The 54,215-nt window shown below is 64.7% G+C and carries 59 protein-coding genes and 1 tRNA gene (2 of these 60 running past the window's edge); 21 read left to right on the top strand and 39 right to left on the bottom strand.

Annotated elements, in window-relative coordinates; translation table 11 throughout:
* Positions 1-674 carry the 5' portion of an alpha/beta hydrolase gene (locus AAG591_RS07555; RefSeq protein WP_342530498.1) on the bottom strand. The gene continues 223 nt to the left of window position 1, outside the view, so 674 of the gene's 897 nt are visible here — the first part of the coding sequence; its start codon is at positions 672-674; its stop codon lies off the left edge, out of view.
* A 202-nt stretch (positions 675-876) separates the two neighbouring features.
* On the opposite strand from AAG591_RS07555, the gene AAG591_RS07550 reads away from it, so the two are divergent.
* Positions 877-2,223, top strand: a complete 1,347-nt coding sequence (locus AAG591_RS07550; protein WP_342530497.1) for a pectate lyase family protein — start codon at positions 877-879, stop codon at positions 2,221-2,223.
* 19 nt (positions 2,224-2,242) lie between these two features.
* Here AAG591_RS07550 and AAG591_RS07545 read toward each other — a convergent pair whose 3' ends face one another.
* The 4 genes from AAG591_RS07545 to AAG591_RS07530 form a co-directional block, all read right to left on the bottom strand.
* On the bottom strand, positions 2,243-3,265 hold the full coding sequence (locus tag AAG591_RS07545) for a sugar kinase (RefSeq protein WP_342530496.1): 1,023 nt from the start codon (positions 3,263-3,265) through the stop codon (positions 2,243-2,245).
* Positions 3,262-4,035, bottom strand: coding sequence for a 2-dehydro-3-deoxy-D-gluconate 5-dehydrogenase KduD (gene kduD / locus AAG591_RS07540; RefSeq protein ID WP_342530495.1), 774 nt, complete (start codon positions 4,033-4,035; stop codon positions 3,262-3,264). Before kduD ends, AAG591_RS07545 begins: the two co-directional genes overlap by 4 nt.
* Positions 4,036-4,059: 24 nt before the next feature.
* Positions 4,060-4,692: an RpiB/LacA/LacB family sugar-phosphate isomerase gene (locus tag AAG591_RS07535; protein WP_342530494.1), complete on the bottom strand. Its 633-nt coding sequence runs from the start codon at positions 4,690-4,692 to the stop codon at positions 4,060-4,062.
* 123 nt (positions 4,693-4,815) lie between these two features.
* A complete protein-coding gene (locus AAG591_RS07530; protein ID WP_342530493.1) occupies positions 4,816-5,835 on the bottom strand; it encodes a LacI family DNA-binding transcriptional regulator in 1,020 nt (339 codons plus the stop codon).
* A gap of 170 nt (positions 5,836-6,005) precedes the next feature.
* Between AAG591_RS07530 and AAG591_RS07525 the strand changes: the two genes are divergently transcribed.
* Entirely contained in the window at positions 6,006-6,785 is a 780-nt protein-coding gene (locus AAG591_RS07525; protein WP_342530492.1) for a 2-keto-4-pentenoate hydratase, read from the top strand.
* Between the two features lie 299 nt (positions 6,786-7,084).
* On the opposite strand, the gene AAG591_RS07520 is transcribed toward AAG591_RS07525, so the two are convergent.
* Positions 7,085-7,171 (bottom strand) — tRNA-Leu (locus tag AAG591_RS07520).
* Between the two features lie 203 nt (positions 7,172-7,374).
* On the opposite strand from AAG591_RS07520, the gene AAG591_RS07515 reads away from it, so the two are divergent.
* Positions 7,375-8,325, top strand: coding sequence for a complex I NDUFA9 subunit family protein (locus AAG591_RS07515; protein ID WP_342530491.1), 951 nt, complete (start codon positions 7,375-7,377; stop codon positions 8,323-8,325).
* Positions 8,326-8,341: 16 nt separating this feature from the next.
* Here the strand turns inward: AAG591_RS07515 and AAG591_RS07510 are convergent, their stop codons facing one another.
* From AAG591_RS07510 to AAG591_RS07485, 6 genes are all read right to left on the bottom strand, one after another.
* Complete coding sequence (locus AAG591_RS07510; protein ID WP_342530490.1) at positions 8,342-8,824, bottom strand: NfeD family protein; 483 nt, start codon at positions 8,822-8,824, stop codon at positions 8,342-8,344.
* On the bottom strand, positions 8,821-9,831 hold the full coding sequence (locus tag AAG591_RS07505; RefSeq protein ID WP_342531231.1) for an SPFH domain-containing protein: 1,011 nt from the start codon (positions 9,829-9,831) through the stop codon (positions 8,821-8,823). Before AAG591_RS07505 ends, AAG591_RS07510 begins: the two co-directional genes overlap by 4 nt.
* Before the next feature lie 94 nt (positions 9,832-9,925).
* Positions 9,926-10,810 carry a dienelactone hydrolase family protein gene (locus AAG591_RS07500; RefSeq protein WP_342530489.1) on the bottom strand — a complete coding sequence of 295 codons (885 nt, stop codon included), beginning with the start codon at positions 10,808-10,810 and terminating at the stop codon, positions 9,926-9,928.
* 135 nt (positions 10,811-10,945) lie between these two features.
* The gene (locus AAG591_RS07495) at positions 10,946-11,593 is read right to left on the bottom strand and encodes a YceI family protein (protein WP_342530488.1); all 648 of its coding nucleotides are present in this window, start codon (positions 11,591-11,593) and stop codon (positions 10,946-10,948) included.
* Positions 11,594-11,698: 105 nt separating this feature from the next.
* Entirely contained in the window at positions 11,699-12,715 is a 1,017-nt protein-coding gene (locus AAG591_RS07490) for an NAD(P)H-dependent flavin oxidoreductase (protein WP_342530486.1), read from the bottom strand.
* Positions 12,716-12,754: 39 nt separating this feature from the next.
* Positions 12,755-13,564: a LytTR family DNA-binding domain-containing protein gene (locus tag AAG591_RS07485; protein WP_342530485.1), complete on the bottom strand. Its 810-nt coding sequence runs from the start codon at positions 13,562-13,564 to the stop codon at positions 12,755-12,757.
* A 157-nt stretch (positions 13,565-13,721) separates the two neighbouring features.
* On the opposite strand from AAG591_RS07485, the gene AAG591_RS07480 reads away from it, so the two are divergent.
* Positions 13,722-14,246, top strand: coding sequence for a DUF2306 domain-containing protein (locus AAG591_RS07480; protein WP_342530484.1), 525 nt, complete (start codon positions 13,722-13,724; stop codon positions 14,244-14,246).
* Between the two features lie 16 nt (positions 14,247-14,262).
* Here AAG591_RS07480 and purT read toward each other — a convergent pair whose 3' ends face one another.
* Both purT and AAG591_RS07470 read right to left on the bottom strand, forming a co-directional pair.
* Positions 14,263-15,420: a formate-dependent phosphoribosylglycinamide formyltransferase gene (gene purT / locus AAG591_RS07475; RefSeq protein WP_342530483.1), complete on the bottom strand. Its 1,158-nt coding sequence runs from the start codon at positions 15,418-15,420 to the stop codon at positions 14,263-14,265.
* 10 nt (positions 15,421-15,430) lie between these two features.
* A complete protein-coding gene (locus tag AAG591_RS07470) occupies positions 15,431-16,723 on the bottom strand; it encodes an aspartate kinase (RefSeq protein WP_342530482.1) in 1,293 nt (430 codons plus the stop codon).
* A gap of 53 nt (positions 16,724-16,776) precedes the next feature.
* On the opposite strand from AAG591_RS07470, the gene ubiG reads away from it, so the two are divergent.
* Positions 16,777-17,505: a bifunctional 2-polyprenyl-6-hydroxyphenol methylase/3-demethylubiquinol 3-O-methyltransferase UbiG gene (gene ubiG / locus AAG591_RS07465; RefSeq protein WP_342530481.1), complete on the top strand. Its 729-nt coding sequence runs from the start codon at positions 16,777-16,779 to the stop codon at positions 17,503-17,505.
* Between the two features lie 122 nt (positions 17,506-17,627).
* Here the strand turns inward: ubiG and AAG591_RS07460 are convergent, their stop codons facing one another.
* The 8 genes from AAG591_RS07460 to AAG591_RS07425 form a co-directional block, all read right to left on the bottom strand.
* On the bottom strand, positions 17,628-18,650 hold the full coding sequence (locus tag AAG591_RS07460; protein WP_425341651.1) for a glycerophosphodiester phosphodiesterase: 1,023 nt from the start codon (positions 18,648-18,650) through the stop codon (positions 17,628-17,630).
* Positions 18,651-18,673: 23 nt separating this feature from the next.
* Positions 18,674-19,021 carry an arsenate reductase gene (locus AAG591_RS07455; protein WP_342530480.1) on the bottom strand — a complete coding sequence of 116 codons (348 nt, stop codon included), beginning with the start codon at positions 19,019-19,021 and terminating at the stop codon, positions 18,674-18,676.
* Positions 19,018-19,332, bottom strand: a complete 315-nt coding sequence (locus tag AAG591_RS07450) for an antibiotic biosynthesis monooxygenase family protein (protein WP_342530479.1) — start codon at positions 19,330-19,332, stop codon at positions 19,018-19,020. The genes AAG591_RS07455 and AAG591_RS07450 overlap by 4 nt, the downstream gene beginning before the upstream one ends.
* A 217-nt stretch (positions 19,333-19,549) precedes the next feature.
* A complete protein-coding gene (locus AAG591_RS07445; protein WP_342530478.1) occupies positions 19,550-19,729 on the bottom strand; it encodes a hypothetical protein in 180 nt (59 codons plus the stop codon).
* A gap of 36 nt (positions 19,730-19,765) precedes the next feature.
* Positions 19,766-19,918, bottom strand: a complete 153-nt coding sequence (locus AAG591_RS07440) for a hypothetical protein (protein ID WP_342530477.1) — start codon at positions 19,916-19,918, stop codon at positions 19,766-19,768.
* Positions 19,919-20,016: 98 nt separating this feature from the next.
* Positions 20,017-20,484, bottom strand: coding sequence for a crossover junction endodeoxyribonuclease RuvC (ruvC, locus tag AAG591_RS07435; protein ID WP_342530476.1), 468 nt, complete (start codon positions 20,482-20,484; stop codon positions 20,017-20,019).
* A gap of 137 nt (positions 20,485-20,621) precedes the next feature.
* Positions 20,622-21,365 carry a YebC/PmpR family DNA-binding transcriptional regulator gene (locus tag AAG591_RS07430; RefSeq protein ID WP_342530474.1) on the bottom strand — a complete coding sequence of 248 codons (744 nt, stop codon included), beginning with the start codon at positions 21,363-21,365 and terminating at the stop codon, positions 20,622-20,624.
* 93 nt (positions 21,366-21,458) lie between these two features.
* Positions 21,459-21,611, bottom strand: coding sequence for a hypothetical protein (locus AAG591_RS07425; RefSeq protein WP_342530472.1), 153 nt, complete (start codon positions 21,609-21,611; stop codon positions 21,459-21,461).
* Here AAG591_RS07425 and AAG591_RS15190 point away from each other — a divergent pair.
* The gene (locus AAG591_RS15190) at positions 21,603-21,800 is read left to right on the top strand and encodes an HNH endonuclease (protein ID WP_425341650.1); all 198 of its coding nucleotides are present in this window, start codon (positions 21,603-21,605) and stop codon (positions 21,798-21,800) included. The genes AAG591_RS07425 and AAG591_RS15190 overlap by 9 nt on opposite strands.
* Here the strand turns inward: AAG591_RS15190 and AAG591_RS07420 are convergent.
* From AAG591_RS07420 to AAG591_RS07405, 4 genes are all read right to left on the bottom strand, one after another.
* Positions 21,731-22,081, bottom strand: a complete 351-nt coding sequence (locus AAG591_RS07420; protein WP_342530471.1) for a YbjQ family protein — start codon at positions 22,079-22,081, stop codon at positions 21,731-21,733. The genes AAG591_RS15190 and AAG591_RS07420 overlap by 70 nt on opposite strands.
* Positions 22,074-22,949 (bottom strand): SDR family oxidoreductase, encoded by an 876-nt coding sequence (locus AAG591_RS07415; RefSeq protein WP_342530470.1) that lies wholly within the window; start codon positions 22,947-22,949, stop codon positions 22,074-22,076. The genes AAG591_RS07420 and AAG591_RS07415 overlap by 8 nt, the downstream gene beginning before the upstream one ends.
* A 93-nt stretch (positions 22,950-23,042) precedes the next feature.
* A complete protein-coding gene (locus tag AAG591_RS07410) occupies positions 23,043-23,279 on the bottom strand; it encodes a DUF2312 domain-containing protein (RefSeq protein WP_160778189.1) in 237 nt (78 codons plus the stop codon).
* Positions 23,280-23,357: 78 nt separating this feature from the next.
* Positions 23,358-23,708, bottom strand: a complete 351-nt coding sequence (locus AAG591_RS07405; protein ID WP_342530469.1) for a DUF1244 domain-containing protein — start codon at positions 23,706-23,708, stop codon at positions 23,358-23,360.
* A 48-nt stretch (positions 23,709-23,756) separates the two neighbouring features.
* Between AAG591_RS07405 and pyk the strand changes: the two genes are divergently transcribed.
* The gene (gene pyk / locus AAG591_RS07400) at positions 23,757-25,217 is read left to right on the top strand and encodes a pyruvate kinase (RefSeq protein WP_342530468.1); all 1,461 of its coding nucleotides are present in this window, start codon (positions 23,757-23,759) and stop codon (positions 25,215-25,217) included.
* Positions 25,218-25,238: 21 nt separating this feature from the next.
* Here pyk and AAG591_RS07395 read toward each other — a convergent pair whose 3' ends face one another.
* The gene (locus tag AAG591_RS07395; RefSeq protein WP_342530467.1) at positions 25,239-25,757 is read right to left on the bottom strand and encodes a hypothetical protein; all 519 of its coding nucleotides are present in this window, start codon (positions 25,755-25,757) and stop codon (positions 25,239-25,241) included.
* Positions 25,758-26,027: 270 nt separating this feature from the next.
* Here AAG591_RS07395 and AAG591_RS07390 point away from each other — a divergent pair, with 270 nt between their 5' ends.
* Complete coding sequence (locus AAG591_RS07390) at positions 26,028-26,729, top strand: DNA helicase (RefSeq protein ID WP_342530465.1); 702 nt, start codon at positions 26,028-26,030, stop codon at positions 26,727-26,729.
* Between the two features lie 19 nt (positions 26,730-26,748).
* On the opposite strand, the gene AAG591_RS07385 is transcribed toward AAG591_RS07390, so the two are convergent.
* The 6 genes from AAG591_RS07385 to rpoB all read right to left on the bottom strand — a co-directional run bounded on the left by AAG591_RS07385 (position 26,749) and on the right by rpoB (position 40,824).
* Positions 26,749-27,768 (bottom strand): histone deacetylase family protein, encoded by a 1,020-nt coding sequence (locus tag AAG591_RS07385; RefSeq protein WP_342530464.1) that lies wholly within the window; start codon positions 27,766-27,768, stop codon positions 26,749-26,751.
* Complete coding sequence (locus AAG591_RS07380; RefSeq protein WP_342530463.1) at positions 27,765-29,141, bottom strand: glutamate--tRNA ligase; 1,377 nt, start codon at positions 29,139-29,141, stop codon at positions 27,765-27,767. Before AAG591_RS07380 ends, AAG591_RS07385 begins: the two co-directional genes overlap by 4 nt.
* Positions 29,142-29,195: 54 nt before the next feature.
* Positions 29,196-31,505: a putative bifunctional diguanylate cyclase/phosphodiesterase gene (locus AAG591_RS07375; RefSeq protein ID WP_342530462.1), complete on the bottom strand. Its 2,310-nt coding sequence runs from the start codon at positions 31,503-31,505 to the stop codon at positions 29,196-29,198.
* 194 nt (positions 31,506-31,699) lie between these two features.
* Positions 31,700-32,122: a hypothetical protein gene (locus AAG591_RS07370; RefSeq protein WP_342530461.1), complete on the bottom strand. Its 423-nt coding sequence runs from the start codon at positions 32,120-32,122 to the stop codon at positions 31,700-31,702.
* A 90-nt stretch (positions 32,123-32,212) separates the two neighbouring features.
* Positions 32,213-36,559 carry a DNA-directed RNA polymerase subunit beta' gene (gene rpoC, locus AAG591_RS07365; protein WP_342530460.1) on the bottom strand — a complete coding sequence of 1,449 codons (4,347 nt, stop codon included), beginning with the start codon at positions 36,557-36,559 and terminating at the stop codon, positions 32,213-32,215.
* A 74-nt stretch (positions 36,560-36,633) separates the two neighbouring features.
* On the bottom strand, positions 36,634-40,824 hold the full coding sequence (rpoB, locus tag AAG591_RS07360) for a DNA-directed RNA polymerase subunit beta (protein ID WP_342530459.1): 4,191 nt from the start codon (positions 40,822-40,824) through the stop codon (positions 36,634-36,636).
* 394 nt (positions 40,825-41,218) lie between these two features.
* Between rpoB and AAG591_RS07355 the strand changes: the two genes are divergently transcribed.
* The 5 genes from AAG591_RS07355 to AAG591_RS07335 all read left to right on the top strand — a co-directional run bounded on the left by AAG591_RS07355 (position 41,219) and on the right by AAG591_RS07335 (position 42,690).
* Positions 41,219-41,359 carry a hypothetical protein gene (locus tag AAG591_RS07355; protein ID WP_342530458.1) on the top strand — a complete coding sequence of 47 codons (141 nt, stop codon included), beginning with the start codon at positions 41,219-41,221 and terminating at the stop codon, positions 41,357-41,359.
* A 24-nt stretch (positions 41,360-41,383) separates the two neighbouring features.
* The gene (locus tag AAG591_RS07350) at positions 41,384-41,524 is read left to right on the top strand and encodes a hypothetical protein (RefSeq protein WP_342530457.1); all 141 of its coding nucleotides are present in this window, start codon (positions 41,384-41,386) and stop codon (positions 41,522-41,524) included.
* A gap of 34 nt (positions 41,525-41,558) precedes the next feature.
* Complete coding sequence (locus tag AAG591_RS07345; RefSeq protein WP_342530456.1) at positions 41,559-42,122, top strand: DUF2975 domain-containing protein; 564 nt, start codon at positions 41,559-41,561, stop codon at positions 42,120-42,122.
* Between the two features lie 41 nt (positions 42,123-42,163).
* Entirely contained in the window at positions 42,164-42,361 is a 198-nt protein-coding gene (locus AAG591_RS07340; RefSeq protein ID WP_342530455.1) for a helix-turn-helix domain-containing protein, read from the top strand.
* Positions 42,362-42,441: 80 nt separating this feature from the next.
* Positions 42,442-42,690: a hypothetical protein gene (locus AAG591_RS07335; RefSeq protein ID WP_342530454.1), complete on the top strand. Its 249-nt coding sequence runs from the start codon at positions 42,442-42,444 to the stop codon at positions 42,688-42,690.
* 70 nt (positions 42,691-42,760) lie between these two features.
* Here AAG591_RS07335 and AAG591_RS07330 read toward each other — a convergent pair whose 3' ends face one another.
* On the bottom strand, positions 42,761-43,114 hold the full coding sequence (locus tag AAG591_RS07330) for a hypothetical protein (RefSeq protein ID WP_342530453.1): 354 nt from the start codon (positions 43,112-43,114) through the stop codon (positions 42,761-42,763).
* Between the two features lie 362 nt (positions 43,115-43,476).
* On the opposite strand from AAG591_RS07330, the gene rplJ reads away from it, so the two are divergent.
* Complete coding sequence (gene rplJ, locus AAG591_RS07325) at positions 43,477-43,992, top strand: 50S ribosomal protein L10 (RefSeq protein ID WP_342530452.1); 516 nt, start codon at positions 43,477-43,479, stop codon at positions 43,990-43,992.
* A 70-nt stretch (positions 43,993-44,062) separates the two neighbouring features.
* Positions 44,063-44,437 carry a 50S ribosomal protein L7/L12 gene (rplL, locus tag AAG591_RS07320; protein WP_342530451.1) on the top strand — a complete coding sequence of 125 codons (375 nt, stop codon included), beginning with the start codon at positions 44,063-44,065 and terminating at the stop codon, positions 44,435-44,437.
* An 83-nt stretch (positions 44,438-44,520) separates the two neighbouring features.
* On the opposite strand, the gene AAG591_RS07315 is transcribed toward rplL, so the two are convergent.
* A complete protein-coding gene (locus AAG591_RS07315; protein ID WP_342530450.1) occupies positions 44,521-44,904 on the bottom strand; it encodes a hypothetical protein in 384 nt (127 codons plus the stop codon).
* A gap of 94 nt (positions 44,905-44,998) precedes the next feature.
* Positions 44,999-46,765, bottom strand: coding sequence for a cation:proton antiporter domain-containing protein (locus tag AAG591_RS07310; RefSeq protein WP_342530449.1), 1,767 nt, complete (start codon positions 46,763-46,765; stop codon positions 44,999-45,001).
* Between the two features lie 100 nt (positions 46,766-46,865).
* Between AAG591_RS07310 and AAG591_RS07305 the strand changes: the two genes are divergently transcribed.
* Positions 46,866-48,266 (top strand): MATE family efflux transporter, encoded by a 1,401-nt coding sequence (locus tag AAG591_RS07305; protein WP_342530448.1) that lies wholly within the window; start codon positions 46,866-46,868, stop codon positions 48,264-48,266.
* Here AAG591_RS07305 and AAG591_RS07300 read toward each other — a convergent pair.
* Positions 48,263-49,135, bottom strand: a complete 873-nt coding sequence (locus AAG591_RS07300; protein WP_342530447.1) for a mechanosensitive ion channel family protein — start codon at positions 49,133-49,135, stop codon at positions 48,263-48,265. The genes AAG591_RS07305 and AAG591_RS07300 overlap by 4 nt on opposite strands.
* A gap of 231 nt (positions 49,136-49,366) precedes the next feature.
* On the opposite strand from AAG591_RS07300, the gene groES reads away from it, so the two are divergent.
* The gene (gene groES / locus AAG591_RS07295) at positions 49,367-49,654 is read left to right on the top strand and encodes a co-chaperone GroES (RefSeq protein ID WP_342530446.1); all 288 of its coding nucleotides are present in this window, start codon (positions 49,367-49,369) and stop codon (positions 49,652-49,654) included.
* Positions 49,655-49,711: 57 nt separating this feature from the next.
* Complete coding sequence (groL, locus tag AAG591_RS07290) at positions 49,712-51,361, top strand: chaperonin GroEL (protein WP_342530444.1); 1,650 nt, start codon at positions 49,712-49,714, stop codon at positions 51,359-51,361.
* 72 nt (positions 51,362-51,433) lie between these two features.
* Here the strand turns inward: groL and AAG591_RS07285 are convergent, their stop codons facing one another.
* Positions 51,434-52,159: an ABC transporter permease gene (locus AAG591_RS07285; RefSeq protein ID WP_342530442.1), complete on the bottom strand. Its 726-nt coding sequence runs from the start codon at positions 52,157-52,159 to the stop codon at positions 51,434-51,436.
* Positions 52,156-53,097, bottom strand: a complete 942-nt coding sequence (locus AAG591_RS07280) for an ABC transporter ATP-binding protein (RefSeq protein ID WP_342530441.1) — start codon at positions 53,095-53,097, stop codon at positions 52,156-52,158. Before AAG591_RS07280 ends, AAG591_RS07285 begins: the two co-directional genes overlap by 4 nt.
* 78 nt (positions 53,098-53,175) lie before the next feature.
* On the opposite strand from AAG591_RS07280, the gene AAG591_RS07275 reads away from it, so the two are divergent.
* The 3 genes in view from AAG591_RS07275 to AAG591_RS07265 are tightly spaced (at most 38 nt apart) and all read left to right on the top strand, a layout consistent with a single transcriptional unit that may run on beyond the window.
* Positions 53,176-53,628 carry a DUF2975 domain-containing protein gene (locus AAG591_RS07275; RefSeq protein WP_342530440.1) on the top strand — a complete coding sequence of 151 codons (453 nt, stop codon included), beginning with the start codon at positions 53,176-53,178 and terminating at the stop codon, positions 53,626-53,628.
* Positions 53,628-53,855 carry a helix-turn-helix domain-containing protein gene (locus tag AAG591_RS07270; protein ID WP_342530439.1) on the top strand — a complete coding sequence of 76 codons (228 nt, stop codon included), beginning with the start codon at positions 53,628-53,630 and terminating at the stop codon, positions 53,853-53,855. The genes AAG591_RS07275 and AAG591_RS07270 overlap by 1 nt, the downstream gene beginning before the upstream one ends.
* Positions 53,856-53,893: 38 nt before the next feature.
* Positions 53,894-54,215: the 5' portion of a hypothetical protein gene (locus AAG591_RS07265; RefSeq protein ID WP_342530438.1), read on the top strand. 884 nt of this gene lie beyond the right edge of the window; 322 of the gene's 1,206 nt are visible here — the first part of the coding sequence; its start codon is at positions 53,894-53,896; its stop codon lies off the right edge, out of view.

Genomic DNA, 54,215 nt, shown 5'->3' with positions numbered 1-54,215 from the left:
TTGTCGGTAACGTTGCGATCCGGCGAATGCGCGCTCTCGGCCGATGCCGTGGGTCGCTCGCCCAGCAGCAGCAGCCGCGAACCGGCATGCGCCAGCGGTTCGTGCATCGAGATCACGGGATAGAGGAGCGCGGTACAGGCCGGAGTGCAATCTTCCCGATCCGCCGCATCGATCGGGGCGGGAGTGTTCGCGGCGTTGACGGTCGCCTCGGCGGCAACGTGCCCACCGGCGGAAAAACCGATCATCGCGATCCGCGCGGGATCGAAACCGAGCCGGTCGGAGTGATGGCGGGCCAGCCGCACTGCGCGCTGCGCGTCGCGTGACGGTACATCCGCGCGATCCGCCCAGCCTTCGCCGGGCAGGCGATGAAACAAGACAAACGCGGTGAGGCCGTTTTCGGACGCCCAGCGAGCCGTCTCGAGCCCTTCCTTGTCGACGACGATGTGCCTGTAACCGCCGCCGGGAATGATGACGATCGCGCCGCCGTTCGGCTGCCGGGCGCGCACGACCAGCATGCGCGGGTTGGAAATGCCGCTCAGCGCGCGGTCGCGTACACTGGTATCGATGCTGCGCTCCACCACCTGCTCGATCCTGTCCGCATCGAGGTTGCCGGGAGCGCCTTGGGGCCAAAGCTCGATCGTCTCCACCGGATCTGCGAATCCAGCCCGCGTCATCGCGCCGTCCGGCAACGCGGCAGCTGCCCTTGCGGCACCGCTTCCAAACGCCGCCAGAGCCACACTGGTTGCAAGCATTGACCGGCGATCCAGGCCCACTCTCTTCCTCTCCAACCGGCTTTTCACATTTTTTGGTAACCGGTGTCATTCGGCATTGCATTGGCGCTGCAAGCTTGTCAAGTTCGCCGGGAGAGGAGCAAATATGAAATTTTCCAGCACCCTGATCGGTCTCTTCGCCGGTGCCGCGCTATCGCTGGCAACCCCCACGGCACTGAGCGCACACCCGACCGACCCCACCAATGGCGGCGAGGGCGGCAAGGTCATCCGCGTCACCACGCTGGCCAAGGACGGACCGGGCTCCCTGGCCGAGGCATTGGCCGGCAAGGGGCCGCGCATCATCGTGTTCGAGGTTGGCGGCGCGATCGATCTGGAACGATCGTCGCTGCGCATAGACCAGCCTTACGTCACCATTGCCGGTCAGACCGCGCCCTCCCCCGGCATCACCCTGCTGCGCGGCGGGATCGACGTGGCGACTCACGACGTGAAGATCAGCCATCTGCGCATCCTCACCGGGGTCGATGGTCAGGCCAAACGCAGCGGGTGGGAGGCGGATGCCTTTTCAACGATCGCGGCGCATGACGTAGTGATCGAGAACAACACCTTCATGTGGGCGATCGACGAGAACATGTCGGCGAGCGGACCGCGCTTCACCGGGGATACGGTCGCAGACTGGCGCGCGGGCACCAGCCACGACATCGTCTTTCGCCTCAATATCGCCGCCGAGGGCCTGGCCGATGCCAGCCACCCCAAGGGCGAGCATTCGAAGGGCTCCCTCGTCCACGACAACGCGACCGGTATCGTGTTCGACCGCAATATCTGGGCGCATAATGTGGAGCGGTCCCCGCTGGTGAAGGGCGGCGCGCAGGTCCTGATGGTCAACAATTTCATCTACGATCCGATGCACCGGGCGGTGCATTACAATCTGATGGACCTCGAATGGGCCGGGCACGAACCGGTAACGGGCGAGATCACGGCAGTCGGGAACGTCATGCGTGGCGGCAACAGCACCGATGCGGACCTCCCCTTCCTGATGCTCGGCGGGGTCGGCGATCTGGCCTATTACGGTCGCGACAATGTCGCGGTCGACAGGCATGGTAACGAACTGCCCGATTTCGGCCGCTACGGCGACACTGCGGCCCGGCTCGTTGCGGCGGACCGGCCGCTCGCTTCGCTCGACGGGTACGACATCATGCCATCTTCCGAGGTCGAGACGACGCTGCTCGCCACTGCGGGCGCGCGCCCCTGGGACCGCAGCGCCGAGGAAGTCCGCATCCTCTTCTACATCGCCGAAGGTCGCGGCCACGTGATTGATTCCGAAGAGGAAGTCGGCGGATATCCGCAGATTGAATCGACCCGGGCGCCCTTCGTCGAGGCGAACTGGGACCTGAAAACGATGACGCCGAAGGCGGGGGTATATCCCGGACAGAAAGCCGGCGCGCAGGAGCACCTTTCTCCGCGCGACCGGGAGATGCGCAAGAGCGGGAACTGACGGTTCCCGCTCTTCGCGGCTAGCGGGCGACGTCGGCTCCGGCGAGGTCGAATGCCTCGACCTCGGCCCGGGTCACAGCCAGGGCGTCGCCCGGCCTGCCGTGCTTCATCGCGGCCAGTTTCAGGCCGAGCCGGGCCATCTGCTCCGGCTCTGCGCCGTCGAGCCATCCACACAGGACGCCGGTGGCAAAGGCATCGCCCGTGCCGATCCTGTCGACCACGGGCGCGATCCGGATTTCATCGGTCTGCGCTGCGCTGTCCTTCAGGTCGACGCGGGCGGCGAGCCGATGGGCTTGCGCCGATTCGACATGGCGCGCGGTCGAAGCGATCAGTTCGAGGTTCGGATAGGCGTCGAACGCCCGCTCCGCCGCGATCCTGCGCCGTTCGGGACCGGTGCCCTCCAGCTCCTCCCCCAGCAGCAGCGAAATATCGCGATGATTGCCGATCAGGATTGTCGCATGCGAGATCAGATCGTGCAGGATCGATCGGGCATCCCCATCCCACGCGTTCCACAGGTTCGCGCGATAATTCCCGTCGAAACATATCGGAACATCGAAACGCCTCGCCGCGTCCACCGCAGCCTGAGCCAGAGCGACCCCACGCGGACCGAGCGCGGGTGTAATTCCCGACATGTGCAGCAGCGCGGCGCCTTCGACGGCGGCATCCAGCTGCAGATCGTCGGGGGCCGCCAACGCGAAGGAACTGTGCTCGCGATCATAGGTGACGCGTCCCGCGATCGGTCCCGATGGATGTTCGAAAAAATAGGTCCCCATGCGCCCGGGCAAGAGGCTGATCGCGCGTGTGTCGACCCCCGCCTCCCCCAGGGCTGCGATCGCGCGCTGCCCGAGGCCGCTCGGAGGAAGCGCTGAGACCATCCGCGCGGAATAACCCATTCCCGCCAGACCCATCGCCACGTTCGCTTCCGCTCCGCCGACGTGCAGATCCAGCGTGTTCGCGCGCGATAGCGGCAGGCCCGCCGGCGGCGAAAGCCGCAGGAGCATTTCGCCGAAACAGACGACGTGACCGCCTCCGCTTGCGTTCATCGGGCGAGCCAGCCCCCGTCGACGGCGAGGATATGGCCCTGCACGTAATCGGCGGCGCTGCTCGCTAGGAATACGGCGGCCCCGCCGATGTCGCTTGGATTGCCCCAGCGGCCTTCGGGTATCCGCTCGAGGATCTGGCGGTTGCGCGTTTCGTCCTCCTGCAACGCTGCCGTGTTGTTGGTGGCGATATAGCCGGGCGCGATGGCGTTCACGTTGATGCCCTTGGGGGCCCATTCGTTCGCCATCAGCTTGGTCAGCCCGCCGACACCGCTTTTCGACGCGGTGTAGCTCGGCACCCGAACACCGCCCTGGAAGGTGAGCATCGAGGCGATGTTGACGATCTTGCCACGGGTGTCCTCACGCCTCGACGACCCGCTCATGTGGCGGGCGGCAGCTTGGCTGAGGAAAAACAGAACCTTCAGGTTCACATCCATGACCGCGTCCCAGTCTTCCTCGGAAAAATCGAGCGCATCGTTGCGCCGGATGATGCCTGCATTGTTCACCAGGATATCGAGCTGACCGAAGGTTTCCACCGTCTCCGCTACGATACGTTCGCACGGTTCGATGCTGGACAGGTCCGCCATCACGACATGCGCCCGACTGCCTGTATCTTCCACCAGACGGCGGGTTTCGGCGGGGTCCCGGCGGGCGACCAGGACCACATCCGCCCCGGCTTGCGCCAGCGCAACGGCAATGCCCTGCCCGATCCCGGTGTTCGCGCCCGTCACCACGGCGGTCCGCCCGGTGAGGTCGAAAGCGTTCGCGCTCATATCTGCCTATCCCTCTGCCGACGATCAGAGGCCGCGCAGGTAGGCGCTCAGCTGTTCGTCCTGCGAATTGGCATAGAACAGCTCGGCGAACTTTTCGCCCGCAATGGCACTCTTCAGGAGGTCCTGATCGACAGTCTTCACGACGGTCAGCATGTCGTGGCACGTCTTCGACTTGAGCTCCGACAGGACTCCGCGGTTCTTCGCCATGATCTGCGCACGCTCCTTCGGATAGCCTTCGCCCGGCGTGCCTTCGAACAATTTGCGATAGCAATCCTGCAGGTTGAGTTCCGCCGCCCAGCCGAAGCCCTTGGCGTAAGGCATGGCGATCGCGTTCCCATCGTTGATCTGCGCGAAGAGAAAGGCATCGGTGGGGTCGATGATCAAACCGCAGAAGACACCCGGCATCGCGTTCGCGGCGAGCATAGAACCCGTCCCCGTGCCGCAGCCGGTGACGACGAAATCGGCCGCGCCCGAATTCAGCAGGATGCCCGTCAACAGGCCGACCATCGGGTAGGTGATCTGGGCATCGTCGTCGGCGGTGTACATGCCGTAATTGTGCACTTCATGCCCCAGCGGCTCGACCACCGTCGTCAGCGCGTCGTGGATGATGCCGTTCTTGGCAGCCTGGCTGTTCTCGTTGATCAGCGCGATTTTCATGGGGGTACCTCTTCTATGATCTGGTCGATTGCGGCCATCGCAAAGCGCATCGAATCGCGCACACGGTAACCGGTGTCATAAGGCGTTATCGGGGGGATCTGGGCAAAATGCAACCGCCTCCGCCTAATCGCGCGGCGCCGCTACCGAGTTGCGCACAACCAGGCGCGCAGGAAACGTGGAGAGCGCCGCCGCCGGGTTGGTCGGTTCGATCAGCTTGAACGCCGCCGATTTGGCCATTTCGCGAATGGGCCAGCTGACGGTCGTCATCGGCGGCAGGATATGCGCCGCGATGGGGGAATCGTCGAAGCCGACGACCGAAAGCTGCGCCGGAACATCGATCCCCCGCGCCAGCGCTGCATGGAAGGCGCCGGCCGCCATCTCGTCGTTGCTTGCGAAGATGGCTGTCGGCGGATTGTCCGTATCCAGCAGCTTTTCCGCCGCGACGATCCCGGAATCGAACCGGTAATTTCCACTCCCGATCGCTTCGGGGGGAATCTCGAGCCCATGCTTTCTCATCGCCGCGGCGAAGCCTTCGGCGCGTTCCTGCGCGGATCGGAAACCGTCCGGCCCCTTGATGATCGCGATCCGGCGATGGCCGTTGGCGACGAGGTGGTCGATCACGCTTTCCACGCATTCGCGATCGTTCGACTGAACCAGGTGCTCGTCATCGTCCAGCCGGGCCGAGCCCATCCGGACATATCCGCACCCCATTTCGCGGCACAGCCGCGCCAGATCGTCGTTCTCTGAAATCGGGGGAAGTATCAGCACGCCGAACAGGCGCTGGATTTCCAGAAAGGAGCGGATGTCGTCCAGCATGTGCGGCGATCGCCGATCGACCGGGCGCACCACGAGGGCGAATTCCGTATCGCGAATGGCATCGAGCACCCCGACCTGGAAGTTGAGCACGGTCTGCGCGTTCGGATTGTCGTGCAGCAGCCCGATCAGGAAGTTGCGCCCCATCGCCAGCGCGCGCGCCTGCGGGTTCGGCCGATACCCCAGTTCGGCAATCACGCCTTCAACCTTGGTCCGCGTTTCCTGCTTCAGCAGGGGCGAGCGATTGATGACCCGACTGACGGTCTTCTTCGAAACGCCGGCCACGCGCGCGACATCGTTGATGGTCGGTTTTTGACTGGCGTCAGGCATCGTCTTCCCGTGTTTATGACAGGTTGTACTGGGGGATAGACCACCCAACGCATAATGCGAAGTGCTTCGCAAACCGATGGGGCGTTCCTCCGCAAACAGCTTTGACACCGGTGTCGTAATGCGCCAAGCGTTATCGGCAAGGCGTTTTTGGCGGGGCTAGTTTGATGGAAATGGCGAGCGATATCGCAACCGCATTCGTGGAAGCGCGAAAATCCGGACGTTCGATTGCGGAATATCCGGGCGAGCGGCCTGCCACGCTGGCGGCGGCGTATCGGGTTCAGGACCAGGCGCTGTCCCTGTGGGATCGCGAAGTGGCCGGATGGAAAGTTGGCAAGATCAATCCGCCCGCCAGCGAAGTGCTGGGCGCCAACCGGCTGGCCGGTCCGATCTTTGCCGATAGTATCCAGCGCGAAACGGACAGCCTTGCGACCTTCACGATCTTCGGCGGCGGGTTTGCCGCGGTCGAGGCGGAGTTCATGCTGCGCCTTAAGGTCCTCGGCGAAGCTCTGCCGCAGACCCCGCGCGAGGCCATGCGATGGATCGACGAGGTGCGGATCGGACTGGAAATCGCCTCGTCACCCTACGCCGGTATCAATGCCGACGGGCCGTGCGTCACGATTTCGGATCACGGCAACAACGCCGGTATTCTGCTGGGCAGGACTGTGCCGGAAGAAATGTGGAGCACGCTGAATAGCGTGCCCGTTTCGGTGCGTATCGACGATGCGGTGGTGGGCAGCGCGACGACCGCGGACATGCTCGACGGGCCGTTCGGGGCGGTCTGCTTCCTCCTGCAGAACCTGGCAGACCGGGGCGTCGGCCTTCGTTCTGGCTGGTGGATTTCGAGCGGGGCGATCACGGGGGTACATGAAATCCGCCCAGGCCAGCAAATCGGCGCTTCCTTCGGAGAGATTGGAAGCGCCGCGATTTCGACCACCACTTTCGGCGAGTGATCCGCTCGCCCGATTGGTGTCGGTGATTTCGGCCAGATAGCGAACGCCACCCGATCGGCAGGGCCCCTTCGTTCGTGCATTCCTCGAGCGGGCGATAATCTGAGAGTGTGAGCGAGTGCGATCGCTATTCGAAGGATTGCGTACCGCCAAGTCGCCGCGGTTGCGAGACTTGCCCCTGACACGCCCTGGTAGGCCACTTGCAAGGAAGCACCTGTCCCTATCGAGCGACGAGTGAACGTCCTGAATCCCCGACCGGCCGGGGCAATGGAGACTTCGGCCTCCATCGAGAAAAAATGAAATGGTGCCCAGAAGAGGACTCGAACCTCCACGACCTTGCGATCGCCGCCACCTGAAGACGGTGCGTCTACCAATTCCGCCATCTGGGCACACGAGGCAACCCGGTCGTCTTTGTCCGGGGCCTAGGGTAGGGGCGGGCAACTAGCGGAGGGTGCACCTGCCTGTCAACGCAATTGATCGTGCCATTTTCAGGATAATCGCCGGTCTTGCAGCGCTCGCCGCCATCCGGCAAAGCGAGCGCGAAACTTCGCGGACAATCGCCCCGCGCCACCCGCCCAGAAAGGCCGAGCAAATGCCCAGAACCACCCCGCTGACCGACAAGCTGGTGACGATTTTCGGCGGTAGCGGATTCATCGGCCGCCATGTCGCGGAAGACCTGCTGCAGCAGAACGCCCGCGTGCGAATCGCGGCGCGCAACCCGGAAGAGGCATTCTCGCTCAAGCCGCTGGCCAAGCTGGGCCAGCTGCAGTTCGCCCGCTGCAACATCCTCGACGAGGCAAGCGTGCGCGCGTGCGTCGAAGGCAGCGATGCGGTGGTCAACCTGGTCGGCAGCTTCGAAGGCGACCTGATGAAGCTGATGGGCGAAGCCGCGGGTTCGATGGCGAAGGCGGCGAAGGATGCCGGGGCACGCAGTTTCGTGCAAATCAGCGCCATCGGCGCGGATGCCCATGGCCCGTCGACTTACGCGCAGGCGAAGGCGCTGGGCGAAGAGCTGGTGCGCGAGGCGTTCCCCGAGGCGACGATCCTGCGTCCTTCGATCATTTTCGGGCCCGATGGCGGCATCCTGCAGATGTTCGCGGGGCTGATCGCAAATATCCCGGTCCTCCCGGTGTTTGCTCCCGATGCGCCTATGCAGGTTGTCCATGTCGACGATGTCGCCGCGGGCATTACGGCCGCGCTGCTCAAGCCTGCAGAGCACGCCGGCAAGACCTACGAGCTGGCCGGTCCTGACCGGTGGACGATGATGCAGCTGAACGAACGGATCGCGAAGGCGCAGCGGCGCAATCGCACGTTCCTGCCCATGCCCGATGCCGCAAGCGGCGCCTTTGCCGCCCTGCCCGGTACACCGATGAACAGCGACCAGTGGACCATGCTCAAGGCAGGCAGCGTGGCAAGTGGCGATGTCCCCGGCTTTGCCGCGCTGGGCATCCAGCCGCGTCCGCTCGAACTGGTGATCGACCAGTACATGGTCCACCACCGCAAGCATGGCCGGTTCGCGACCCGGATCGACAGCGCCGGCTAAGCCACAGGCTGCCGATTCAGACGGGAGCCTCGCCTCCCGCCGTGCCCTTATCGGCGATCAGCGCGATCGGTTCGACCAGCAGGATCGTGCCGTCGTTACCGCTGATCCGCACACGCTGACCAACCGCAGTGTCCGGCCCGCGCGCAATCCATTCGCTGTCGCCGACTTTGACCCTGCCGCTGCCACTCTCGATCGGCTGGACCACCAGCGCGATTTCGCCGACCATCCGCCCACCCTTCTGGTTGAGCAGGGGATCGCTACTGATGATCGGCTGGTAGCTGAGATAGCGGCGTGCGCTGTAGACGGCGATCAGCGCGAGGCTGACGAAGCTGATGATCTCCAGCGGCCAGCCGAAGCCGAACAGGTAGCTGAGCCCGCCGGTGATCAGCGCCGCCGCTGCCAGCCAGATCAGGTAGACGCCCGGCACCAGGATCTCGAGCACGGCGAGCGCCAGGCCGAGCGCGATCCACACCCAGTAATTGTCGACGCCGTCGATCATGATCCGTCGCGCCCGGTATGGGGCACGCCGCTCCGCGATGCCGCAGCCCGCTCACGCCCGGCAGGGATAGGCACCCCAGCATCCCCTTGCGTTTGCTCGACCGGCCCGATCGCGTCGCGCACCAGCTCGCCGATTCCGCCGAGCGAGCCGATCAGCTGGGTTGCCTCGACCGGGAACAGGATCGTCTTGGCATTGGGGCTGTCCGCGAACTTGCCGACCGCCTTCGTATATTCCTGCGCGATGAAGTAGTTGATCGCCTGGTTGCCCGAACCGGCAATTGCGTCGGACACCATCTGCGTTGCCTTGGCTTCGGCTTCGGCGGCACGCTCGCGCGCCTCGGCGTCGCGGAACGCGCTTTCGCGAGCACCCTCTGCTTTCAGGATGGCGCTCTGCTTCTCGCCCTCCGCGCGCAGGATGCGGCTCTGGCGGTCGCCTTCGGCTTCGAGGATTTCGGCACGCTTGAGGCGTTCGGCCTTCATCTGCCGGGCCATCGCTTCGGAGATGTCGCGCGGCGGGCGGATGTCCTTGATCTCGACGCGGGTGATCTTGATCCCCCACGGCGAGGTGGCGTGATCGACCACGCTCAGCAGGCGGGCATTGATCTCGTCTCGCTTGGACAGTGTTTCGTCCAGATCCATGCTGCCCATCACGGTGCGCAGGTTGGTGGTGGTGAGCGCCATGATCGCGGGATGCAGGCCCGAGACTTCGTAAGCCGCCTTGGGCGCGTCGAGCACCTGGAAGAACACCACCGCATCGACCCCGACCATCGCGTTGTCCTTGGTGATGATCTCCTGCCCCGGGATGTCGAGCACCTGTTCCATCATGTTGATGCGGTGGCCGACGCGGTCGATCAGCGGGAAGATGATCGTCAGGCCCGGATCGGCGGCCTTGGTGAACTTGCCGAACCGCTCGATCGTGTAGACGTAGCCCTGCTTCACCATCGTAATGGCGGTCATCAGGAAGATCAGCAGCAGGAAAACCAGCAGCCCGAGGACAACCCAACCCATCATTTTCTCTCTCCTATAACAGGAGCAAGTCTACCCCGGACGGGCCCCGGGTCAAAGCGAAACCGGCAAGAAATCGCCGATTTCGCGAGCGGTATCAGAGCGCTCTGCCGTAGAGTTCCAGCAGATCGGCATACGCCTTTTCGGCAGCCGGCTGGTTGTACGAGGGGCTATCGGGCACGGTCCATCCGTGGTCGCCCGCGAACACCTCGATCTGTGCTGGGCGTCCGGCCCTGGCTGCGGCCTCGCGCAGGATCGTCTTGTCCTCGGGCGCGTCGGCATCGTCGTTCTTCGCGATCGCGACGAGGTAGCGCGCCTGCGTGTCGTCGAAGGTGTTGTGCGGGCTCATCGGGTCGCCTTCGCGCACCAGTCCGCCGCCGTGGAAGCTGGCGACGCCCTTGATCCGCGACGGCACCGCAGCAGCGGACCAGAAGGTGAAAGGTCCGCCCATGCAATAGCCCTGCGTGCCGATTCCGCGTGCGGTGTCGACTTCGCTCTGCGCATCGAGCCACTCGACCGCCGCCCTGGCATCGGACATGATCGCCTCCGCGGTCAGCTTTTCGCGCCACGGCTTCACTTTCTGAAAGCCGCCAGTGCCCGCGAACTCGGCGAAATCGGAAAACTGCTCGCCCGACACATCGCGGTAATAGGGATTGACCACCAGCACCGCGTATCCCCGCCCGGCGAGCCTGCGGGCCATGTTGCACTTCGCCTCGCGCAGCCCGGCGATATCGGGCCAGAACAGCACGGCGGGGCTTGGCGTGCGGCTGGGCCTCACGAAAAACCCGTCCATCGTGCCGTCGGAGGTCGAAAAGCTGACGGCGCCTTCCGTCAAACGATTGTCGTAGGGGCCGGTCACACACCCTGCCAACGCGCCCGTCAGAACGGCAGCACCAGCACCCGCCCCGGCCATTCCGGCAAAGCCGCGTCGCGTCATTCTGGCTTCATGTGCCCAGCGGGCGAGATTCTGTTCATTGCACATCGACTATGGCTCCGCTCTGCTGGCCGGACTGCCCGGCGATCGGGATGTTATCGCGCGGGCATGGTCGCGCGTCGATGGCGGATCTGCAAGCTGGCCTGCAACACGATCCGCGCTCTGGCGAGGACCCGCACTTACCTAGCGCTTTTCGAACGCTGCGCTTATCTTCAACGTGACTTCGTCCGAGACCATGGGCAGCGCGAAATCGATCCCGAAGTCGGACCGCATGATCGTGGCGGAGCCCATGAAGCCGACCGTTTCGACCTTGCTCATCGGGTTGGTCCCCGCGCCGGTGAAGCGGGCATCGATGGTGACGGGCCGGGTCACACCGTTCATCGTGAGGTTGCCGGTAATCTCAGCCTCGGTGCCGCTGGGCGCGACATCGACGTCGGTCGAAACGAACCGCGCCATCCCAGCGTCGGGCCCGAAGAAGTCCGGCTCCGCCCCGTCCTTGCCTGCGCGCAGCAGGTGATCGTGCAGGCCCTGGCTGACGACGGTAATGCTGTCGATCGGAATGCTGACATCGACCATCGCATCGTCCGGGTTCGCCGGATCGATCGTCAGCGTGCCGTCGACATCGCCGAAAGCACCGAAATAGTCGTTGAAGCCGAAGTGGTTGACCGTCCACGCGACCAGCGTGTGCGACGGATCGGTTTCGTAGGTGCCCCCGCTGACACGGCTGACATCCATCGTGCCGGGGAGCTCGGGCGTTTCCTGAAACGCGAGGGCGGGAACGGTCGCCGCGCCGATCAGGGCGAAAACGGCAAGGGTCTGGGCGGTGCGCATGGCTCGAATCTCCTGCTGATGCTGATTGCGAGAGCGGATGCCCTGCGCGTGGCTCAGTAGAGCCAAATCCCCAGAACCGCCGATGTTCCCCGACAGATCATGAAATCACCGCCGCGTCAGCGCGTCCTCGCTCTCGGCCATCAGCGTGGCGATGATCTTGGCGACGGGCTCTTCTTCCTTGACCATGCCGACCGATTGCCCCGCCATCAGGCTGCCGTTCTCGACATCGCCGTCGATCACCGCGCGGCGCAGCGCGCCCGCCCAGTAATGCTCGACCTGCAGCTGCGCCTCGGCCATCGCGATTTCTTCGCGGTCCAAGCGCCCGGCGATCTCGCGCTGGGTGGCGGTGAATTCCTCGGTGCCCTTGTTCTTGAGCGCGCGCACCGGGATCACCGGCAGCCGCGCATCGACCTGCACGCTGGCAACCGCTTCGCGGGCGGAGGCGCGGAAGAACGCCTTCTTGAAATTCTCGTGCGCAATGCTCTCGGTCGCGCAGGCGAAGCGCGTGCCCAGCTGCACGCCGCATGCGCCCATCTCGAGGTAGCCCGCAATCGCGCTACCGCGCCCGATGCCGCCCGCGACGAAGATCAGATGATCGGCAGAAAGGTCGGGCAGCATTTCCTGCGCCAGCACGCTGGTCGAAACCGGGCCGATATGGCCGCCCGCTTCCATCCCTTCGATCACCAGCGCATCCGCACCCGAACGCAGCAGCTTCTTGGCCAGCGCCAGCGTCGGCGCGAAACAGATGACCTTGGCCGGGTTCTTGCCGCCCTTGATCGCCTCGACGCTGCCCTTGGGCGGGATGCCGCCCGCGAGCACGACGTGCGTGACGGCGTGCTTTTCGCAGACCGCGATCAGATCGAACAGCTGCGGGTGCATGGTGATGAGGTTGACGCCGAAGGGCTTGTCGGTGAGGCTTTTCGTCTCGGCGATCTCTGTATCGAGCAGTTCGGGCGTCATCGCCCCGCAAGCGATCACGCCGAAGCCGCCCGCGTTGGAGATGGCGGACACGAGGTTGCGTTCCGAAACCCAGCTCATCGCGCCACACAGGATCGCGTATTTGCTGCCGAGGAAATCTGCGCCGCGCGCCATCAGCGCGTCTGTCTTGGGAGTATCGCTCATGATGAGGCGGTTACGATCCTCGTGCCCGCCGGGCAAGCGCTAGAACCAGCCTGCCTCTTTCAATTCGGTCACGCGCGTGCGCGAGACGGGCGCTTCGAGCCCGTCGGGCAGCACCAAGCGCAGGTTGCGCCCGTCGCGCTTTACGTCCTCGACCGCGTCGCGCGCGACCCACCAACTGCGGTGGACCTGTGCGCCATCGATGCCCTCCAGCTCCGCCACCGCATCGCGCATCCTCAGCAGGATCAGTTCGGAGCCGAGCGCGGTATGCGCGCGCACGTAATGATCCTCCATCTCGAGCGCGAAGAGATCACTGCCGAGATGCGCGGGCAGTCGGTCGAGGAAACGAGCGGCTGGCGGTGGCGGAGTCTCCCCCTGTGGCTCGGGCGGCGATGGCTTGTCGGTCACAGGCACGGCCTTGCGCCGTTCGAGCTGGTGAAACAGCAGAGTCACCCCGCTGCCGACCAGCAGCACGTAGGGGTAGGTTCGCGCGAAGCGATCGAACGTGGGCAACGCGAACGGCCCGGGGAGCTGCCCCGCGAAGAATACCGCCAATGTCACCGGCACGCTCGCCAGCAGGCATGCGGCAACCCATAGCGGCCATTCCGGCAGGTCGAGCCGGGGGCCCAGGCTGGTCACAAGCGCGCCAATCGGGCGGTAACACCCGTACCCCACCACCGCGAGGCCGACCCAGTAGAGGAGGCGGACGGGCAGCGGCATCTGGAAGGTTCCGAAAGGCCCCATCACCGCCAGCAGAACGCCGAGCACCACCATGATCGACAGGTCGATCAGCACCTTGCGCAGCACCGGGTGCTGGGCGGTATCCTCGGCGCGGCGCTCGCTCGTGTCCATTGGCGCAATGGTGGCGGACCATTCGCGCTTCGTAAAGTGGCAAACGCGCGCAAATCGGGCGCTTTCGCGAAGGTCTCGCCTCGTCCGCGAAGCCCGCGTTGCCCGCGAACGGGCATGCGGCATCGAGGGGTCAGACAGAGACGCAGGAGACTTTCGCATGACCACCACCGCCGCCCCGACCACGCGCTCCAAGCCCCACTTCGACAATGGCCCGCTCATCAAATCGATCGTCACGGTAGCGGGCACGCTGATGACCATTGCCATCGCGGTGGCGCTCTTCAAATTCCTGACCGGCCTCGCACCCGACGACGGGCGCTATCGCAACATTGCCATCGCGATCCACATCGTCACCGTGCTGCCCTGCGTGCCGCTGGGCGCTTACCTGCTGCTCTCGACCAAGGGCACGAAACTGCACAAGATGCTCGGCAAGATCTGGGTCAGCCTGATGGTCGTCACCGCCATCGCGATCACCTTCGTGCGCGGTGGGAGCGACTTCAGCTGGATTCACATCTTCGTGCCGATCACGCTGCTGGGGGCCTGGCAGGTCGTGCGCACCGCGCGCAAGGGCGACCTTGCGAGCCATCGCCGGAACATCACCCGCATGTACCTCGGCGCGCTGATGATCCCCGGCCTGTTCGCCTTCCTGCCGAGCCGCTTGATGGGCATGTGGCTGTTCGGCTGAGGAGCCCAGCCTTCGATCAGTCGTAGCTGAGCGTGACCCGGTCCCCCGCTTCCTTCGCGAGGCGGCGGGCTTCGTCCGTATCGCCCGCCGTGGCCAGCGCAACGCCCATGCGGCGGTAGGGCCGCGTCACGGGCTTGGCGAAGATGCGGATGTCCGCGCCGTTCTCCATCGCCTCGGCCAGCCCGTCGTAGGACACGTTCTCGCTCTCGCGGTCGGCGAGGATCACCGCGCTGGCGGCCGGGCGCGCACGGATCGTCTCGGGCACCGGGAGGCCCATCACCGCGCGGGCGTGGAGGTCGAACTCGGTCAGGTTCTGGCTGACCAGCGTGACCATCCCGGTGTCGTGCGGGCGTGGCGAAAGCTCCGAGAAGATCACTTCGTCTCCGCGCACAAAGAACTCGACCCCGAACAACCCGTAGCCGCCCAGATTATCGACCACCTTGCGCGCCATCTCCTGCGCGTCTGCCAGCGCGGCCGCGCTCATCCCGTGCGGCTGCCAGCTTTCCTGATAGTCGCCGCGTTCCTGCCGGTGGCCGATCGGCGGGCAGAAGGTGATGCCGTCTTTATGCCGCACGGTCAGCAGCGTGATCTCGTAATCGAAGGCGATAAACTGCTCGACGATCACCCGCGCCCGGTCGCCGCGCATGTTGGCGACCGCGTAGTCCCAAGCGGCCTCCAGCCCAGCTTCGTCCTGCACCGTGCTCTGGCCCTTGCCCGAGGACGACATGACCGGCTTGATGACGCAGGAAAAACCCGTGTCGCTCGCCGCCGCGCGCACTTCCTCGAGGGTGGTCGCATAGCCATAGCGCGAGGTGCGCACGCCCAGCTCCTGCGCCGCCAGGTCGCGGATCGCGTCGCGGTTCATGGTCAGCTGCGCCGCGCGCGCGGTGGGAACGACATGCACGCCCGCCGCCTCGACCTCGGCCAGCACCTCGGTCCGGATCGCCTCGATCTCGGGCACGACATGGTCGGGCTGGTGCTTCTCGATCACGCTGCGCAGCGCTTCGCCGTCGAGCATCGAGAACACCTCGCGCGCGTCGGCCAGCTGCATCGCGGGCGCATTGTCGTAGCTGTCGCAGGCGATCACGTAAGCGCCCAGCCGCTTGGCCGAGATAACAAACTCGCGCCCCAGCTCGCCCGAGCCGAGCAGCAGGATTTTGGCGGTGTGGCTCACCCGGCCAGCCTCAGGCCGCGTCTTCCGCGTCCAGCCCGTAGGCGGTGTGGAGCACGCGCACGGCCAGCTCGGTCTCGTCCTCGTCGATCATCACACTGACCTTGATCTCGGAAGTAGTGATCGCCTGGATGTTGATGCCTCTGTCCGCCAGCGCGCGGAACATGTCGCTCGCCACGCCCGCGTGGCTCTTCATGCCCACGCCCACGACGCTGATCTTCGCGATGTGGCTGTCGGTGATGATCCGGTTGTAGCCGATCGATTCGCGCTTGTCCTCCAGCAGGGCCTGCGCGCGCGCGAGGTCGGTCTGGGGGATCGTGAAGGTCACGTCGGTCTCGCCCTTGTCGCGGCCCACGTTCTGGATGATCATGTCGACATTGATGCTGGCCTCCGCCAGCGGGCCGAAGATTTCCGCCACCGCGCCCGGCTTGTCGGGCACGCGAGTGAGGATGATCTTGGCTTCGTTCTTGTCGTGCGCGATGCCGGTGACGAGCTTGCGTTCCATAAGTCCCTCTTCGACCATCCGCTCCATTTCTTCCTCGGAAACGATCAGTGTGCCCGGCAGATCGTCCGCCGGGGTCGCATCGTCGTCCACGAAGCTGGAGAGAACCTGTATCCTGACGCCTTCCTTCATCGCGAGGCTGACAGAGCGGGTCTGCAAAACCTTCGCGCCGACGGAAGCGAGTTCGAGCATTTCCTCGTAGGTCACCGCCTTCAGCTTGCGCGCCTTGGCGACGATGCGGGGGTCGGTGGTGTAGACCCCGTCGACATCGGTGTAGATGTCGCAGCGGTCGGCCTTGACCGCCGCCGCGACCGCGACCGCGCTGGTGTCCGACCCGCCGCGGCCGAGCGTGGTGACACGGCCCGCGTCGCTCAGCCCCTGGAAACCGGGGATTACCGCGATCGTGCCTTCGGCCATGCTGGCGAGCAGGGCCTCGCTGTCGATCGAATCGACCCGCGCCTTGGCATGCGCCTCGATCGTGCGGACCGGCAATTGCCAGCCGAGCCAGCTGCGCGCCTTTGCCCCAAGCGATTGCAGCGTCAGCGCCAGCAGGCCGGAAGTGACCTGTTCGCCGCTCGCCACGACCACGTCGTATTCCGCCGGGTCGTAGAGCGCGTGGGCCTCGCGCGCGAAGTTGACCAGCCGGTCGGTCTCGCCCGCCATCGCGGAGACGACCACCGCGACCTCGTTCGCCGCGCCGCCGTCCTTGGGGGCCGCCTGCTTGCGCACGATCTGCGCCACACGCCGAATGCGCTCGGTCCCCGCCATCGAGGTGCCGCCGAATTTCATCACGATCCGCGCCAAGGGCGAAGCCTTCCTCGCTGGTGCCACTTTCGGCGCGGTGTTAGGGAGGGCGCATGAGCGATGCAACAGCAACCATTCGCCCCGATGAAGCAGCCCATTTCGGCGCGCTGGCCGCGGACTGGTGGGACCCGAAGGGTTCCTCCGCCATGCTCCACCGATTGAACCCGGTGCGGCTGGGCTTCGTGAGGGACGCGATCGACCGCCACTGGGGCGGCGATATCGAGAGCGTATCGCCGCTTGTCCGCAAGAGCGCGGTGGATGTCGGCTGCGGCGCGGGCCTGCTGTGCGAGCCCCTTTCCCGGCTCGGTGCCGAGGTGACAGGCGTCGATGCCGCGCCCGAGAACGTGGCGGCAGCTAGCGCTCATGCCGAGGCGGCGGGGCTCGACATTCGCTACATGGCGGGCGAGATCGGCGCGTTGGATCTCGGCACCTTCGATCTCGTCACCTGCATGGAGGTGATCGAGCATGTCGCGGACAAGCCTGCCTTTATCGCTGCGCTCAACGCCAAGCTTGCCGATGATGGCCTCCTGATCCTATCCACGCCCAACCGCACCGCGGCCAGCCGCGTGTTGCTGGTCGGCGCGGCGGAAGCGGTCGGTGCGGTGCCGAGGGGCACGCACCACTGGGACGACTTCGTAACGCCGGAAGAGCTGGGGGCGTTGATCGCGGAGGCGGGCCTCACCGTGACCGCCACGCGGGGCATCGCCTACCGCCCCGGCAAGGGTCTGCACCTGAGCGACGACATGAGCCTCAACTACATCCTTGCGGCGCGACGAGCTTAGGCACCCGACTCGTCATTGCGAGGAGCCGCAGGCGACGCGGCAATCCAGAGCGGCAAGTGCGGCGCTGGAGGCTCTGGATTGCCGCGCCCGCGTTCGCGGGCTCGCAATGACGAAGGATGCGATTACTTCCCCCGCACCAGCCCCGGATCGTCGGTGAAGTAACCGTCGACCCCCGCATCCTTCAGCCGCTTCACCAGACCCCGAATGTCGCCCACGCCATCCTGGCTCGCGTCGGAGCGTAGCGAGGGCGGCAGGAAGACGTTTTCCTTGCGCACGGTCCACGGGTGAACCTTGAGGCCCGCCGCGTGGGCATCGCGCACCAGATCGGTGGCTGTGCCAACATCGTTCAGTACATGGCCCATCCATGGTCCGATCCCGTCGGCATAGGTCGCCACTTCGGCCAGGCCCGAGGGTGTCATCATGCTTGCCCAGGTCATGCCCGGTTCGTCGAACGGGCCGCCTTCGGGCCGGATCAGCAGGATCAGCGGGGTGTCGATCATCTTGTCGAGCCGCTGGAGCGGGGTGACGTCGAACACCTGCACGAACACATCCGCATCCGCGCCGTCGAGCCCTTCCTTCTTGAGCTGGCGGACCAGCAGATCGACCGTGTCGATGCCCGTTTCCTGCAGCAGCCATGTGGGGTGCTTGAGTTCGGGATAGATGCCGATCTTGCGCCCGGTTTCGGCTTCCTTGGCGCGCTTCAAGGCGATGATATCGGCAAAGGTGGGCACCTGATACAGCCCGTCGAACCGCGCATTCGCCGGGCGCAGCGCGGGCATCCGCTCCTTCGCGCGCAGCGTCTGCAATTCGGCGAGCGTGAAGTCTTCCGCGAACCAGCCGTTGATCAGATCGCCCTCGACATCCTTGGTCCGGCGGCGGTCGGCGAATTCGGGATGATCGGCGACATCGGTGGTTTCGCTGATGTCGTTCTCGTGCCGGGCGACGAGCACCAGATCCTTGGTCACCACCAGATCGGGCTCGATATAGTCGGCGCCTTCGTCGATCGCGCGCTCGTAGCTCGCAAGCGTATGCTCGGGCCGTTCGCCGCTCGCCCCGCGATGCGCGATCACCAGCATGTCGCCATCGGCGTTTACGGGCGTGAGGTCAGTCACGGGCTGTCCCATTGCGGCGACAGGCGCCAGCATGATTGCAATCCCGGCAAGCCATTTCAGCACAGTGCATCCTTCCATTCCGCTTCCTTGAACCCGACCAGAAAGCCGGTTCCATATTCGAGTACCGGCCGCTTAATCAGGCTCGGATGTTGCACCATCAAGGCAATCGCCTTTTCGCGGGTCAAATCGGCCTTGTCGCCCTCGTCGAGCTTGCGAAAGGTGGTCCCGCGCCTGTTGAGCAGCACTTCCCATCCGGCGGCATCGGCCCAGCCGCCGACCTCGCCCGCATCCGGTGCATCCTTCTTGAAGTCGCGGAAGCTGTGGTCGAGCTCCTGCGCCTCCAGCCACTTCCTCGCCTTCCTCACCGTATCGCAGTTGGGAATACCGTTGATCGTGATCGTCATGAATTCTCGCTCGAATCGAATGTGCTCACCTGCGGATCGAGGCAGGTGAACATCGTGTATTGGGCATAGTGGCTCTTCCTGCCTTCGCCCTGAACGGTCGCATGGTCGGGATGGCAACGCCACGCCTTCGCCGCCTCGCGCGTCGCCCATTCGGAAATGGTGACCGTCTCGCCGTCCTCGGCGGCGTAGGTTTTCACCGCGAGGAAGCCGGGCTGCTCACTCGCCAGCGCCTCCATCGCTGCGGCATGTTCGGAATAGGCTGCCGCGTCATACCCGGCGCGTTTGCGGCTGCGGAAGACGACGAGGTACATCGGCGCTAGTTCACACCCGGCGAGGCTCGCCTGACACACCTGACACAGTGTCCAGAGACAGAAAAAACGGCGCTGGCAACGGAGCCAGAAAGTGCCTGATCCCGACGAGCAAAAAGGCGGAGCGACATGCCCCGCCTTCTAGCGCGCTGTGACAGCGTAGGACAGAGCCCACCTCGCCTTGTCGCTGGTGGGCGCGGGTAGAAAACCCGCTGCGGCCTCAGCCCAGGCGGAAGTCGACAATCCGGCCCGACGAATCGAAGCGGCAGGTGAACTGGTCGCGTCGGCGATCGCGATTGTCGATGTCGCCCTGCACCGTGAAGACGCCGCGGTCGCGCTCTTCGGCGTAGGTGATCCGGATGCGGCCATAACGGCTCGCCTCGCGCCCGCAGGCGTTCACCGCCGCACGTTCGAACTCGCCGTCGTTGCGGTAGGATTAGCCGTACTGGCCGCCATAATTGCCGTAACTGCCGCCATAGCCATCGCCGTAACCATCGTCGTAGCCGTAGCCGTCGCCATACCCGTAGGCACAGCCGCCCAGTGCGATGGCGCCTGCAAAAAGAACGGACAGGGTCAGTTGTTTGCGCATGGATTCTCTCCGGTATTGACGCGAGACCACCATCCTCGCCGGTTGCAAGGGACTCTACGGTCGGAGATTTGTCGCGTTCCCGAGGGGCCTTGCGAGCCCTAGCGAGAATGCGCGTCGGCGATCGCCACGGCCAGCGCGTCGGCCGCGTCGGCACCGGCCACCTGCGCACCGGGCAGCAGCACTTTCAGCATCGCCTGCACCTGCGTTTTCTCGGCAGCGCCCGTGCCGACGACCGCTTTCTTGACGCTGCGCGGGGAATGTTCGCGCACTTCGAGCCCCGCTGCGCCGCACGCCGCCAGCACCGCGCCGCGCGCCTGTGCCAGTTTCAGCGTCGATTGCGGGTTCTTGTTGACGAAGACTTCCTCGCACGCGGCACGATCGGGCGCATGCGCAACGATTACAGCCGCCAGTTCGCGCTGAATTTGCGCCAGCCGATCGGCCATCGGCGCTTTCGCATCGGTCGCGATCTGGCCGTTGGCGATGTGCGACAGGCGCGATCCCTCCGCACGGATCACCCCCCAGCCGGTGCAGGAAAGCGAGGGATCGAGGCCGAGGATGATGGTCATAACATAAACCCTCCCGCTCGCGGGAGGGTCGCGAGACTTGGCGAGCCCACGGCGAGACTTAGTCGTAGCGGGGTGGGCTCTCGCGAGCCCATGCCCACCCCAAGCCCCTCCCGCAAGCGGGAGGGGAGCGGTCTGGCCTAGTCCAGCTTTTCCATCACCTCGTCGGAGATGTCGTAATTGCCCCAGACGGTCTGGACGTCGTCGTCATCGTCGAGCGCGTCGATCAGCTTGAGCAGCGTGCCCGCATTGCCTTCGTCCATGTCGACCGTGAGGTTGGGTTTCCACGCCAGCTTGACGGTCTCTGCCGAGCCGAGCGATTTTTCGAGCGCTTCGGCGACCGCATGCAGATCGTCCGGCGCGGTCCAGATTTCGTGGCCGTCATCGGTGCTGGCGATGTCTTCCGCGCCCGCTTCCATCGCGGCTTCGAGCACCTTTTCCTCGTCGCCCGCGTCGGCGGGGTAGACGATCAGGCCGAGCCGTTCGAACCCGTGCGCAACCGAGCCTTCGGTGCCCAGGTTGCCGCCGTTCTTGCTGAACGCGGTGCGGATATTGGTGGCGGTGCGGTTGCGGTTGTCGGTCAGCGCCTCGACGATGATCGCGCTGCCGCCGGGGCCGTAGCCTTCGTAGCGCACTTCCTCGTAGTTATCGCCGTCATTGGCCGACGCCTTGTCGATCGCGCGCTGGATATTGTCCTTCGGCATGGACTGCGCTTTCGCGGCGTTGACTGCCAGGCGCAGGCGCGGGTTCATGTCCGGATCGGGCATGCCCATCTTCGCCGCGACGGTAATTTCGCGGCTGAGCTTGGAAAACAGGTTGGACCGCTTTTTGTCCTGCGCACCCTTGCGGTGCATGATGTTCTTGAATTTGGAATGGCCTGCCATTTTGATCCCAGACGGTAGATTATTTCCGGCCCCTACGTGGGGCCGTCTCTACTTCAGCCGTTAGCCAAAGCAGGTTGGAGCGGCAACCATCGCTTAATAGATGGAAGATAGCATGGCGAAATGGGCTTCGGCAGCAAAGGCAAGCGGATCCGGCACGAACTTGCGCAGGCGCAGGGTTTCAAGTGCTTCTACTGCAAGCGTCGGTTCGGAGCCAAGGGCACGCCGCTCGCCGCAACGATAGAGCATCGCATAGCGCTGATGGATGGCGGCACGAATGCGCGCGCCAATCTCGTCGCGGCCTGCCTACACTGCAACCAGCATCGCGGGCGACAAATGAACGCCGCCCGCCAGAGCCAACGAGCAACTCAGAGTCGCACCGCCGTGCCGCTCGCACTCACCATCAGCATCGATCCGGTATCGCCGATCACCTCGTAATCGAGATCGACGCCGACCACCGCGTTCGCGCCCAGCTTCTGCGCCTCCGCCTGCATCTCCTCGATCGCGTCGTGGCGCGCCTGCTTGAGCACCTTCTCATAGGAGCCCGCACGCCCGCCCACGATGTCGCGTATTCCGGCGAACAGGTCGCGGAACATGTTCGCGCCGATGATCGCCTCGCCCGTCACGATGCCGAGGTATTCCTGCACCGGGCGCCCTTCGACGGTGGGCGTGGTGGTGACGATGGTGCCGGTTTCGGCGGTCCTCCACGGGCTAGCCATTGACGATGATTCCTCCGTTCGGGTGCAGTACCTGGCCCGACATATAGGACGAATCCTCGCACGCAAGGAACAGGAATGCGGGCGCGACCTCGTTGGGCTGGCCTGGGCGGCCCATCGGCGTGTCCTCCCCGAAATCGTCCATGTTCTCGGGCGGCTGACCGCCCATCGGGTTGAGCGGGGTCCAGATCGGCCCCGGCGCGACCGCGTTCACGCGGATGCCGTCTTCGATCAGGTTCTCGGACAGCGAGCGGGTGAAGGCGGTAATCGCGCCCTTGGTGGCGCTGTAGTCGAGCAGGATCGGCGCACCCTTGTACATCGTCACGCTGGTGCAGTTCACGATCGCCGCGCCCTTCTTCAGGTGCGGGCGCGCGGCCTGTACGAGGTAGAACTGGCTGAAGATATTGGTCTGGAACGTGCGCTGGAGCTGCTGCGCGGTAATGTCGGTCACATCCTCGTCGGGATGCTGCTCGCCCGCATTGTTGACCAGCACGTCGAGCGTGCCGAAGCGGTCGATCACCGCATCGACCAGCCCCTTGCAATGGTCCGGATCGCCAAGATCGCCCGCCGACAGCATGACCTCGGCCCCCTCGGCCTCGCACGCCGCGCGCGTGATGTGCGCATCGTCATGCTCTTCGAGATAGGCGATGGCGACATTCGCACCCTCGCGCGCGAACAGCACCGCAACCGCACGGCCGATCCCGCTGTCGGCACCTGTGACGAGCGCGGTCTTGCCCTTCAGCCGGCCCGACCCGGGATAGCGCGGCTGCCACTGCGGCTTCTGGTCGAGGTCGGTCTCGTGCCCCGGCATCCGGGGCTCTTCGGAGGTTTCGGGAACGAAGGCGGTGTCGGTTTCGGTCGGCTGCGTCATCGGGCATCGTCCTTGAAAAGAGGGAGTTTCCCTCTTTCAAGTAGCGCCCGTCCCGATGGGTTCCGTCACCCGCTTATGTTAAGCCGCGCTCCGTCAGCCCAGGCCCAGTGCCGCCTTGTAGGTATCGAGCACCATTTCCATTTCGCTGCGATCGTCGGGCTTCATCTTCCTGAGGCGCACGACCTGGCGCATGATCTTGGGATCGTAACCGACCGCCTTGGCTTCGGCGTAGACGTCGCGGATGTCGTCGGCGATGCCCTTCTTTTCTTCTTCGAGGCGTTCGATGCGCTCGATCAGCAGGCGCAGGCGGTCGTCGGTGGCTTCGGCCATGATGGTCTCCAGTGTTTTTTGAGAATCGGTTGGCCGCTCGGTAGCCAGCGACGCGGCCCGGGTGAACCCGGCGCGTGCCTAATCCACGCGATTCTTCTTCACGCTTTCTTCCATCGCGGCAATCTGCGCGTCGGTGGCGGGGCTCTGGCGGGTCGCCTTCCACTCTTCCTGCGGCATCCCGTGGATCAGTTCGCGCGCCGCCGCCTTGTCGTCCCCAAGATCGCCGGCATAACCCGCATCGCGAATCCAGTCCGCCAGGCAATTGCGGCAGAAGCCTGCGAGCCCCATCAGATCGATGTTCTGCGCATCGTGGCGATGGCGCAGGTGGCGCACCAGCCTTCTGAAAGCGGCAGCGGCGACGGCATCGTCGAGTTGCTCCAGCGGGTCGCTGCCATTGGCGGGCGCGGTGTGAGGCGCATTCGTATCCATCGCGATCATTCCTTGAGTTGCAACGCAGCCGTGCCATAGCAATGCGCTATGCCCAAGCTCGATCCGCGCAACCGCAAGGTGAAGATTCTCGCCACCATCGGCCCCGCCAGCCGTGACCCCGAAATGCTCCGCCGCCTGTTCAAGGCCGGGGTCGACGCCTTCCGCGTCAACATGAGCCACGGCGATCAGGCGACCCATGCGCAAACGATCGCCGCGATCCGTGCGCTGGAAAAGGAATTCGATCACCCGATCGCGATCCTCGCCGACCTGCAGGGGCCCAAGCTGCGCGTCGGCACGTTCAAGGATGGCAAGGCGGTGATCCGCCATTCGGGCCACTTCACGCTCGACACCAATCCCGAACCGGGCGACGAAACGCGCGTCCACCTCCCGCATCCCGAGCTGTTCGGGCTGCTCGAAAAGGGCCAGCGGCTGCTGATCAACGACGGCAAGATCCGCCTGAAAGTGATCCGGGCGGAAAAGGACGCGATCCTGTGTTCGGCCGAGGTCGGCGGGGTCATTTCGGACCGCAAGGGCGTCAACGTGCCCGACGCCGAGATCCCGATCCCCGCGCTGACCGACAAGGATCGCAGGGACCTCGCCTTCGCCTGCCAGCAGGGGGCGGACTGGATCGCATTGAGCTTCGTCCAGCGGCCCGAAGACGTCGCCGAGGCGCGCAAGCTGATGACGCCGACCGACGGGATGATGCCCGCGCTGTGCGCCAAGATCGAAAAGCCCAGCGCGGTGCGTCGCCTGGCCGAAATCGTCGACCTCTCTGACGGGATCATGGTCGCGCGCGGCGATCTGGGCGTGGAGCTCGATCCCGAAGACGTGCCGCCCCTGCAGAAGCGCATCGTCGACATGACCCGCCAGGCGGGCAAGCCAGTGATCGTGGCGACGCAGATGCTCGAATCGATGATCGAGAGCCCGGCGCCGACGCGCGCCGAAGTCTCCGACGTCGCCAACGCGGTGTACGACGGGGCCGATGCGGTGATGCTGTCGGCAGAGACGGCGGCGGGCGAATGGCCCGAGGAAACCGTGACGATCATGGACCGGATCGTCGCCAAGGTTGAGCATGATGAAAGCTACGCCGCGCGCATGCAGTTCCTCGAAACCAAGGCCGACCCGACCACTGCCGATGCGCTGAGCCACGCGTGCTCGACCATCGCGGCAACGGTTTCGGTCGCGGCGATCACCGTGTTCACCTTCAGCGGATCGACCGCACGGCGCGTCGCGCGCGAGCGGCCTTCGGTGCCGATGCTGGTGCTGACGCCGAGCATGCGGACCGCACGGCGCGTCGGACTGCTATGGGGCGCGCACGCGGTCGCGACCAAGGACATCGGCAGCTTCGAAGAGATGATCGCCAAGGGCAAGCGCATGGCGCTGCGCCACGGCTTCGGCAAGGCGGGCAGCAAGCTGATCGTGCTCGCGGGCGTGCCCTTCGGCACCCCGGGCAGCACCAACCTGCTGCACGTCGTCTCGCTCAGCGGGGACGAGTTGAAGGGGCGGTAAGGGCGCGATGCCCTGACGCAGTTAGAAGTCGCCGAAGTAGTCTTTCGGCTTTTCAAGAGTGCCCGCGTCGAGCTTGTCGCGGCACTCCTCGAACTTTGCCACCATCGGGCCGGAAGGCAGATGCATTCCGGTGGTCACCTCTGCGCCCTCGATTTCCATCATCGAAGTCGAGTGCTGCCGCATCTGCGCGTAAATGTAGGGGGTGATGTCGAATTTGACGAAGGGGACCACATCGCGCCCTCCCCTGGCGTCGATCAGGTGATCGCCGTCGCCGATCATTCCGCCGTACCAAATACGCACTCGGCGCGCGTTCGCGGCCTTCGTCCAGTGCGTATTGCGCAAGGTCACGTGATAACCCGACTTGTCGTATGTCAGCCTAAAGCTGCCCAGCGAATCATTGTTCATCAGGAAGCCCTGCGAAATCTGGCAATATTCGCCGTCGACCGGCTCGGCGTACCATTCGAATGCCATCGCCGGGCTGGACGCCATCGTTCCGGCCGCAAGAACTACAAGCATGGTCTTACTGGAAAATCCGGTCATTTGGCCACTCCCCCTCGAATGCGATGATATCCGAATTGCGCGTGGCTGGAATAGTCTTCGCAACATTTGTGTAGCGTATAAACGCGGCGCGGGAGGATTGCGCGGTGCGTCGCCTGTGCAGTAGGGTGCAATCAAGGCGCGGCCCGCGCCTCCTCCCTCCCGTCGGGGCAGCATTATCCATGCAGGGCGCTTTTCATCTGTCGAACCCTTTGGTTCGGGCACACGCATGAGGAGGGGTTGCGCGCATTTGCCCAGGCAGGAGGACAAGACATGCGACTCTCCCAACCGATCTACCAGCTGAAGCGCCGCGCGAAGCTGCTCGCGCGCGAGGCCGGAATACCGCTGCACGCAGCGCAGGACCGTATCGCACAAGGCGAAGGCTACGATACGTGGAGCCTGCTCTCGGCAAAGCGCGCCGAGGCAAGCCGTCCTGCGTCGATCCTGCCCGAACTTGCGGACGGCGATCTGGCACTGATCGCCGCACGCCCCCGGCAGGGCAAGACGCGGATCGGCCTGCAACTGCTGGTCGATGCCGTGCGCGCGGGCAGACGCGCGGTGTTCTTCACGCTGGAATTCACCGAGGCCCAGACGCTCGCCCTGCTGGCGGAGATGGGCGCGGGCGACGACCTGCCCGAAATTGTCGCGACCGACCATATCGACGCGGCGAGCATCGGTGAACACCTCGCCGGAGCGGCTCCCGGCAGCGTGGCGGTGATCGACTATCTGCAAGTGCTCGACCAGCGACGCGAAACGCCCGTGCTTGCAGATCAGCTCGCCAGCCTGCGCGACTTCGCGCGGACGAGCGGCGCGATCTTGGCATTCATCTCGCAGGTCGACCGCGCCTACGAACCGGCGGTCGCGCAGCTTCCCGGCCTCGCCAACCTGCGTATGCCCAATCCGGTGCCGCTCGACCTCTTTGCCAAGGCCTGCTTCACCCACGCAGGCGAAACGCAGGTGCAGGCGGTCTGCTAGCTATGTGCGCGTGGGGCGCTCAGTCCGTCCCCCGCTCGATCCCATCCAGAAACGCGCTCACATTCGCGCCCAGCGCATTGACCGCGTAGCCGCCTTCCATCACCACCAGCGTCGGCAGGTCGAGCGCGGCGATCGCCGCACCCATCGCAGTGTAATCTTCGCGCGCCAGCCTGAAATGCGAGATCGGATCCTCCGCGAAGGTATCCGCGCCGTAGGAGACGATCAGCAGGTCCGCGCCATGCGCGCGCACCGCCTCCAGCGCGGTCGCGAGCGCGGGCGCATAGCCCGTCCAGTCGGTGCCCTGCGGCAGTGGCAGGTTTAGCGTGGCGCCCGCCCCTTCACCCTCGCCTTGCTCGTCCGCGTGGCCCCAGTAGAACGGAAAATCGGTCTTCGGATCGGCGTGGATCGAGGCGAACAGCACCTCGCCGTCGCCATAGAAAATGTCCTGCGTGCCGTTGCCGTGGTGGTAATCGACATCGAGGATCGCAATCCGGCGGAGCCCACGCGCCTGCGCTGCTCGCGCGGCGATGGCGGCGTTGTTGAGGTAGCAATAGCCGCCCATGTAGTCCGCCCCGCAATGGTGGCCCGGCGGGCGGCACAGAGCCATCGCAGCCCGGTCGCCCGCCAGCACCGCGTCGAGCGCGGTCAGCGCGCTCTGCGCCCCTCCATAGGCAGCGGCCCAGGTATCGGCGGCAATCGGGGTCGACGCGTCCATCGAAAAGGCCCCGATCTTCGCATCGATCCGGTCGAGATCGAGCGGGCGCCTACCGACCACCGGGAAGACGTAGCCCATCGCATCGCCCTCGCGTCCGGCAGCCCGCCACAGCGCGTGGGCTTCGCGCAGGAACGCGACATAGGCGGGATCGTGAACCGCAAGGATCGGGTCGAGCCCGAAATCGCGCGCGGGTTCGCCCGGGCCCAGCTTCGCCAGCATGGCCTCAAGGCGCGAGGGGCATTCGGCGTAGTCCATCCAGCCGCCATTATGCAGTTCGCGCAGCGGCGCGTGGCGGGCTTGTGCCGGGTCGGAGAAATGCCTCACGCGGATGCCGCGCTGGCCAGCCGTGCACGCGCCTCATCCTCGCCGATCAGCGGAAGGAGTTCGCCCATGTCGGGGCCGTGGTCCATCCCGGTCAGCGCCTGCCGCAGCGGCAGGAACAGCGGCTTGCCCTTGCGCCCGGTGCGCTCTTTGAGCGTTGCGGTAAGCGTGCCCCACGGATTGTCCGACCATTCGAGCGCATCGGCGGCCTCTGCGAGAAAGGCGCGGTCGTCGGCGGAAAACTCGGGCTGTTCGATCGGCCCGGTGACCAGCCGCCACCATTCGGCGGCCTCGGACACATGCGACAGGTTGGGCCGGATCGCGTGCCAGCCGGCCTCGTCGATGCCGCCGGGCAGACGGTCCTTCACCTCGTCGAAATCGAGCTGGTGGACGATTGCTGCGTTCAGCCTTTCCAGCTCCGCCTCGTCGAACTTGGCAGGTGCGCGTCCGAAAGTGGCAAGATCGAACCCGTCGATCAGCACCCGCCGCTCGGCAATCGGCTCGACCGGCTGGCTGGTGCCCAACCGCGCCAGCAGCGAGAGGATGGCGGCAGGTTCGATGCCAGCCTCGCGCAGCGCCTCGCACGAGAGCGAGCCCAACCGCTTGGAGAGCTTGCCCTCCTTGCCCACCAGCAGCGCGGTGTGGCCGAGGTTGGGGAAACTGTCGACCACGTCGCAGTGATCGGGCCCCACCCCCGCCTGGTGCAACGCGCTGAACATCTGCACCTGGACCGCGGTGTTCGAGACATGGTCTTCGCCACGCAGCACGTAGGTGACACCCATGTCGAGATCGTCGACCACGCTCGGCAGCATGTAGAGCCAGCTGCCGTCGGCGCGGCGGATTACGGGATCGGAAAGCTGCGCGGGGTCGAATTTCTGCGGCCCGCGCACGGCGTCTTCCCAGTCGATGCGCTGTTCGCGATCGAGCTTGAACCGCCAGTGCGGCGATACCCCTTCGGCCTGCCTGGTCGCGCGTTCCTCGTCGGTCAGCTTCAGCGCAGCGCGGTCGTAGATCGGCGGCAGCCCGCGGCCCAGCGCAATCTTGCGCTTGAGTTCCAGTTCTTGCGCCGTCTCGTAGGCGGGATAGACCCTGCCTGCATCCTTCAGTTGTGCAAAGGCGTTCTCGTAAAGGTCGAGCCGCTCGGACTGGCGATATTCGGCATCGGGTTCGAGCCCCAGCCACGCCAAGTCTTCGCGGATTGCGTCGACATATTCCTCGCGGCTGCGCTCTGCATCCGTGTCGTCGATACGCAGGAGGAAGCGGCCCTGCCCATCCTCGTCGCCCTTGCGGGCCAGCAGCCAGTTATGCAGCGCGGTGCGCAGGTTGCCGACATGGAGCCGACCGGTGGGCGAAGGCGCGAAGCGGGTTACGATCATGGGCAGCAGCGCTACTCCTGCGCTCGCCCCCCATCAAGCATGTGTCGCGCGAAGCTAGGCGACCTTGCCGCGAAGCCGATGGACGTTGTCGGCGATCACCTCACCCGCCTGCCATTCCGAAGACGTGCCCGAGGCTTCGGCTGCGTCGGCCGCTTCCATCGGACGCGAGATGTAATAGCCCTGCGCTTCGCTGCAGCCATGCAGTTTCAGCCATTCGTACTGCTCGCGCGTCTCCACGCCTTCGGCGGTGGTTTCCATGCCCAGCGCCCGCGCAAGCATGATGACGTTGCGCACGATCGCCTGACAGTCGCTGCGATCGAGCAGCTCGGACACGAAGCAGCGGTCGATCTTGATCTTGTCGAACGGGAAGGCGCGCAGGTAGTTGAGCGAGGAATAGCCCGTGCCGAAATCGTCGAGCGCGATGCGCACACCCGTCTTGCGCAACCGGTGGAGCAGCTCCACGTTCGCCTCGCTATCGTGCATCAGGGCGTTCTCGGTAATCTCGATCTCGACCCGTTCGGGTTCGATCTGAGCGTTCGCGATGGCGTTCGTCAGCACGTTGACGAGGTTGGGATTGCGCATCTGGATCGGCGACAGGTTGATCGCGATCGTGTGCGGTTCTTCCCAGCGGGCCGCCTCGTGGATCGCCTGGCGGATGATCCATTCGCCCAGCGGAATGATCAGGCCGGTTTCCTCCGCGATGCCGATGAATTCGATCGGCATGATCCGGCCGCGAACCGGGTGTTCCCACCGAACCAGCGTTTCCTTGCCGGTCCACTTGCCGGTCTTGAGACACACCTGCGGCTGGTAGACCAGCGTGAACTGCCCCTCCGCGATCGCAGTGCGCAGATCGAGTTCGAGGTCGCGGCGAGTCCGCTCCTCCAGATTGAGCGCCGCGTCGAAATCAGCGTAAGTCGAACGCCCGGCACGCTTGGCGGCGTAGAGGGCAAGATCGGCCTGGCGCATGAATTCTTCGCTCTCGAGCCCGCGCGTGGCGCTGTAGGCAACGCCGACCGACGCCGATACGCGGACCGTCTGGCCCATCAGGTTGAACGGTTCGGCCATCGCATCGACGATGCGCTGCGCGCAGATATGTGCGGTCCTCAGATCGTTCACCCGGGTCAGCAGGACGGCGAATTCATCGCCGCCCAGACGCGCGGCAAGATCGTGCTCGCGCACGATCGCAGAGAGGCGGGCGGCGGAAGCCCGGATCAGCTCGTCCCCGATGTGGTGACCGAGCGTGTCGTTGACCGACTTGAAATGGTCGAGATCGATGTAAAGCAGCGCGAGGTGCTGGTTCTTGACCTGCCGGCTCAGCATATCGTCGAGCGTTTCGTTGAACAGGTGGCGGTTGGCGAGCCCGCTGAGCGTATCGTAGCGTGCCATGTGCGCCACGCGCTGTTCGGTCTGGCGGCTGTCGGTCACATCGCGCATTACCCCGCGCATCGTCCCGTCGGACGTGGGATTGCCCGAAATCGACCACCACCGCGTTTCGCCTGCCAGATCGACTTCGACCACCAGATCGCGGAAGGATGCGCATTCCAGCATCAGCGCTGCTAGCTTCTCGCGCGCAGGGCCCGATTTGAACAGGCCGACGAGCTCGCGCCCTTCGAGGAAGTCGCGGTCCTGCCGCGCTGCCATCCCGAAACGTTCGCACACGTTGACCAGGCAGTTGCCCTCGTCGACCTCCCACAGCCAGTCGGAAGCGGAAGCCTCGTATTCGTGCAGCAGCAGCTTCACCGTTTCGGCGGTCTGTTGCTGCTCGATCTGTTCGCGCAGGTAGCGGTCGTATTCGCGCGCCTGCCGCCAGCAAGCCCGGATAAGCGATCCGCCGAACAGCAGCGCGAGCGCGAAAGACGGCCAGGAAATCTGCTCGGTCATGGTAAACGACAAAACCGCCGACGCGACCATCGCGGCGGCGAGGTAACTGGTCAGCGGCTTCGGAAGCGATCGGTAGGCGATGACCGAAGATGCCATCAAACCGGCGGTCAGGACCGCGAAAAAGACCGGATGCTTGGGAAAAAGGATCGGAAACAGCGTGATCGCGCCCGCAGCCCAGAACACGCTTTCGACATTCGCGGTGATCTGCAGCCTGCGATAGAACGAGGTGAGGTGCGCGGCGTCGATCGTATCGGGGTAGTATTCGCGTGAAAGCAGATAGCGGCGCAGATTGCAGGCGGAGATGAGCGCCGCCCAGATCACCGCGAACGGAAAGCCGGGATGGCCCCATATCGCGACCGCACAGGCGAAAGCGGCCAGTGAATGAAGGGCGCACAGGGACGGCAGATGGGTCACGAATTCGCGAAGACGCCAGGCGAGCAGCAGATTGCTTTCACCAAGGATCGCCAGCTGTTTCTGGATCACACGTGTCCCTCCTCGGGAACCATGCGCTAACGATAAATTCTTAATGGAAGATCAAGCAGATACGCATCTCCACTCCGGAGCGCCCCGACCAGCGGCCAAAATTTACCAATAATTTCAAGTGGGGCGAGGTCTTATTCGGGCCAATGCTTGGGCGAAGACTTTGCAATATGGAGGAAATCTTCCGCCGGCGCGCCCTACTGTGCGAACAGGGTCAGGCTGCGGCCTTCGCCCGATAACCGGATGCCATTGGCGGGTGTCCGCTCGATCCGCTCGGCGGCGAGGATGGCGGCCATAACCTCGGGCAGACGTTCGGGATAACCGATCGCGCACACGACCGGCGGAGGGGGCGGCGAGACGGCTTCGAAGCGATTGCCGTCTATGCTGTAGTCGATCGTCTGGCCCGCGCAGCGTGGCGACCACCAGATATGATCGTCGTCTGCGCTCAGCGCGATCCCGTAGGGTTCGTCGAAGTCCTGCCCGTCGATGCCCGCCACGCGCCATTCGCCTGCAAGCGTCGCGGGCGCCGGGGCCGCGGCGCTGCTGGCTTCGCGCAGCGGCCCGTCGGCCTGCGCGGTACAGCCTGCCAGGGCGACAGCGATAAGTGCGATGGCGCGCATGTCTTGTGATACCTCGCGAATTGAGACGAAAAAGGCCCCGGAAGATTTCTCCTCCGGGGCCCTTTTCATGGTGGCCGGGTGAACCCGCGCTTACTCGGCGGTATCGCCCTCGGTGCCCTCTTCGCCCGTCTGCAGGTATTCGCCTGCATCGGCATCGGTGCCGTGCGCTTCGCCTTCCATCCGGGCCAGCGGATCGTCGCCCAGGTCGTCCGCAGGATCGCGCAGCGCTTCGGCAGCACGCTCCTCTTCGGCCGAATTGGCGGCGATGATCGCTTCCTGGGCCTTCTTCCACGACGCCTTCAGGGCCGCATCGCGGCTCGACGCGGTCACGCGCATCCGGTTCATGGTCGCACCGGTGCCCGCCGGGATGAGGCGGCCCACGATGACGTTTTCCTTGAGCCCGATCAGCGTGTCCTTCTTGCCCTCGACCGAAGCCTGGGTGAGCACGCGGGTGGTCTCCTGGAACGACGCGGCCGAGATGAACGAACGCGTCTGGAGCGAGGCCTTGGTGATGCCGAGCAGCACCGGCTTGCCCTGCGCAGGCTGCTTGTTGCGGCCCAGCTTCGCGTTGACCTCGTTCATTTCTTCCAGGTCGACCTGTTCGCCCGGCAGCAGCACGGTGTCGCCGCCATCGGTGATTTCGACCTTCTGCAGCATCTGGCGAACGATCACCTCGATGTGCTTGTCGTTGATCTTCACGCCCTGCAGTCGATAGACTTCCTGGATCTCGTTCACGAGGTACTCGGCCAGAGCTTCCACGCCGAGCACGTCGAGGATGTCGTGCGGGTTGGGCGAGCCCGAGATGAGCGTATCGCCCTTCTTCACGTGGTCGCCTTCCTGCACGTCGATCACCTTGGTCTTGGGGACCAGGTACTCGACGGGTTCACCCTCCTCGGGAACGATCGCGATCTTGCGCTTCGCCTTGTATTCGCGAACGAATTCGATCCGTCCGGAAATCTTGGCGATGATCGCGTTGTCCTTCGGAATGCGCGCTTCGAACAGCTCGGCAACACGCGGCAGACCGCCGGTGATGTCGCGCGTCTTGGCGGCTTCGCGGCTGGCACGGGCGAGGATGTCGCCCGCTTCGACCGTCTGGCCATCCTCGACCGAAAGCGTGGTGCCAGGCGCCAGCATGTAGCGCGCGGCCTCGTTTTCGGCATCGGTGCTGCCTTCGTTGAAGAGGGTGAGGCGCGGACGCAGCTCTTCCTTCTTCTTGCGGCCGGTCGCACGGTTTTCGGTGACCACGCGCTGGGCGATGCCGGTGGCATCGTCGACACGTTCTTCCAGGGTCGAGCCTTCGACCAGATCCTGGAACTTCACCACGCCCGACTGTTCGGTGATGATCGGCAGCGAGAACGGATCCCACTCGGCCAGGCGATCGCCATCGGTCACCTGTGCGCCATCCTTGTGCATCAGCACGGTACCGTAAGGCACCTTGTGGATTTCGCGCTCGCGGCCTTCCTTGTCGATCACTGCCAGTTCGCCGTTACGGGCGAGCGACAGGATGCGGCCCTTCTTGTCGGTGATCGTGGGCATGTCGCGATAGACGACCTTACCGTCGGACACCGAGTCGAGGTGGCTGGTTTCGTTCAGCTGCGCCGCACCGCCGATGTGGAAGGTACGCATGGTCAGCTGCGTGCCCGGTTCGCCGATCGACTGCGCCGCGATCACGCCGACCGCTTCGCCGATGTTCACCGGCGTACCGCGGGCGAGGTCACGCCCGTAGCAGGTGGCGCACACGCCCTGATCGGCTTCGCAGACCAGCGGCGAACGGATCTTCGCGACCTGTACTTCGGCCTCTTCGATCGCCTTCACCATCGGCTCGTCCAGCAAGGTGCCGGCCTTCGCGATGACTTCCCCGGTGGCCGCGTTGACCGCGTCCTCTGCCAGGGTGCGGCCCAGAATGCGCTCCGCCAGCGAAGCGATCACCGAACCGCCCTGTACGATGGCGCGCATGTCCAGGCTGTTGCTGGTCTTGCAGTCCTCGACCACGATCGTGCAGTCCTGCGACACGTCGACGAGACGACGCGTGAGGTAGCCCGAGTTGGCGGTCTTCAACGCGGTATCCGCGAGCCCCTTACGGGCACCGTGGGTCGAGTTGAAGTATTCGAGGACGGTCAGGCCTTCCTTGAAGTTCGAGATGATCGGCGTTTCGATGATCTCGCCCGAAGGCTTCGCCATCAGGCCGCGCATACCGGCGAGCTGCTTCATCTGCGCTGGCGAACCACGCGCACCCGAGTGGCTCATCATGTAGATCGAGTTGATCTGCGCTTCCTTGCCGTTCTCGTCGATCGGGCGCGACTTGATCTTGTCCATCATGGCGTCGGCCACCTGGTCGCCGCAACGGCTCCAGGCGTCGATCACCTTGTTGTACTTTTCCTGCTGGGTGATCAGGCCGTCCTGATACTGCTGTTCGTAATCCGCGACGAGGGACTTGGTCTTTTCGACCATGCCTTCCTTCGATTCGGGGATTTCCATGTCGTCCTTGCCGAACGAGATGCCGGCCTTGAACGCGTAGCGGAAGCCGAGCGACATGATCGCGTCGGCGAACAGCACCGTGTCCTTCTGGCCGGTGTGGCGGTACACTTCGTCGATCACGTCCCCGATGTCCTTCTTGGTCAGAAGGCGATTGATGATGTCGTAGGGCACCTTGTGGTTCTTCGGCAGGCACTCGCCGATCAGCATGCGGCCCGGCGTCGTCACGAAACGCTTGAGTTCGACCTTGCCGTTCTCGTCGGTCTGCGGGACGCGGGTGATGATCTTGGAGTGCAGCGTCACCGCCCCGGTTTCGAGCGCGTAGTGAATCTCGCTCATGTCGGCGAAGCGCGGCAGCTTCTCGATCTTGTCGTCACCATCCTCGATGAACTCGGGCGTGTGCTCCTGACGTTCCATCGACAGGTAGTAGATCCCCAGCACCATGTCCTGCGAAGGCACGATGATCGGCTTGCCGTTGGCGGGCGAGAGGATGTTGTTGGTCGACATCATCAGCACGCGCGCTTCCAGCTGGGCTTCGAGGCTCAGCGGCACGTGGACGGCCATCTGGTCGCCGTCGAAGTCGGCGTTGAACGCCGAGCAGACGAGCGGGTGCAGCTGGATCGCCTTGCCTTCGATCAGCACGGGCTCGAACGCCTGGATGCCGAGACGGTGAAGCGTCGGCGCGCGGTTGAGCAGCACGGGGTGCTCGCGGATCACCTCGTCGAGGATGTCCCACACTTCCTTGCGCTCGCGCTCGACCCACTTCTTGGCCTGCTTGAGCGTCATCGACAGGCCTTTGGCGTCGAGCCGGGCGTAGATGAACGGCTTGAACAGCTCGAGCGCCATCTTCTTGGGCAGGCCGCACTGGTGCAGCTTGAGTTCCGGACCGGTCACGATGACCGAACGGCCCGAATAGTCGACGCGCTTACCCAGAAGGTTCTGACGGAAGCGGCCCTGCTTGCCCTTGAGCATGTCGGACAGCGATTTCAGCGGGCGCTTGTTGGCACCCGTGATCACGCGGCCGCGACGGCCATTGTCGAACAGCGCATCGACCGCTTCCTGCAGCATGCGCTTTTCGTTGCGCACGATGATGTCGGGCGCGCGTAGTTCGATCAGGCGCTTGAGGCGGTTGTTACGGTTGATGACGCGGCGATAGAGGTCGTTGAGGTCGGACGTCGCGAAGCGGCCACCATCCAGCGGCACCAGCGGGCGCAGCTCGGGCGGGATCACGGGGACGACTTCCAGGATCATCCATTCGGGGCGGTTGCCCGATTCGATGAAGCTTTCGACGACCTTCAGGCGCTTGATGATCTTGGCGGGCTTGAGCTTGGACTTGGTGGTTTCGAGCTCTTCCAGCAGATCGGCCTTTTCCTGTTCGAGGTCGAGGTCCATCAGCAGGTTCTTGACCGCTTCCGCGCCGATCCCGGCGGTGAAGGCGTCTTCGCCGTACTCGTCCTGCGCTTCGAGCAGTTCGTCTTCGGTCATCAGCTGGTAGCGTTCCAGCGGGGTGATGCCCGGCTCGGTGACGATGTAGTTTTCGAAGTAGAGGACGCGCTCGAGCACCTTCAATTGCATGTCGAGCAGCAGGCCGATGCGGCTAGGCAGCGACTTCAGGAACCAGATGTGCGCAACCGGCGCGGCCAGTTCGATGTGGCCCATGCGCTCGCGGCGGACCTTGGTGACGGTCACTTCGACGCCGCACTTTTCGCAGACGACGCCCTTGTACTTCATGCGCTTGTACTTGCCGCACAGGCACTCGTAGTCCTTCACCGGGCCGAAGATGCGCGCGCAGAACAGGCCGTCACGCTCGGGCTTGAACGTGCGGTAGTTGATCGTCTCGGGCTTCTTGATCTCACCGAAGGACCACGAACGGATACGCTCGGGGCTGGCGATGCCGATCTGGATCTCGTCGAAGGTTTCGGGCTTCGCGAGCTGGTTGGTGAATTTGGTCAGTTCGTTCATTTCTCACATCCCTTTAGGGGGAAAACAGGGGGCGGAGGGGACGGGCGACCCGCGAAGGGCCGCCCTGCCTCCCGTCATTCAGCCGCGATCTGCATGCCGTCTTCGTCGTCTTCGTCCGAGATGGACTTGAGTTCGACGTTGAGGCCGAGGCTGCGCATTTCCTTGACGAGCACGTTGAAGCTCTCCGGAATGCCCGCCTCGAAGGTGTCGTCGCCCTTGACGATCGCTTCGTAGACCTTCTGGCGGCCGACCACGTCGTCCGACTTGACGGTGAGCATTTCCTGCAGGGTGTAGGCCGCGCCGTATGCCTGCAGCGCCCACACTTCCATTTCACCGAAGCGCTGGCCGCCGAACTGCGCCTTACCGCCCAGCGGCTGCTGGGTGACGAGGCTGTACGGGCCGATCGAGCGTGCGTGGATCTTGTCGTCGACGAGGTGGTGCAGCTTGAGCATGTAGATGATGCCCACGGTCACCTTGCGGTGGAAGGCATCGCCCGTGCGACCATCGAACAGGACGGACTGGCCGTCCCCGTCGAGACCCGACTTGACCAGCTGCGTGGTCACGTCGCCTTCGCGCGCACCGTCGAACACCGGGGTGCCCATCGGGACACCGGCGGTCAGGTTGCCCGCCAGCTCGGCGATTTCCTCACCCGATCGACCGTCGATCGCCTCGTGGTAATCCTCGCCGTAGATGTCCTTCAGCTTCTCGCGGATCGCAGCCGGAGGCTCGCCCGGTTCGGCATCGGGGTTCTTGGCACGCCAGTCTTCCAGCGCATCCTTGATCTGGTGCCCGAAGCTGCGGGCCGCCATGCCGAGGTGCGTTTCGAAGATCTGCCCGACGTTCATGCGCGAAGGCACGCCCAGCGGGTTGAGCACGATGTCGACCGGCGTCCCGTCGGCGAGGAACGGCATGTCCTCTTCCGGCAGGATGCGGCTGATGACGCCCTTGTTCCCGTGACGGCCGGCCATCTTGTCGCCCGGCTGCAGCTTGCGCTTCACCGCGACGAAGACCTTGACCATCTTGAGCACGCCCGGGGCGAGTTCGTCACCGCGTTCGAGCTTTTCCTTGCGGTCGTCGAACTTGGCGTCGATGCCCTTCACGGCTTCGTCGTACTGGCCCTTGATCGCTTCGATCTGCGCCTGACGATCGTCGTCTTCCACCGCGAACTTGAACCATTCGTGGCGGTCGACGCTCTCGATCACCTCGTCGGTCAGCTCGGTACCCTTCTTGACGCCCTTGGGCGCAGCCGAAGCGGTCTGGCCGATCAGCATGTCCTTCAGGCGGTTGTAGGTCGCGCGGTTGAGGATGGCGCGTTCGTCGGCGCTATCCTTGCGCAGACGCTCGATTTCCTCGTTCTGGATCGCCCGCGTACGGTCGTCGATCTCGATCCCGTGGCGGTTGAACACGCGGACTTCCACGACCGTCCCGGCAACGCCCGGCGGCAGGCGGAGCGAGGTGTCGCGCACGTCGCTGGCCTTTTCACCGAAGATCGCCCGCAGCAGCTTTTCTTCCGGCGTCATCGGGCTTTCGCCCTTGGGAGTGATCTTGCCCGCCAGAATGTCGCCCGGGTGCACTTCGGCCCCGATGTAGACGATGCCCGCCTCGTCGAGGTTGCGCAGCGCTTCCTCGCCCACGTTGGGAATGTCGCGGGTGATGTCTTCCGGCCCGAGCTTGGTGTCGCGCGCCATGACCTCGAATTCCTCGATGTGGATCGAGGTGAACACGTCGTCCTTCACGATGCGTTCGGAGATCAGGATAGAGTCTTCGTAGTTGTAGCCGTTCCAGGGCATGAACGCGACGAGGCTGTTCTTGCCCAGCGCCAGCTCGCCCAGATCGGTCGAGGGGCCGTCGGCGATGACGTCGCCTTCTTCCACGGTCTCGCCCACCTTCACCAGCGGACGCTGGTTGATGCAGGTATCCTGGTTGGAGCGCTGGAACTTCTGCAGCGTGTAGATGTCGACGCCCGACTGGCCGGGTTCGACATCGCCGATCGCGCGGATCACGATACGCGTGGCGTCGACCTGGTCGACGATACCGCCGCGCTTGGCGGTGATCGCCGCGCCCGAATCGCGGGCCACGGTTTCTTCCATGCCGGTGCCCACCCAGGGTGCCTCGGCCTTGACCAGCGGCACCGCCTGGCGCTGCATGTTCGATCCCATCAGCGCGCGGTTGGCGTCATCGTTTTCCAGGAACGGAATGAGCGATGCCGCGACCGAAACGAGCTGCTTGGGGCTGACGTCCATCAGCGTGATCTGCTCGCGCGGGGCCATCAGGTTTTCGCCGTTCTGGCGGGCCGAGATCAGCTCTTCGACGAAGGTGCCGTCATCGTTGAGTTCGGCAGACGCCTGCGCAACGGTGTGCTTCTGCTCTTCCATCGCGGAAAGGTAGACGACATCGCTCGTCACCTTACCGTCCACCACCTTGCGGTAGGGGGTTTCGATGAAGCCGTACTTGTTCACCCGGCTGAACGAGGCCAGCGAGTTGATCAGGCCGATGTTCGGGCCTTCGGGCGTTTCGATCGGGCAGATGCGGCCATAGTGCGTCGGGTGAACGTCGCGGACTTCGAAGCCCGCACGCTCACGCGTCAGACCACCCGGCCCAAGCGCCGAAACGCGGCGCTTGTGGGTGACTTCGGACAGCGGGTTGGTCTGGTCCATGAACTGCGAGAGCTGGCTGGAACCGAAGAACTCGCGCACCGCGGCCACGGCGGGCTTCGCGTTGATCAGGTCGTTCGGCATCACGGTCGACACGTCGACCGAGCTCATCCGCTCCTTCACCGCGCGTTCCATGCGCAGCAGGCCGACGCGGTACTGGTTTTCGAGCAGTTCGCCCACCGAACGCACGCGGCGGTTGCCGAGGTTGTCGATGTCGTCGACTTCGCCCTTGCCGTCCTTCAGGCCGACCAGTTCCTTGACCACGGCAAGGATGTCTTCCTTGCGCAGCGTGGTCACGGTGTCTTCGGCATCGAGATCGAGGCGCATGTTGAGCTTCACGCGGCCGACGGCGGACAGGTCGTAGCGCTCGGCATCGAAGAACAGGCCTTCGAACAGCGCTTCGGCGGTTTCCTTGGTCGGCGGTTCGCCCGGACGCATCACCTTGTAGATGGCTTCCAGACCTTCGTCGCGGTTCTCGGCCTTGTCGACCTTCAGCGTGTTGCGGATCCACGGGCCGGTGTTGACCTCGTCGATGTCGAGCAGTTCGACCTGGTCGACCCCTGCTGCATCGAGCGCTTCGAGGTTCTCGGGCGACACTTCGTCGGCCGCTTCGATGTAGATGCGGCCAGTGCTCTCGTCGATCATGTCGCGCGCGGCGTAGTGACCGAAGATTTCCTCGGTCGGCAGCAGCAGCGTTTCGAGCCCGTCCTTGGCGGCCTTGTTGGCGGCGCGGGGGCTGATCTTCTGGTTGGCGGGGAAGACTTCCTCACCCGTTTCGGCGTTGATCAGCGGGAAGGTCGGCTTCGAACCGCGCCATGCGTCGGCGACGAAGGGAATCGTCCAGCCGTCGTTCACGCGCTTCCACACGACGGTGTCGTAGAAGTGGTGCAGGATCTCTTCGCTGTCGAGGCCGAGGCCGTACAGCAGCGAAGTGACCGGCAGCTTGCGCTTGCGGTCGATCCGGACGTTGACGATGTCCTTGGCGTCGAATTCGAAGTCGAGCCACGAGCCGCGGTAGGGAATGACGCGCGCGGCAAACAGCAGCTTGCCCGAGCTGTGCGTCTTGCCGCGGTCATGGTCGAACAGCACGCCCGGCGAACGGTGCATCTGCGACACGATCACGCGTTCGGTACCGTTGACGATGAAGGTGCCGTTCTCGGTCATGAGCGGCATATCGCCCATGTAGACTTCCTGCTCCTTGATATCGAGCACGGAGCGGGCTTCGGTGTCCTGGTCCACTTCGAACACGATCAGGCGCAGCGTGACGCGCATCGGCGCGGCGTAGGTGATCCCGCGCTGGCGGCATTCGTTGGTGTCGTACTTGGGCGGTTCGAGTTCGTAATCGACGAAGTCGAGCTCGGCCGTGCCGGCGAAGTCGCGGATCGGGAACACGCTGCGGAGCGTCTTTTCGAGGCCCGAGACATAGTCGATCTGCTTGTCGGAGCGCAGGAACTGCTCGTAGCTTTCGCGCTGAACCTCGATCAGGTTCGGCATCTGCACGACTTCGTGGATGTCTCCGAAGATCTTGCGGATGCGGCGCTTGGCCGTGCCGGTCTTGGACCGGGCCCCAATGTTCTTGTGGCCCGTGTCGTTCGCGCTCTTGGTCGCCATAGGTCGAGAAAGCCTCTTCTGCCGTATCGCGCAGGCAGAGAGGGGGACGCCCCCTCCGCTGCGCAGGAATGAAATTGTCGCTGCACGAGGGAACTGGCCGGATGCGCGGGCGGCGTATGCGGCGAAGCGCACCTGCGCCAGCCGAGGGGATTATGCCGTCCGCGAATGTATGGCCGCGCCGCTTCCTTCCATGGACCCGAATCTCGCGCGTGATTCGGCCTTGCTCGAAGCTGGCGTGAGCGCGGCATGTAGGAACACGGGCGCGAAATGTCAAAGGATCGGAGAAATTTCTGTTTATCGATCAGGGCCTTATCGTTTTTCGATATTTATCGATTGACGATAAGTCGGGAGGAGATTATTGAATATCGATATCGGACACAAAGGAGATCGATAAATGACCCAAGTCGCCACCCGCTGCACCGCCGCGATTCTCGCGGTCCTGATCGCCACCACCAGCCTGACCGCGATCGTCACCGTCCCGCCCGCCGACAGCACGCCTGTCGTCGCTTCGATCGCATCGCAAGATCTGGCCTGACGCACTCCACCAGGGAGAAACCCCATGCACGATTTCACCAAGCACCTCTTCGCCTTTTGCGCCGCCGTCCTTATCGCAGCCGGCAGCTTCAGCGCCGTCGCCACCGTCCCGGCACCGGGAACCGCGCAGATGCCGGCCCTGATGCCGGCAACCGAACTGGCCTGACCCGGGGCCGCACGACCAACAGGGGAGACACCTCATGCCCAAAGCCATCAACGATCCGCTGCTTCTGATCGGCAAGATCTTCTGCATCTTCATCCAGGGGGCCATGGCCCTCGGCGCGGTCGCTCTCGTGATCGCCATCCCGGCCATCCTGCTGGCGCAGGGTGCGATCGAGGCAGAGATCGCCAAGGAACTGCCCACGCTCGATATGGAATTCCCCGCGTGGCTGATCGCCGGGATCATGGCTATCGGCCTCGCCATCGTCGCGATGCTGTTCGTTTTCTTCGGCAAGTTGCGGCGGATCATCGGTACGGTGGGCGAAGGCGATCCCTTCCAGCCGGAGAATGCCACCCGCCTCAGCCAGATGGGCTGGCTGATGCTGGGCACGCAGCTCGCGATCATCCCCGCCGGTTTCATCGCGCTCCAGCTGACGCGCTACGCCGACGCGATCGAGAAGACCGGGGTCGAAAACTTCCACTTCTCCATGGGCAATGGCGACTTCGACATGACCGCGCTGTTGCTGGTGGTGATCCTGTTCATCCTCGCCCGCGTGTTCCGCCACGGCGCCGCGATGCGCGAAGACCTGGAAGGAACCGTGTGATGCCTCCCTCCTCCCCCGACACTCTCGACGGAGCTGCCATCATGGTAAAACTCGACGACCTGCTGCACGAACGCCGCATGACCCTGACCGAACTGGCCGAAAGGGTGGGCATGACGCTCGCCAACCTCTCGATCCTCAAGACCGGCAAGGCCAAGGCCATCCGCTTCTCGACCCTCGAAGCGATCTGCCGCGAACTGGAATGCCAGCCGGGCGACCTGCTCGCTTACAGGCCGGAATAATCCCGGGAACGAATTGCGCCGCTCGATGATTGACCCACGTCCGCATCTGTGCGGGAGTCCTTTTCAAACAGGGGAATATCATGAAGAAGATCATCGCAACCGCCGCCGCCGCCACCTTCGCGCTGGGCCTCGTCGCATGCAACGGCACCAACGAAGAAGCCGGCGAACAGGCCGATGACGTCACCGAAGCGCAGGGCGAAGTTCTCGACGCGCAGTCGGGCGTGACCGAAGCCAAGGCCGATCTGGCCGAAGAAAAGGGTGACGAAGCCACTGCCGCTCAGCTTGAAGACAAGGCTGACATGCAGGAAGACGCCGCCGACGAGATGTAATCTCGCAGGGTTTTCGAACCTGACAGAAGCGGCCGCGCCGTCCTCCGGGATTGCGCGGCCGTTTTGCGACCTAGCTTTCGTAGCAGCGTACCCAGTGGCTCTTGCCCCGGTATACGACCGAACCATCGTATGCCCTGCCCTTGCGCTTTGCCTTCACGACCGCCAGCCGCTCGTTCGCCTGCGTGTCGGTCAGCACCACGCGCAGTTCGTCATCGTCGAGCCACCACTGCGGCGCGTCGACCGCGATTTCCTTGCCATCCACCCGCAGGCGCCGGGAAAACAGGCCAGAACCGGCGGTATGACCGAACGCCAGCGTGATTTCGATCCTGGGGCTGGCCGCAGTACGGCACTGGAAACCGCCGGTCGCGTGGGCCGGGCTGGCAATCAGAGCGAGGGCGGTCAGGGCAATCAGGCGCTTGTGCATGCGCGACCCGATATCGGGGCTAGCGTGAACCCGTGATGGACCACCCGCCAGGCCTCTTTTGCTTGACTCCTCGCGCGCGCCCGCTAAGTGCGCGCCGTCCGCTTTCGGCCATCGGCCCGGCGGGCATCCGTCCGAGACAGTTGGTGACCGGGATCTGCCGGTCTTAATTTCCAGCCTAGACGGGGAAACGAGATTTTCGCGGGGTTCGCCCACTTCGGTGCGCACCGCAACCCGCATCCCGTTAGCGGATGCACCTCCTTCCCTTGTCAAACGGACCCATGGCCTCGCAGCTTTTGCGGCGGGGTCGAACGTGAGCCGGTCGTCTCCGCTTGTGCGGGGTCGGCCATAGTGAAGGAGTAAGCATGGATCGTTCGCAAAAAACCGATGCGGTCGCTCAGCTGAACAACGTCTTCAACGAGGCGGGCGTGGTGGTTGTCACCCGCAACCTCGGCCTGACGGTGGCGGAATCCACCGATCTGCGCTCGAAGATGCGTGAAGCCGGCGCGACTTACCAGGTTGCGAAGAACCGTCTTGCCAAGATCGCCCTCAAGGACACCGACTACGCAGGTATCGAAGAATACCTGTCCGGTCCGACCGCTCTCGCATACAGCGAAGATCCGGTCGCCGCGGCCAAGGCCGTGGTGGAGTTCGCGAAGACCAACGACCGCATCGAAGTGGTCGGTGGCTCGATGGGCTCGCAGGTGCTCGACGAAGCAGGTGTCAGGGCTCTCGCCTCGATGCCGAGCCTCGACGAACTGCGTGGCAAGCTCGTTGGCCTGGTCAACGCCCCCGCGACGAAAATCGCGCAGGTCGTCAATGCCCCGGCGAACAAGCTGGCCCGTGTCTTCGGCGCATATGCCGCCAAGGACGCTGCGTAAGACGTTTTTCCGCACGACATTTCCGGCCGCGGCATAAGCCCGGCCACGCTATTATTTGGAGTGAATTATCATGGCTGACATCGCCAAGCTCGTTGAAGAACTTTCGAAGCTGACCGTCCTCGAAGCAGCTGACCTCGCCAAGGCTCTCGAAGAAGAGTGGGGCGTGAGCGCCGCTGCCGCCGTTGCGGTTGCTGGTCCGGCTGCTGGTGGCGACGCCCCGGCTGCTGAAGAAAAGGACGAATTCGACGTCATTCTCACCGGCGACGGTGGCAAGAAGATCCAGGTCATCAAGGAAGTCCGCGCCATCACCGGCCTGGGCCTCACCGAAGCCAAGGGTCTCGTCGAAGGCGCGCCCAAGCCGCTCAAGGAAGGCGTCAACAAGGCCGAAGCAGAAGAAATCAAGAGCAAGATCGAAGCCGCTGGCGGCACGGTCGAGCTCAAGTAAGCTCTTCGCGCTTTCAAGCGTTCAGGAAAGGGCGGTGCCAGCGATGGCGCCGCCCTTTTTCGTGTCGCGGGCAAATCCGCCGGTCAGGGTCGGGCCGCTTCGAATTCTTCCGGACTTCGGTACTTGGCCTTTTCGCAGTCGAGCATGAAACGGTACATTTGGGGGCGAATACGCTCCGCATTATTGCCGAAAATGTTCGACAGTTCCGATGCGCGGGCAATCACCTTGTCCTCGACTTCCGACGGATCGCGCGCCTTGAGCACGGCGAGATTGAACCACACCGCACCTTCGTCGTAATAGTCGTCGGGCGACTGACCGTCCGCCTCGGCGAGCCAGGCGCGCAAGACCAGTATGCCGGCGCAGTTCACCGCTTCGACATAGCTTATTTTCTCTTGGGCGACCGCCGTCGCGGGGCTCGCCCCGAGAAGCGCAACTCCCACCATCGCCAGAATCGCCTTCCGCATCATTTCCCGCCTCCGCCGTCTCCCGCATGTGCGGGCCGGCCCGAGAATAGCGCGGCCGACGGGCGGGTCCACCTGAAACGCCTCGCGACAGGCAGGCTCAGCCCCGCTCAGGCCGCCCGCGCAGCACGTTGCGCTCCATCCCTGCGTGCAGATCGTCGGCTTCGATCTGCGAGGCGAGCCGGGCCATGTCGTTTTCGCGGTACTCGCTTTCGAGCCGCTCGATCTCGCTCTCATCTGTGTCGAGATGACCCAGCGCCGCGCGGCCCATCGCGATCGCGCTCTCGCGCAGCTCGCGCACCTGAAACGCGATGTCCGTCCCCGCCAGCTTCATCACGTGCCGCCGGTCGAAAGTCCGCACGAACAGCGCCGCATCGGGAAAGGACTCGCGCACCGAAGCGAGGAATTCGCGTTCCACCTGATCGCCATCGATGCAGAAGCAGATCAGCTCCGCCTCGCCCGCCCCCGCCTGGCGCAGCATGTCTATCCGCAAGCCGTCGCCGAAGAAGACCTTGATGCCGAATTCCTCGGCGGTGTCGATCTGGGGCACGTGCTTGTCGATCATCGTCACGTCGAGCCCGGCCGTGGCAAGCATCTGCGCCACGGTCTGGCCGAAGCGCCCGAAGCCGATGACCAGCGCCTGCGCGGTTTCGCCATCGGGCCCGGCGCGCTTCTCCGCGGATCGCGTCGCGGACCTGCGAAGGGGAGCGGTCGCCATCATCAGGAACGGCGTCGTCGCCATCGACAGCGTCACGATCGCGGTAAACAGGCTGGCGGTCTCGCGATCGATCACGCCGCCCTGCTGCGCCTGCGTGAACAGGACGAAACCGAATTCGCCCCCCTGGCTGAGCAGCAGGCCGAGCGCCAGCGCGCCGCGCCACGGCAGCTTCGCCAGCATCCCGATCCCGGTGATCAGCGCCGCCTTGGTGGTCACCAGCAGCGCCGCCATGCCGATCACGAACAGCGGCTCCGCAGCGATGGCACGCAGGTCCAGCATCATGCCGACCGAGATGAAGAACAGCCCGAGCAGGATCGACCGGAACGGCTCGATATCGGCCTCCAGCTCGTGCCGGTAAGGGGTGTCGGCCAGCATCACCCCGGCGACGAACGCGCCAAGCGCGGTCGACAGGCCCAGCGACTGCATGATCGCGGCCGATGCGACCACCGCGAACAGCGAGGCGACGACGAACATCTCGCGTTCGCCCAGCCGCCCGATCAGGCGGAACAGCGGGCGCAGCAGGAACCGGCCTGCCAGCACCAGACCGACCGTGGCGGCCAGCGCGAGCGGCAACAGCGTCCACCCCGAAGCCGCTCCGCCCTCGCTTGCGCCCTGCGTACCCAGCGCAGCGACGATCGTGACCAGCGGAATGATCGACAGATCCTGAAACAGCAGGATCGAAAACGCTTTTTCGCCCACCGGCGTGCGCAGGTTTCCGCCCGATTGCAGCATCGGCAGCACCTGCGCGGTCGAGGACAGGCCCAGCGAAAGGCCCACCGCCAGCGCGGCAGCCATGGGGTAGCTCGTCGCCAGCCAGATCACTCCGGTCAGCGCAAGCCCGCAGACCACCACCTGCGTGAGGCCCAGCCCGAAGATCGCATTGCGCAGCCGCCACAGCCTGCTGGGTGCCAGTTCCAGCCCGACCACGAACAGCAGCATGACGATACCCAGCTCGCCGAAGCTCAGCGTCTGCTCGCCGCTTCCCACCAGGCCGAGCACCTGCGGACCCACGATCGCACCCGCGACGAGGTAGCCCAGCGTGGCCCCCAGCCCGAGCTTGCGAAACAGCAGGACGAACAGCAATGCGGCGGCGAGCAGCACCACCCCGCTTTCGAGCGCCACGTGCGCGGATGCTTCGGCGTGATCCATAGCGCTGTGTTCCCCGTGCCGCACCAGTCCGTCAATCGCCATGCAGCGCAGATGCGCTCTAGGCAAGCAGGCCCGTGGCACATATCCGGGCCGGCTTTTTATGGCAGACGCAGTTCATCTTTCCGGGACACGCTCCCTCTGGCGCAGCGAGATGCTCGCCACGCTCCGGCTCAGCTGGCCGCTGGCGCTCGCCAACCTGCTGCAGATGCTCACCTACGCGGTGGACGTGATCTTCATCGCGCGGCTGGGCGAGCAGCCGCTCGCCGCGTCGGCGCTGGTGGTGTCGATCTTCGGGCTGATCATGTGGGCGCTCTCCTCGATGACGGGGATGGTCGCCGCGGTGATCTCGGCGGAGCTTGGCGCGCGCGCGCCCGCCTTGCGCCCCGTGCGGCGGGCCACGCGGATGGCGCTGTGGCTCGCGGTGCTCAGCGGTGCGGCGGGGATGGTCGCGTGCCTGGGGTTCGAACGGTTCGCGCTCCTGACCGGGCAGGACCCGGCGCTCGCCGCGCTCGGCCAGAGCTACATGGTGATCCTCGTCTGGTCGACGATCCCGTTCATCGTCAACAACGTGCTGCGCAGCTTCGTCTCCGCGCTCGACCGGCCGATCTTCGCGACCGCGATCACCGCGCTGGGTATCGGGGTCAACGCGGCGGGCAACTATGCCTTCATCTTCGGGAACTGGGGCGCACCCGCGCTGGGCCTGCCGGGCGCAGCCGTGGCGACACTGTTCACCTCGATGTTCACGATGGCGGCCTACGTGATTGCGATCAGGCTCGACCGCAAGCTGCACCGCTACCACATCTTCGGGCGCTGGTGGGTGCCCGACTGGCCGGTGTTCTGGCAGATCGCGCGCAAGGGCGCGCCGATCGCGCTGATGGTGACGGCAGAGGCGGGCGTGTTCGGCGCCGCCGCCTTCCTGATGGGCAATATCGGCGCGAGCCAGCTGGCGGCACACACGCTCGCCTTGCAGATTGCCGCGCTCGCGTTCCAGGTGCCGTTCGGCGTGGGGCAGGCGGCGACGATCCGGGTCGGCTATTTCTATGGCGCGCGCGATAATGCCGGGATGGGCCGCGCGGGGTGGAGCGGGATTGCCATCGCGCTCGCCTTCATGGCCTGTACCTCGGGCGCGATGGTGCTGGTGCCCGAGCCGCTCCTGTCGATCTATATCGATCCGCACGCGGCGGCGAATGCCACGCTGGTGCTGTTCGCCACCCGTTATCTGCTGGTCGCAGCGGCGTTCCAGCTGGCCGACGGGGTGCAGGCGGTTGCAGGCGGAGCGCTGCGCGGGTTGCAGGACACGCGCGTGCCGATGTGGATCGCGGTGTTCTCCTACTGGGTGCCCGGCTTCGGCATGTCGCTCGCGCTCGGCTTTGCGACGCAGCTCGCTGGCGTGGGCGTATGGATCGGCCTCGCAACCGGGCTCGCCTTTGCCGCCGTGCTGCTGACGTGGCGCTGGACGCGGCGCGAGGCGCTGGACCTCGTCCGGCCCGACCCCGCCTAGGCCGCCGATACCATCGTGACTTCGCGTTGCGGGAAGGGAATGCTGATCCCCTTGTCGTCGAACGCCGCCTTGGCCGCTTCGGTCAGATCCCACGACAGCGCCATGTAATCGCCCGTCGCGCACCAGACGCGCAGGCCGATGCCGACCGAGCTATCGTCCAGCGATGCGACGAAGGCCTGCGGTTCGGGATCGTCCAGCGCACGCTCGTCGGCTGCGGCCAGCGCCAGCAGTGTTTCGCGCGCGTCCTTCATGCTGTCGCCGTAGCCGATGCCCACGATCAGTTCGATCCGGCGGGTCGGATGGCGGTGCAGGTTGATGATCGGCTGGTTCCACAATTCCGAATTGGGGACCATCACGAACAATCCGTCGAACTGCTTGAGCTCGGTCGTGAACAGCCCGATCCGCTGGACCGTGGCGGTGAACCTGTCGACGCTGATCGCCTCGCCCACCACGAACGGGCGCTGGACCAGGATCATCACGCCCGAGGCGACATTGCTGAGCGTGCCCTGCAGCGCGAGGCCCACGGCCAGCGCCATGCCGCCGAGCGCGGCGAGGATGCTGGCAGTCTGCACCCCGAACTGGCTGAGGACGGTGACCAGCACCACGGCCCACAGGGCGTATTTGACCATCTTCGACAGAAGCTCGGCGATGGTCGGATCGAACCGGGGATGCTTTTTCAGCGCGCGCTCGGCAGCGCGGGACAGGACGCTCGCGATCAGCAGGCCGATCACCAGCACGGCGAACGCGCCGATGATCTGCATGATGTTCGCCTGCAGCCAGTCGACGACGCTCGCGACGAAGCTCAAGTCGACGCCGGAGGTCGTGTCGGCAGCCGAGGTGGGGGCCGGGGCGGGAGTTGGAGAAGACATGCTGGTCCTGTTACTGCGGTCAGAAGGAGATGCGGCCTGCACCTAGCGGGGCTACGCACGAGACGCAAAACCCGGTCCCGCCGGCCGGAAGATCGGCCTGCCGGGCGCACGCCACTTTTTATCCTTCGCGGCGCTTGACGCGCGACCTGCCGCTGCACATATCGCGCCCGCTGGCACTCTCCACTCGTGAGTGCCAACACCTGTTCTCACCCTTATCAAGAGGTATCAAGCATGGCATTTCGTCCGCTGCACGACCGTGTTCTGGTCCGTCGCATCGAAGCCGAGGAAAAGACCGCCGGCGGCATCATCATTCCCGACAGCGCACAGGAAAAGCCCAGCGAAGGGCTGATTGTGGCCGTCGGTTCGGGCGCACGTTCGGATGACGGCACCGTCACCCCGCTCGACGTCAAGGAAGGCGACCGCGTGCTGTTCGGCAAGTGGGGCGGCACCGAAGTCAAGATCGACGGCGAAGACCTGCTGATCATGAAGGAAAGCGACATCATGGGGATCATTTCCTGATCCGCTGATCCACGCATGTACTTCATCAACTAACTCACTTTCTCAGGAGAAACTCACATGGCAGCCAAGGACGTAAAGTTCTCGCGCGACGCGCGCGAAGGCATCCTCAGGGGCGTCGACACGCTCGCGAACGCCGTCAAGGTGACGCTCGGCCCCAAGGGCCGCAACGTCGTGATCGACAAGAGCTTCGGCGCACCGCGCATCACCAAGGACGGCGTCACCGTCGCCAAGGAAATCGAACTGAAGGACAAGTTCGAGAACATGGGCGCGCAGATGATCAAGGAAGTCGCATCGAAGGCGAACGACGCCGCCGGTGACGGCACCACCACCGCCACCGTGCTGGCGCAGGCCATCGTCAACGAAGGCATGAAGTCGGTCGCTGCGGGCATGAACCCGATGGACCTGAAGCGCGGCATCGACATCGCGGTAACCAAGGTCGTCGAAGACCTGGCCGCGCGTTCGAAGGACGTGTCCGGTTCGCAGGAAATCGCCCAGGTCGGCATCATCTCGGCCAATGGCGACCGTGAAGTCGGCGAAAAGATCGCCGAAGCCATGGAAAAGGTCGGCAAGGAAGGCGTGATCACCGTCGACGAATCGAAGGGCCTCGAATTCGAGCTCGAGACCGTCGAAGGCATGCAGTTCGACCGCGGCTACCTGTCGCCCTACTTCATCACCAACCCCGACAAGATGACCGTCGAGCTGGATGATCCCTACATCCTGATCTTCGAAAAGAAGCTGTCGAACCTGCAGGCGATGCTGCCGATCCTGGAAGCAGCCGTTCAGTCGGGCCGCCCGCTCCTCATCATCGCGGAAGACATCGAAGGCGAAGCGCTGGCCACCCTCGTGGTCAACAAGCTGCGCGGCGGCCTGAAGGTTGCTGCGGTCAAGGCGCCGGGCTTCGGCGATCGTCGCAAGGCGATGCTGCAGGACATCGCGATCCTGACCAAGGGCGAAATGGTCAGCGAAGACCTCGGCATCAAGCTCGAGAACGTCACGCTGAACATGCTCGGCCAGGCCAAGCGCGTCACCATCGACAAGGACAACACCACGATCGTGGACGGTGCCGGTGAAGAAGCCGACATCCAGGCGCGCGTCGGTGAAATCCGCACGCAGATCGACAACACCAGTAGCGATTACGACAAGGAAAAGCTGCAGGAACGTCTCGCGAAGCTCGCGGGCGGCGTGGCCGTGATCAAGGTCGGCGGTGCCACCGAAGTCGAGGTGAAGGAACGCAAGGACCGCGTCGACGACGCGCTGCACGCAACCCGCGCCGCAGTCGAAGAAGGCATCGTCCCGGGTGGCGGTACCGCGCTGCTCTACGCCTCGAAGGCCCTCAACGGCCTGACCGGCGGCAACGAAGACCAGACCCGCGGGATCGACATCGTGCGCCGTGCGCTGACCGCGCCGGTGCGCCAGATCGCCAGCAACGCCGGCCATGACGGTGCGGTAGTCGCGGGCAAGCTGACCGACGGCAACGACGAATCGCTCGGCTTCAACGCCGCGACCGATACGTACGAGAACCTTGTTGCGGCCGGCGTGATCGACCCGACCAAGGTCGTGCGCACCGCGCTGCAGAACGCAGCCTCGGTTGCCGGCCTGCTGATCACCACCGAAGCGGCTATCTCCGACATTCCGGAAGACAAGTCCGGTGGCGGCATGCCCGACATGGGCGGCATGGGCGGCGGCATGGGTGGCATGGGCTTCTAAGCCTGCCACCAGGTCTCCCGACCGAAAACGAAAGGCCCCGCCGGAGCGATCCGGCGGGGCTCTTTCGTCGGACTACTTCAGCGCGCGCCGCTGGAGATCGAACAGCATTACCGGAACCAGGACCAGCCCCAGTGCCAGGCCGGCGCGCACATTCTCGGCACCGTTTTCGGATAGGACGGATCGCATCGCCATGACCCAGGGAAACCAGCCCGCCTGATCAGATCCGGTTATCAGCACCGCCAGCTGCACCAGCGTGCCCGCGATACCGAGTGCCAGCGAGATGACGAAATTGTTCCAGCGAAGCGCCACCCAGAGCTGGATGCACAGGATGGCGAGGCTGCCGAGCGACATGTGGGCGACGAAGCGAATACCTTCGGTCCACGGAGTCGCGCCAGTCGGCACACGACCGGTCAGATGACCCGCACAGGACCCGGCAAGGATCGCACTAGCAATCGCCAGCACCAGCATCAGCGCATGGAGCAGCCACAAGATGCCCAGCTTCGTCAGGAAAAGCTGCCAACGCGGCTGCGGCTGAACGAGCATGAACGACCAGCTGCCGCTGCGGTATTCGATCTGGCCCATCAGGGTCGCCACGGTGGCCAGAAGCGTCGGATTGAGAAACATCGCCCAAAGGGGAATGGTCAGCCGCCCCACCAGTTGCTCCCAAGACGGGATGCCTTCGTTGGTCGCGATCGCCAGCGCAATGATCGCGCCGGGAAGCAGCGGCGGGATCACGACCAGCAGGAGGATGAGCGAACCGCGCAGTTTGCGCAGCTCGACGTCGATCAATGCGATCATGGGCGGTTCTCCTGTTCGCTGTGGGCTTCGAAGGAAGGCTGCGACCCCAGCTTGTCGCGGTACAATCGCTCGAGCCCGTGACTCTCCTGCGCCAGTGCGGAGACGGCGAACCCGCTCTCGACGAGCGAACGGTTGATCTGCGCAGCGGTCAGCCGACCCATCCGGAACACGAGCCGCTCGTCCCCCGAATCCCGGTCTTCTTCGAGGCCAAGGGCGAGCAGTGCCGCGCGCGCCTCCGTCTGGCGGTCGGTAGAGATCGCAATCAGCGGTTCGGTCTCGCTCAATGCGCGAAGCGGACCCTCTGCCACCAGTTCGCCCTGTCGTAGCAACCCGATATGGTCCGCCACTTCCTGCACCTCGCCAAGCAAATGGCTGGAGAGCAAGACTGTCGCGCCGAAACGGGCAGGCAGTTCACGGATCAGATCGCGCATCGCCATGATCCCTTCGGGATCGAGACCGTTCGTCGGCTCGTCGAGCACCACCAGCCTGGGTTGACCCAGCAATGCCCGTGCAAGAGCAGTCCTCTGCTTCATGCCCAGCGAGTAGGTCTTCACCGGTCGATCGGCCGCCCTGTGCATCGCCACCGCGTCGAGAACGCGTCCGATGTCGCGTCTGTCGATCCCCCGCAACCGACAGGCTAGCAGCAGGTTTTCCCGGCCCGTCAAATGTTCGTAGAGGCCATGGCTCTCGATCAGGATACCGACCTGGCCGAGCAAGGCCCTGGGGCGCTGCGCCAGATTCTCGCCGAAGAGCGACACCGTCCCGGCCGCGGGGCGCAGCAGCCCCACGATCAGTCGCATGATCGTGCTTTTCCCGGCGCCGTTCGGCCCCAGAAATCCGTACACACCGCTATCGGGCACGGTCATATCCACATTGCGAACGATCGCACGCCCGCCCAGGCTGAGAGAAAGGCCTTCTGTCCGGATTGCAGCAGTCATAGCGTTGGGGCTCGACAGTTATTTAACTCTGAGTTAAATGATCCGCCTGACGGTAATTTAAGTCAAGGTTAAATTTCTATGTCTCCGATCCGCCTCTCGCTCTGGCTCTCGACCGCCGTTTTCGCCGCGCTCGCCGCCGCGCTGATTCTCGAGTTTTCCTATCCGCTGACGCACGACGCGGCACCGGGCGTGCTCGCGAACCTCGCTGTGCTGCGGCTCCCCAACCTGTTCTATCTCTTCGCGCTGTGGGCGTGCCGCGCTTCCGCGAAGCATCTGGTGGCGGGGGAGCACTTTGCCCGGACCACCCGCCGCCTCGTGTGGCAGGTTGGCCTTGCACTGACGCTGGGCGCCGCCATGCAGACCCTCGGCGTTCCCTGGTTGCTGCTGTTGCTCAAAGGCTGGCCAGGATCGATCGGGGCCTACGATCCGGCAACGCTCACTCTCGCGGCGGTCGGGCTGATGATGATGGTTCTGTCCGGACTCTGGCGTCAGGCGGAACAGATGGCGCAGGAACTAAAGGAATTCATCTGATGCCGGTGCGCGTCACGCTCGATGCCGTACTGGAAGCGCGCGGCATGACCGGGAAAGAGCTGGCATCGCGGATCGGCATCAGCGAGACCCAGATGTCGCTGTTCCGGTCCGGGAAAGTCCGAGGCGTGCGGTTCGCAACACTGAGTGCAATGTGCGCCGCGCTGGAGTGCCTGCCCGGCGAACTGATCGATTACGAGCATTCCGACGAGGATCTCTCCCGCAGCTAGGGATGGAACCTGCCGGTCGCCAGCGATATGCAGGGATCATGGACGCGCGCGTCGAACCGAGGGAAATCGAGTTGTGGGAGGCTGTGTCGCGCGATCCGGCGCTTCAGCGGCGGCTCGTCGCTGCATCGTCGGGGGACGAGGCGATGCAGGTGATCCGCGACTCGGCCCTCGACCCCCAAGGCGCGGCCGCATTATGCCGAGAGGCGTCACCGAGGTGGGACGGCCCACCGCGCGTTCTGCGCGAGAACGCACCCCCGGCGCAATGGCTGCCCGTGCACCTGTTCGAAGACGAGGGCGGCGTGAAGGTGGAGTGGCACCACTTCGGCTTCGCTCGGTTGACCGAGCCTTTTTTCGAACAAT

This window comes from Citromicrobium bathyomarinum (assembly GCF_038594485.1).
Lineage (GTDB): Bacteria > Pseudomonadota > Alphaproteobacteria > Sphingomonadales > Sphingomonadaceae > Alteriqipengyuania > Alteriqipengyuania bathyomarina_A.
The sequence above is the reverse complement of the archived record's forward strand: the minus strand, read 5'-3'. Positions and strand labels throughout refer to the sequence as shown.

Excerpts from the sequence above, each read along its gene's own strand:
- AAG591_RS07550 (WP_342530497.1), top strand. The coding sequence starts at position 877 with ATGAAATTTTCCAGCACCCTGATCGGTCTCTTCGCCGGTGCCGCGCTA.
- AAG591_RS07545 (WP_342530496.1), bottom strand. The coding sequence starts at position 3,265 with ATGAACGCAAGCGGAGGCGGTCACGTCGTCTGTTTCGGCGAAATGCTC.
- kduD (WP_342530495.1), bottom strand. The coding sequence starts at position 4,035 with ATGAGCGCGAACGCTTTCGACCTCACCGGGCGGACCGCCGTGGTGACG.
- AAG591_RS07535 (WP_342530494.1), bottom strand. The coding sequence starts at position 4,692 with ATGAAAATCGCGCTGATCAACGAGAACAGCCAGGCTGCCAAGAACGGC.
- AAG591_RS07530 (WP_342530493.1), bottom strand. The coding sequence starts at position 5,835 with ATGCCTGACGCCAGTCAAAAACCGACCATCAACGATGTCGCGCGCGTG.
- AAG591_RS07525 (WP_342530492.1), top strand. The coding sequence starts at position 6,006 with ATGGCGAGCGATATCGCAACCGCATTCGTGGAAGCGCGAAAATCCGGA.
- AAG591_RS07515 (WP_342530491.1), top strand. The coding sequence starts at position 7,375 with ATGCCCAGAACCACCCCGCTGACCGACAAGCTGGTGACGATTTTCGGC.
- AAG591_RS07510 (WP_342530490.1), bottom strand. The coding sequence starts at position 8,824 with ATGATCGACGGCGTCGACAATTACTGGGTGTGGATCGCGCTCGGCCTG.
- AAG591_RS07505 (WP_342531231.1), bottom strand. The coding sequence starts at position 9,831 with ATGGGTTGGGTTGTCCTCGGGCTGCTGGTTTTCCTGCTGCTGATCTTC.
- AAG591_RS07500 (WP_342530489.1), bottom strand. The coding sequence starts at position 10,810 with ATGTGCAATGAACAGAATCTCGCCCGCTGGGCACATGAAGCCAGAATG.
- AAG591_RS07495 (WP_342530488.1), bottom strand. The coding sequence starts at position 11,593 with ATGCGCACCGCCCAGACCCTTGCCGTTTTCGCCCTGATCGGCGCGGCG.
- AAG591_RS07490 (WP_342530486.1), bottom strand. The coding sequence starts at position 12,715 with ATGAGCGATACTCCCAAGACAGACGCGCTGATGGCGCGCGGCGCAGAT.
- AAG591_RS07485 (WP_342530485.1), bottom strand. The coding sequence starts at position 13,564 with ATGGACACGAGCGAGCGCCGCGCCGAGGATACCGCCCAGCACCCGGTG.
- AAG591_RS07480 (WP_342530484.1), top strand. The coding sequence starts at position 13,722 with ATGACCACCACCGCCGCCCCGACCACGCGCTCCAAGCCCCACTTCGAC.
- ubiG (WP_342530481.1), top strand. The coding sequence starts at position 16,777 with ATGAGCGATGCAACAGCAACCATTCGCCCCGATGAAGCAGCCCATTTC.
- AAG591_RS07460 (WP_425341651.1), bottom strand. The coding sequence starts at position 18,650 with ATGCTGGCGCCTGTCGCCGCAATGGGACAGCCCGTGACTGACCTCACG.
- AAG591_RS07455 (WP_342530480.1), bottom strand. The coding sequence starts at position 19,021 with ATGACGATCACGATCAACGGTATTCCCAACTGCGATACGGTGAGGAAG.
- AAG591_RS07450 (WP_342530479.1), bottom strand. The coding sequence starts at position 19,332 with ATGTACCTCGTCGTCTTCCGCAGCCGCAAACGCGCCGGGTATGACGCG.
- AAG591_RS07440 (WP_342530477.1), bottom strand. The coding sequence starts at position 19,918 with ATGCGCAAACAACTGACCCTGTCCGTTCTTTTTGCAGGCGCCATCGCA.
- ruvC (WP_342530476.1), bottom strand. The coding sequence starts at position 20,484 with ATGACCATCATCCTCGGCCTCGATCCCTCGCTTTCCTGCACCGGCTGG.
- AAG591_RS07430 (WP_342530474.1), bottom strand. The coding sequence starts at position 21,365 with ATGGCAGGCCATTCCAAATTCAAGAACATCATGCACCGCAAGGGTGCG.
- AAG591_RS07425 (WP_342530472.1), bottom strand. The coding sequence starts at position 21,611 with ATGCTCTATCGTTGCGGCGAGCGGCGTGCCCTTGGCTCCGAACCGACG.
- AAG591_RS07420 (WP_342530471.1), bottom strand. The coding sequence starts at position 22,081 with ATGGCTAGCCCGTGGAGGACCGCCGAAACCGGCACCATCGTCACCACC.
- AAG591_RS07415 (WP_342530470.1), bottom strand. The coding sequence starts at position 22,949 with ATGACGCAGCCGACCGAAACCGACACCGCCTTCGTTCCCGAAACCTCC.
- AAG591_RS07410 (WP_160778189.1), bottom strand. The coding sequence starts at position 23,279 with ATGGCCGAAGCCACCGACGACCGCCTGCGCCTGCTGATCGAGCGCATC.
- AAG591_RS07405 (WP_342530469.1), bottom strand. The coding sequence starts at position 23,708 with ATGGATACGAATGCGCCTCACACCGCGCCCGCCAATGGCAGCGACCCG.
- pyk (WP_342530468.1), top strand. The coding sequence starts at position 23,757 with ATGCCCAAGCTCGATCCGCGCAACCGCAAGGTGAAGATTCTCGCCACC.
- AAG591_RS07395 (WP_342530467.1), bottom strand. The coding sequence starts at position 25,757 with ATGACCGGATTTTCCAGTAAGACCATGCTTGTAGTTCTTGCGGCCGGA.
- AAG591_RS07390 (WP_342530465.1), top strand. The coding sequence starts at position 26,028 with ATGCGACTCTCCCAACCGATCTACCAGCTGAAGCGCCGCGCGAAGCTG.
- AAG591_RS07380 (WP_342530463.1), bottom strand. The coding sequence starts at position 29,141 with ATGATCGTAACCCGCTTCGCGCCTTCGCCCACCGGTCGGCTCCATGTC.
- AAG591_RS07370 (WP_342530461.1), bottom strand. The coding sequence starts at position 32,122 with ATGCGCGCCATCGCACTTATCGCTGTCGCCCTGGCAGGCTGTACCGCG.
- rpoC (WP_342530460.1), bottom strand. The coding sequence starts at position 36,559 with ATGAACGAACTGACCAAATTCACCAACCAGCTCGCGAAGCCCGAAACC.
- rpoB (WP_342530459.1), bottom strand. The coding sequence starts at position 40,824 with ATGGCGACCAAGAGCGCGAACGACACGGGCCACAAGAACATTGGGGCC.
- AAG591_RS07355 (WP_342530458.1), top strand. The coding sequence starts at position 41,219 with ATGACCCAAGTCGCCACCCGCTGCACCGCCGCGATTCTCGCGGTCCTG.
- AAG591_RS07350 (WP_342530457.1), top strand. The coding sequence starts at position 41,384 with ATGCACGATTTCACCAAGCACCTCTTCGCCTTTTGCGCCGCCGTCCTT.
- AAG591_RS07345 (WP_342530456.1), top strand. The coding sequence starts at position 41,559 with ATGCCCAAAGCCATCAACGATCCGCTGCTTCTGATCGGCAAGATCTTC.
- AAG591_RS07340 (WP_342530455.1), top strand. The coding sequence starts at position 42,164 with ATGGTAAAACTCGACGACCTGCTGCACGAACGCCGCATGACCCTGACC.
- AAG591_RS07335 (WP_342530454.1), top strand. The coding sequence starts at position 42,442 with ATGAAGAAGATCATCGCAACCGCCGCCGCCGCCACCTTCGCGCTGGGC.
- AAG591_RS07330 (WP_342530453.1), bottom strand. The coding sequence starts at position 43,114 with ATGCACAAGCGCCTGATTGCCCTGACCGCCCTCGCTCTGATTGCCAGC.
- rplJ (WP_342530452.1), top strand. The coding sequence starts at position 43,477 with ATGGATCGTTCGCAAAAAACCGATGCGGTCGCTCAGCTGAACAACGTC.
- rplL (WP_342530451.1), top strand. The coding sequence starts at position 44,063 with ATGGCTGACATCGCCAAGCTCGTTGAAGAACTTTCGAAGCTGACCGTC.
- AAG591_RS07315 (WP_342530450.1), bottom strand. The coding sequence starts at position 44,904 with ATGATGCGGAAGGCGATTCTGGCGATGGTGGGAGTTGCGCTTCTCGGG.
- AAG591_RS07310 (WP_342530449.1), bottom strand. The coding sequence starts at position 46,765 with ATGGATCACGCCGAAGCATCCGCGCACGTGGCGCTCGAAAGCGGGGTG.
- AAG591_RS07305 (WP_342530448.1), top strand. The coding sequence starts at position 46,866 with ATGGCAGACGCAGTTCATCTTTCCGGGACACGCTCCCTCTGGCGCAGC.
- AAG591_RS07300 (WP_342530447.1), bottom strand. The coding sequence starts at position 49,135 with ATGTCTTCTCCAACTCCCGCCCCGGCCCCCACCTCGGCTGCCGACACG.
- groES (WP_342530446.1), top strand. The coding sequence starts at position 49,367 with ATGGCATTTCGTCCGCTGCACGACCGTGTTCTGGTCCGTCGCATCGAA.
- groL (WP_342530444.1), top strand. The coding sequence starts at position 49,712 with ATGGCAGCCAAGGACGTAAAGTTCTCGCGCGACGCGCGCGAAGGCATC.
- AAG591_RS07285 (WP_342530442.1), bottom strand. The coding sequence starts at position 52,159 with ATGATCGCATTGATCGACGTCGAGCTGCGCAAACTGCGCGGTTCGCTC.
- AAG591_RS07280 (WP_342530441.1), bottom strand. The coding sequence starts at position 53,097 with ATGACTGCTGCAATCCGGACAGAAGGCCTTTCTCTCAGCCTGGGCGGG.
- AAG591_RS07275 (WP_342530440.1), top strand. The coding sequence starts at position 53,176 with ATGTCTCCGATCCGCCTCTCGCTCTGGCTCTCGACCGCCGTTTTCGCC.
- AAG591_RS07270 (WP_342530439.1), top strand. The coding sequence starts at position 53,628 with ATGCCGGTGCGCGTCACGCTCGATGCCGTACTGGAAGCGCGCGGCATG.